Here is a 57,671-nt window from a genome sequence, read left to right as displayed (position 1 = left end):
AACGCCAGGGTTGAGTCTCGACCGAAAGCCCCTTATGGGCGAGGGCATAGCGGCTGCGCCAGCAGTAAGGGCTGAACTGGACGTGTTCGTCAGCGCCGGTGAGTTCGTAAAGGCGGATGGTCGTGCTCATGTGCGTCCTCTTTGGCCAAACAATACCGAGCGTGATGCGTCGGTAACCGTGGGTGTTCCGTTGATTTTTTCTGCTTGTGCATAGGCGCGTACGGTGGCAGGGCGCGCTTTTATCGTTTCGAACCAGCGTTTGAGGTTGGCGAATTCGTTCAAATCCTGCTGCTGGCGCTCGTAGGGCACTAACCATGGATAACAGGCCATGTCGGCAATCGAATACTCGCCTGCAACGAACTCTCGATCGGCCAAGCGCTTGTCGAGGACGCTATACAGACGACGTGTTTCGTTGACGTAGCGGTCGATGGCGTAGGGGATCTTCTCCGGCGCATATTGGACGAAGTGGTGATTCTGCCCCGCCATGGGACCCAGGCCACCCATCTGCCAGAACAGCCACTGCATGACCTCTGCCCGTCCGCGGATGTCGGTCGGTAGGAACCGACCCGTCTTCTCCGCGAGGTATTGCAGGATGGCGCCGGATTCGAATACCGACAACGGTTCGCCGCCGTCCGCGGGTGCGTGGTCGACGATGGCGGGGATTCGATTGTTCGGGGAAATGGCGAGAAATTCAGGTTTGAACTGATCGCCCTGACTGATATTGACCGGAACGATGCGGTAGTCCACGCCAAGCTCTTCCAACAGCAGGGTCGCTTTGTGGCCGTTGGGGGTGGTCCAGTAGTAGAGATCGATCATAAGACGCCTCTTGGAATGTGTTGCTGTCGTTAAGACCGGTGTGCGGCCTGTTCACTTTTTGCGTTGTGTCCCGTCACATGGTCGCCGGCGTCGCGCTTGAGCCAGAATGCGTCCAGTGTGCCCAGAAGGCCAATGGCCGCGACCACGAGAAAGGCCACTTGAAAGTCCGCAAGCGCGGGTTCGGCATGTCCATTCCAGCTCATGGCGGCCCGCAATGCCAGCGCGCCGACCGCGACGCCCATGCCTATGGACAATTGGAAAGTAGCGCTGAACAGCGTCGAAGCATGGCTCATCTTTGGTTTGGGAATGTCGGCGAACGCGAGCGTGTTGTTCGCGGTGAACTGCAGTGAGCGGAACAGGCCGCTGACGAACAGCAGCGCAAGGGTCGCCGCCAGCGGCCAAGCGGGCGAGAGCAGCGCGAAAAGGCTCAAGCTGAATGCGCAGAGCAAGCCATTGACGATCAGGACCCGGCGCAGGCCGAAGCGCTTCATGATCGCGGTGGTCGCAGGCTTGATCGCAAGGTTACCGGCGAACAGCGCGAGCAGAAGGAGGCCAGCATGGAAAGGATTCATGCCGAATGCCAATTGAAACGTCAGGGGAAGTAGGAATGGCGCCGCATTGATGCTCATGCGAAACAGCGAGCCCCCGGCCAGCGCCACGCGGTAATTCGGTTCGCGCAGGTTGGAAAGATCGATCAACGGATGCGTTGCACGGCGCATGTGCCATGCGGCGGTAAGTATCAGCGCGATGCCTGCCGTGACCCAGGCCAGGCTGGGTGCAATTGCATGGCCCAGGCCGGACTGCTCGACGCCGTACAACAGGGCAGCGCACCCGCCGCCCAACAAAAGAAAGCCGGTGAGATCGAGCGGGCGTGGCGCGAAGGTGATATCTCGTGGCGTCAGCGTCCAGGCGAAATACATGGCGATCAGCCCCAGCGGCACATTCAGGTAGAAGATCCACGGCCAGGAAGCATAGGTGGTGATGAGCCCGCCTACCGGCGGCCCCAGAATCGGTGCGATGAGGCCGGGCCAGGTGATGTACGCGACCGCCTGTACCAGGTCTTTCTTTTCGGTGATACGCAAAACCACCAGCCGGCCAACCGGCACCATCATGGCGCCGCCAATGCCCTGCGCCACTCGGGCGAGTACAAATTGCTCGAGCGTTTGCGCGGCGCCGCAGGCGATGGACGCGAGCGTGAACACGGCGATGGCGGCGGTGAACACGCGATGGGGGCCGAAGCGTTCCGCGATCCATCCGCTGATGGGAATGAAGACGGCGATCGCCAAAACGTAGGCCGTGATGCCGATGTTCAGATCGACGGGCTGTCTGCCGAACGATTCCGCAATGGCCGGCAACGCGGTGGCGATGACGGTGGCATCGAGGTTTTCCATGAAGAAGGTCGCTGCCACGATGAAGGCAACGATGGAATGGCGGGGTAGCGACACGTGCGGCTCACGGCAATCGAGAAAAACGGAGGATAACGCGCGTAGAACCAGGAGAGTGGATTCGACGCTGCTTGTGGGAGCGGGCGGGGCGGCCATCCGCCATGCCCTCAATGGAACTTCAGCAAATCCCGGGCGCAACACCTCGCGGGCATGGCCCGCTCCCACATAGCGTAGAGAGAAGAGGTAGATCGGCGGTGGGGGAGAGCAACGCGACACCGCGTTGCTGTTTCGCGTCAATCGTTCGCGGTAAAAGGTGGAAGCCCCTCGGGATTCCACCCGGCGATTGCGTTCCTCAGGTATCCAGCGGGTCCCATTTAGGTGCGAATTCGGGATCGACCAGACGCTGGTTCTTCGGCAAGCCGTTCAAGACGGTGAGATCGTCGTCCGTCAGCGGCAGGTCGAGCGCTTCGAGGTTCGTCTTTTGATTTTCGCGGCCCGAGGCCTTCGGAATGGCCGCGACGTTGGGCTGCATGAGAAGCCATTTGAGCGCGACGGTGGTTGGCTTCACGTAATGCTTGGCCGCGACGGTGAGGATCTGCGGCACTTCGCTGACCCGCATACGCGCCAGCGGGCAATAGGCGACGAAGGCCATCTTGTGCTGCTGGGTGTAGTCGAGCAGTGCGCGCTGACCTAATAGCACGTGGTATTCGACCTGAAGGGCTGCTGGCACGATGCCGAACTCTTCGACCGTCTGACGAAGCAGGGCCAGAGGGAAATTGGCGACGCCGATGTGGCGGGCTTTGCCTTCTTCCTTGAGCGCCGCCAGTGTTTCCAGGGCGCGCTGCGGTTCCCAGTCCTGTCCGGGCCAGTGGATCATCAGAAGGTCCACGTAATCCGTCTTCAGCTTGCGCAAGCTGCTTTCCGTCGAGGCACGCATGGCATCCGGTTGCAGTTGGTCCCACCAGATCTTGGTGGTGAGACGAAGTTCTTCCCGTGCTATCGATGACTGCTGAATCGCCGTGCCGACGGCGTCTTCGTTCTCATACGCAGCCGCCGTATCGATATGGCGATAGCCCAGTTCGAGCGCCGAGAGCACGGCGGAACGACATTCCTCATCTTTCGTCGGCCACGTGCCGAGCCCGAGCTTGGGCAGGGAAAGCCCGTCGTGTGTTTCGATAGTCTGCATGGAAGTCTCCGGTTCAGGGTTCGAAGCGCAAAACGGCATGCGCCAACCCTTCATGTCGACTGACGCCGGACAGCCGACGTTCGATCCGGCGGACGTGCGAGCCATGGGACGGCATCCTTGAAGCGAGCCGCAGCAGCGGCCATGGTCTTCCGTACAGCCCGCGCTGGGTGCGGTTCTTGGCGATCTGTAGGGATCGGACGAAGCGCGCATGAGGCGCTTGCACATTCCGTAGCCGGTCGAGGTATAGTCCGCACCCTTCGAAACGTATGGATATTGCCGGGGGCCTGTGGCCCGGCCGGCTGTACGCCATGCGTGAGCGCAAGAAGACACTATAAAAACAGCAATAAAGAGAACCGCCTCGGTTCAGCACACCACGAAAGGAAAAGCATAATGCGTCACTTGTCTCTTTCAGCTCTCGTTTTGCTGGCGTCGGCGCCTGCATTTGCGAGCGACCAATCCGAGAACACCCAAGGCTTCGTCGACGGCAGTCATTTGAACGTACTGCTGCGTAATGCGTACATGAACCGTGACTACAAGCACGGTGCACAGGACCGCGCCGAATGGGGCCAGGGCGTCATCGGTAATTTCACGTCCGGTTTCACCCAGGGCACGGTCGGCGTCGGCGTTGATGCATTCGGACTCTATGCGTTGCGTCTCGACGGTGGTAGCGGCCGTTCCGGCGCAGCGGGAATTGGCTTCTTCAAGCAGGATTCTTCCGGCAATGCGGCGGATGATCTGATGCGCGCCGGCGCTAACGTCAAACTGCGTTTCTCCAACACCGTTATCCGCTACGGCGACATGATGCCGAGTCTGCCGGTGCTCAACTACGACGATTCGCGCCTGCTGCCGGAGAGCTTCACCGGCACGATGATCACCTCGAATGAGATCGACGGTCTTGAACTGACCGCCGCGCGTTTCCACGCCGAAGCGCGCAAGGACGCCGAGCAACGCGATGGCGGCGAGCTCAAGTCCATCGAGGTCTTTGGGGGTCGCTACACGTTCAGCCCGGAACTGACGGCATCCTTTTACGCCTCGGACGTCGAAGACCGCTTGAAGAAGCAGTACCTGGGCGCGACTTATGTGATGCCGGTGGACGACAAGCAGTCCGTGACGCTGGACTTCAATGGCTATCGCACGCGTCTTGACCGTGACTATGCCAATGGCAATGGCCGTGACAACAAGATCTGGAGCCTGGCGGCCACCTACACCTTCGGTGCGCACTCCATCACGCTCGCTCACCAGCGCAGCAGCGGCGACACCGGCTATCAATATGGCTGGTACCAAGGTGCGGGCGCCATCGGCGACGGTGGTTCGACCGTGTTCCTCGCCAACTCCTACTGGTCGGACTTCAACGCCGAAGACGAGCATTCCTGGCAGCTGGGCTACGGCCTGGACTTCACCGAATACGGCGTGCCTGGGCTGAGCTACCGCATCGCCTACGTGCGTGGCGATAACATCCATACGAACGACGGTGAAGGTGTCGAGCGCGAAATTTTCAACCAGGTGCAGTACGTGGTGCAGAACGGTGCTGCCAAGGACCTGAAGCTACGCCTGCGTAGCTCGTGGGTGCGGACCTCGAATAACACGCGCACCATCGACTACATGGATGACGGTAACGAGATCCGCGCGTTCGTCGAATACCCCATCAGCTTCTTCTAAGCGTCTCGTGATTGGCAGCGTCCGGCACGGGCGCTGCCACCGCACTCGCTTCTCTTGCGCCGTCCTGTTCGGGACGGCGGCTATCCTTTCTGCAAGTCGCTAAGGCGCTACGAATGTGGATTCGGACGTCGTGGCCCGGCTGCGCAGTTCGTTCAGCAGGTTGTGATCGGGATAACCGTCCGCGGGCCAGCCCAGTCGCTGCTGGAACCCTCGGATCGCTTTGCGCGTATTGGCCCCGATGATGCTATCCGGTGCGCCCGGCTCGAAGCCGGCGTCAATCAACCGTTGCTGCAACTCCGTCCGTTCGCTACGGCTGAGGGGTTCGTCGCCCTTTGGCCACTGCCCGACAATTTGTCCCGCCCCTTCGAAGCGTGCCGCCAACAGGCTGATGGCCAGCGCGTAAGAGGAGGAATTGTTGTAGCGCAGGATCGCGCGGTAATTGGATGTCAGTAGAAAAGCCGGCCCTCTATGCCCGGCTGGAAGCAAGAGCGAGGCTGTTTCGTTCGCCGACAGGTTCGTCGGCCAGTCTCCGGCAGGGGTAATGCCGAGCTGTTGCCATTCCCGAATCGGTTTACGGATGGACTCATCCGCCTGGGCATAATCGAACGATTGCGGCAGGCGGACTTCCATTCCCCATGGCAAACCGTTGCGCCAGCCCGACGCTTGCAAGTAGTGCGCGGCAGACGCCAGCGCATCGGGCGCCGAGCCCCAGATATCGCGCCGCCCGTCGCCATCGAAGTCGACCGCATGCGTGTTGTAGGTCGTCGGCATGAATTGCGTCTGGCCCATCGCGCCTGCCCAGGAGCCAATCATTCGTTCCGGCGTGATATCGCCGCGCTGCAGGATTTGCAAGGCGGCGAACAATTGATCATGCGCGAAGTCGGGGCGGCGCCCTTCATGGGCTAGGGTTGCCAGAGAGCGAATGACCGACTTGCTCCCCATGATGCTGCCGAAGTTGCTTTCCAGTCCCCACACCGCGACCAGAATCTCGCGGTCGACGCCATACAGTTGTTCCAGCTGACGCAGCGTGTCCGCGTATTGGGCCAGGAGCTGCTGGCCTTTGGCAACGCGTTGACTGGACAGGGCGCCATCGAGGTACACCCACACTGGGCGGGTGAACTCAGGCTGGCTGCGATCTGCCGCAATGACGCTCGGGTCGGGAGAAAGACCGGTGAACGCGCTATCGAATGTAGCGGGGTCGATACCCCGGGCGAGCGATTCCTGGCGGAATTGCTGCAGCCATTCCGAGAAATTCTGTTGAGGCATTTCCATGAAGGCGGCACTGGCGCTCGCACCGGGTGTCCCTTCAGCGCTTGGCTGGGGCTGGGGCTGGGGGGCCGCTTCTGTCGGCCCGCTGCTGCAAGCAGTCAGAAATATCAGCGACAAGCCCACAGTCAGGTGGCGCAATGCCAAGCCAGGGGCAAAAACATCGAACATTCGGTCGTCTCGGGTCTTGCGAACAGGTGCAGACCTTACCATGCATCAAAGCGTTTAGAAGTATCAGCCTGTCTTTCTGGGCGTTCGCGAAGTAGGCCGCGATGTGCCTTGGCCGGCGGCAGACAGGGCGATATGAATCGCGGTCGATGAGAGCGGCGGACTAATCAGCCCCATCGATAGTCATATTCGGATTGTTCGATTCGCCGTCTGCATTGTTCCGCAACAAACTCCTTCGCACCTTTTACTGAGCCCATCCCTGGCCAAACCGTGCGGAGTCATTCCATGGAGTATTCACGTTGGCGCTTGCGCTACCCCCTGGCGGCCTTCGCCATTCTAACGCTCGCCGCGTGCGACCGTTCAGCGGGCCCAACCGCGGCGGCGCCGCCTGCCCCAGCGGTCAGCGTGGCTGACGTTATCGAGCAGCCGATCATTGAGTGGGATGAAGTGACTGGGCGCCTGGAAGCGCCTGAGTCCGTTCAGGTTCAACCGCGCGTTTCCGGCTATGTCGATAAGGTCGCCTTTAGTGAAGGCGCGCTGGTCAAGAAGGGCGACTTGCTGTTCCAGATCGACCCTCGTCCGTTCGAAGCCGAGGTTCATCGCTTGGAAGCGCAGCTCTCGCAAGCCAGGGCGAATCTGACCCGCACGAGCGACGAAGCCCGCCGTGGCGAGCGTCTACGTTCGAGCAATGCCATTTCGGCCGAGCAGGCGGATGCGCGCAAGAGCACTGCTACCGAGGCGAAAGCGGCGGTCGCAGCCATCCAGGCACAACTGGACGCAGCGCGCCTCGACCTGGGATTCACCCGCGTGACCGCGCCTATAGACGGTCGCGTCGGTCGCGCCGAAATCACCGCAGGCAATCTGGTGAATGCAGGCCAGGCACGCCTGACGACGCTGGTGTCGACCGACAAGGTCTACGCCTATTTCGATGCTGACGAACGTATCTTCCTCAAGTACGCCAAGCTCGCTCGTGAGGGCGTACGGTCAGGCACCAGCCCGGTTTACCTCGGGCTTTCGGACGAGACCGAACATCCACATTTGGGTGAGATGAACTTCGTCGATAACCAGGTCGATCCCCGCACCGGCACCATCCGTGGTCGGGCCGTGTTCGACAACCGCGAGGGGCTGTTCACGCCAGGTCTGTACGCACGGCTCAAGCTGGTCGGTAGCGCCCCCTATGACGCTGAGCTCATTCGTGACGAGGCCATTGGGACGGATCTCGGCAAAAAATTCGTGCTGGTCCTGGGCGACGACGGAAAGGTGAGCTATCGCTCGGTGACGCCGGGGCCGAAGCTCCACGGCCTGCGGGTCATTCGTGATGGGCTGAAGCCGGGCGAGAAGATCGTGGTGAACGGTTTGCAGCGGGTGCGACCGGGTATGGAGGTCAAGCCGGAAAACGTGGCGATGGCGGACGAAAAGACCCTGGCGGCGCTGCGTGAAGAACGCAAGGTCGTCGAAGCGGCAAAGGCCAAAACGCCCAATCAGCTGGCCAAGCGCTAATTCATACCTTCCGTAGGGTGGGTTACGGCGCATCGATTGACGCTGCTGGATTAGCCTCCAAGGCAGGCGCCTGACCCTCCCAACAGTTTTATTTCTCCCAGCATCCAGCCTATGGCCGGGTGGTGGGTTTCCTTTTGCTCGAGGAATGTACCGATGAACTTCTCACAGTTCTTCATCAAACGGCCGATCTTCGCCGCCGTGCTCTCGCTGATCATCCTGATCTGCGGCGCTATCTCGCTGTTCCAGTTGCCGATCAGCGAATACCCGGAAGTGGTGCCGCCGACCGTGGTGGTTCGCGCCGACTACCCGGGTGCCAACCCCAAGGTCATCGGTGAGACCGTCGCCGCGCCCCTCGAGCAAGCCATCATAGGCGTCGAGGACATGCTCTACATGTCGTCACAGGCAAACGCTGACGGGCGGATGACACTGACGATTACCTTCGCGTTGGGCACCGACCTCGACAACGCGCAGGTGCAGGTGCAGAACCGCGTGACGCGGACCGAGCCGCAGCTGCCAGAGGAAGTGACAAGGCAAGGGATCACGGTCGATAAGGCCTCGCCCGATTTGACGATGGTCGTGCACCTGACCTCGCCGGACGATCGCTACGACATGCTTTACCTGTCCAACTACGCGCTCATCAACGTGAAGGACGAGCTGGCCAAGCTCAACGGCGCAGGTGACGTGCAGCTGTTCGGTCTGGGGGACTATTCGCTACGCGTCTGGCTCGACCCGAACAAGACGGCCCAGCGCAACCTCACGGCCACCGATGTCGTGAACGCCATTCGTGAGCAGAACCGCCAGGTGGCAGCTGGACAATTGGGCGCGCCGCCTGCACCGGGTCAGAACAGCTTCCAGTTGTCCATCAACACGCAAGGCCGCCTGATCGAGGAAAGCGAGTTCGAGAACATCATCGTTCGCGTCGGCGACGACGGCCAGATCACTCGTCTCAAAGACATCGCTCGTGTTGAACTGGGTTCGAATCAATACGCGCTGCGCTCGTTGCTGGATAACAAACCGGCCGTCGCGATGCCGATTTTCCAGCGGCCCGGTTCCAACGCGATCGAGCTGTCCAATGATGTGCGCGCACGGATGGCTCAGCTGAAGGAAGACTTCCCTGAGGGCATGGACTATTCGATCGTCTATGACCCGACCGTCTTCGTGCGCGGCTCCATCGAGGCTGTCGTGCACACCTTGTTGGAGGCGCTAGTCCTCGTCGTGCTGGTCGTCATCCTGTTCCTGCAGACCTGGCGCGCGTCGATCATCCCGTTGGCCGCCGTACCCGTATCGCTGATCGGGACGTTTGCGGTGATGCACATGTTTGGCTTCTCGTTGAACGCGCTGTCGCTGTTCGGTCTGGTACTGGCGATCGGTATCGTCGTGGACGACGCCATCGTGGTGGTAGAGAACGTCGAGCGAAACATCGGGCTGGGCTTGAGCCCGCTGGAGGCGACACGCAAGGCCATGGGCGAGGTTACAGGGCCAATCGTGGCGACGGCGCTGGTGCTGTGCGCGGTGTTCATTCCGACTGCGTTCATTTCGGGCCTGACAGGCCAGTTCTACCGACAATTCGCGTTGACGATCGCCATCTCGACGGTGATCTCCGCAATCAACTCGCTGACCCTGTCGCCCGCGTTGGCTGCCTTGCTGCTCAAGGGGCACGATGCGCCCAAGGATGGCTTTTCCAGGCTGCTCGACCGATTGTTCGGCGGTTGGCTGTTCCGGCCATTCAACCGCTTCTTCGATCGCGCGAGTCACGGCTACGTGAGCACCGTACGCCGCGTGCTGCGGGGTAGCGTCGTTGCGCTCTTCGTTTATATCGGTCTGCTGGGGCTGGGTTACCTGGGCTTCTCCACCACGCCGTCGGGCTTCGTGCCGCAGCAGGACAAGCAGTATCTGGTGGCATTCGCGCAGTTGCCAAGCGCGGCGTCGCTGGATCGCTCCGAATCGGTCATCCGGCGGATGTCGGAAATCGCCGCGAAGAATCCGGGCGTAGAGCACAGCGTGGCGTTCCCAGGGTTGAACATCAACGGCTTCACCAATAGCCCCAACAGCGGCGTCGTCTTCTATGGGCTGAAACCGTTCGAGGATCGGACCGATCCGTCACTGTCCGCGGGTGCCATCGCCGCGTCGCTCAATGCCGAATTCGCCGGCATCCAGGACGCCTACATCGCGATCTTCCCGCCGCCGCCAGTCATGGGGCTGGGCACGATCGGGGGCTTCCGTTTACAGGTGCAGGATCGCGGCAACCTGGGGTACGAAGAACTCTACAAGCAGACCCAGAACGTGTTGAACAAGGCGCGGCAAGCACCAGAGTTGGCCCCTCAAGCGTTGTTCACCAGTTACGAGGTCAACGTGCCGCAAGTCGATGCGAACATCGACCGGGAAAAAGCCAAGACCCATGGCGTGGCGATCAACGACATCTTCGACACGCTCCAGGTCTACCTCGGCTCGCTGTACGCCAACGACTTCAACCGCTTCGGCCGGACTTATCAGGTGAACGTCCAGGGGGATCAGCAGTTCCGCCTCGAGCCGGATCAGATCGGCCAACTCAAGGTGCGTAACGACCGTGGCGAGATGATCCCGCTGTCCACCTTCGTCAAGGTGCAGGACAGCGCGGGGCCTGATCGCGTGATGCACTACAACGGCTTCATCACCGCCGAGATCAATGGTGCGCCGGCACCGGGCTACAGTTCCGGCCAGGCGGAGGCGGCGATCGAGCGCATCCTGGCTGAGGAATTGCCCAATGGCATGAGCTACGAATGGACCGATCTGACCTACCAGCAGATTCTGGCGGGCAATACGGCCTTCCTGGTGTTCCCGCTCTGTGTGCTGCTGGCCTTCCTCGTGCTTGCCGCGCAGTACGAAAGCTGGAGCCTGCCATTGGCAGTCATCCTCATCGTGCCGACGGTGCTGTTGTCGGCCATTACCGGCGTGATCATTTCCGGTAGCGACAACAACATTTTCACCCAGATCGGCCTGATCGTACTCGTGGGCCTTGCGTGCAAGAACGCGATCCTGCTGGTGGAGTTCGCCAAGGACAAACAGGAGGAGGGCATGGACCGCCTGAGCGCAGTGCTCGAAGCCTGCCGCCTGCGTTTGCGCCCGATCCTGATGACCTCCATCGCCTTCATCATGGGCGTCGTTCCGCTGGTCATCTCCAGTGGGGCGGGCGCCGAGATGCGGCACGCGATGGGTGTGGCGGTGTTCTCTGGAATGATCGGCGTGACCTTCTTCGGATTGTTGCTGACGCCGGTGTTCTACCTGCTGATTCGTGCGTTCGTGGAGAAGCGTGAGGCGAAGAAAGCGTTGCATAGCAGTGACTATCCGAAGGAGCAAAACGCATGACCCTGCCTTATTTCACCCGGCCGTTCGCTCCCGCATTGCTTGCGCTGGCGTTGTCCGCCTGCGCGGTCGGGCCTGATTACCAAACACCGCGGACCGAAGAGGCTCGGCTGACCCAGGCCGCTGGGAACTACGACCGCAGCCGCTTCGAATCGGCATGGTGGCGCCAGTTCGACGATCCCACGCTGGATGCGTTGGTGCGGCAATCACTGGCGGAGAACCGCGAATTGAGGGTCGCGTTCTCCCGCCTGCGTGCGGCACGCGCCATTCGCGATGACGTTTCCATTGATCGCTTCCCGACCGTAACGAGCCGTGCCAGCAGCGAAATTGGTAAAGGACAGGAGCCGGGCCTGACCGATGAGCGCGTGAATTCGGAGCGTTACGACCTCGGCCTCGACATGGCATGGGAGATCGACCTGTTCGGGCGTATCCAGCGCCAGCTGGAGGCGAGCGAGGCGCGGATCGACGTTGCCGAAGCCGAGCTGTACCAACTGCAAGTGAGCTTGATCGCGGAACTGGTAGATGCCTACGGCAACCTGCGCGGCGCACAGCTGCGCGAGCGCATCGCCCGCGACAACCTGAAGAATCAGCAGGAGTCCCGGGGCATAACGGTGGAGCTGCGCGATGCCGGTATTGGCAGCGAATTGGACGTAAATCGGGCGGATGCGCGCTTGTCGGGCGTCGAAGCGACGATTCCCCTGTTGCAAGCCGAGCAAATTCGCGCCCGCAACCGTATTGCGGTGTTGCTGGGCCAACGGCCTGAAGCACTGACCGTCGACCTGTCCCCCAGAGCGTTGCCTGCCATCGCCAAGACATTGCCAATCGGCGACCCCGGTGAGCTGCTGCGGCGCCGACCCGACGTGCGCGCAGCGGAACGTGAGCTCGCCGCCGCGACCGCGGACATCGGTGTCGCGACAGCGGACCTGTTTCCGCGCGTGAGCCTGTCTGGCTTTCTTGGCTTTACGGCAGGGCGCGGTTCCGAGATCGGCTCAAGCGCCGCGCGCGCCTGGAGCGTCGGGCCAGCGCTCAATTGGGCCGCATTCGACCTGGGCAGTGTCAGAGCGCAGATTCGCAACAGCGAAGCCAATGCCGATGGCGCACTGGCGGATTACGAGCAGCGCGTGCTGACTGCGTTGGAGGAATCGGAGAATGCCTTCAGCGACTACAGCCATACGCAGCAACGTTTGCTGGCGCTGATCCGCCAGTCCGAATCCAGTCGGGCCGCAGCCTCGCAAGCGGCGATCCGCTACCGCGAAGGCACGGCGGATTTCCTCGTGCTGCTCGATGCCGAGCGCGAGCGGCTCGCGGCCGAGGACAGTCAGGCGCAGGCTGAAGTCGATCTGTATCACGGGGTCGTCGCGATCTATCGTGCGCTTGGCGGCGGTTGGGACGTAGGCCCGACGGAGGTCGTAAACCGCTAACGATGCGCGGCGCTGCGCTCTGTCCGCGATCGCGAGCAGGGCGCGCTACTACGAAAGAACCTGCAGTCAGGCAGGGTTTTGGTCGCCAGCGCCAAACCCTGCACGGGCGCTTTTTGGGGCGCAGCGCCCGTTGCTTTGTGACAGTTATATGAAGTTCGACTGGTGGGGCTTCAGCGCCTGATCGCCGCGCCGATATCGCGTGCGCGATGCGCATCGGCAAACGATGGGACGATACGGTCCGCCGGGTGAAGCCGGTCGCGCGATGCCTGAAGACAACGAGGCCGTTCCCCTATGCAATCCTCCCTCCGTACCCAGATCCTTGCATTACTGGGCGGTAGCCTTGCGCTGATGCTCGTCATCGCATTGGTGTGCTTCAACGTGTTATCCGGTGCACTCAACGAATACCGTGGTTTGGTCGATCGTCCGCTACGCGCCACGGCCCTGGTCGACAAGGCCAATCTCGAGTTCAAGATCCAGGTCCAGGAGTGGAAGAACGTGCTGCTGCGCGGTAGCGATGCGGCGTCCATGGATAAGTACTGGGGGCAGTTCGAAGCGCAGGAGGTGCTGGTGCAGAAAGCCTTGTCGGAGCTGGAAGACATTCCGGGACTGGAGGCTGCTACCCGATCCCAGGTTCAATCGCTGAAGAGCGAGCATCAGGCGTTGGGAAGCGCCTATCGCAAGGGACGCGATGCCTTCGTCGCGGCGGGTAACGACGCTGCCGCCGGCGATCGGGCGGTGAAAGGCGTAGACCGTGCGGCCAGCGATCAGATGAGCGAACTGGTAACGAGTCTTCGGGGCCGAGCGGACGCCGATGCCGTGCGCATTTCTGCCAGTGCCGAACGTTCGTTGTGGTTCGGTGTGGGCTTCATGATCATTGCCGGTGTCGCAATCGCATTGATCAGTGCCTGGTTGATCAACCGACAGATCGTTGCGCCGATACGTCAGTTGATTGCGCACGTGATGCAATTGAGCCGCGGTCGTTTCGGTGAACGTGTCGCCAGCCGCCGCCGCGATGAGCTGGGCGATCTGGCGCAGGCCGCCAATACACTGCGGGATTTCCTTGCCGATACATTCGCCCGCCTGCAACACAGCACCGCCGATCTGGACAAGGCCAGCGGAGAGCTCAATGCGATCGCAGCGTTGATGGCCGAGGGCACGCGTGAGCAGTTCGAGCGCACTGACCAGGTCGCCACGGCGACTGAGGAGATGTCCGCTACGGCGCAGGAGGTTTCGCGTCATGCGGCCAGCGCGGCGGAGGCAGCGGACGAGGCGGATCGTGCCGCCCAGGAAGGCGAGCGCGTCATGCAGGTCACTGTACGCACCATCACCGACGTACGTGCCGATATCGCCAATACTGCGGACGTCATTCGCCAACTGGAAACGGACAGCGATCGCATCGGGAAAGTATTGGAAGTCATCCGTAGCATTGCCGACCAGACCAACCTGCTGGCGCTCAATGCCGCTATCGAAGCCGCACGGGCGGGCGATGCCGGGCGTGGTTTCGCGGTGGTGGCCGACGAGGTGCGCACGCTCGCGCAGCGTACGGCGGCTTCGACTGCAGAAATCAACCAGATCATCGACTCCGTCCAGACCAGCGCCAGCCAGGCGGTGCGGGCCATCGAGAGCGGTCAGACACGTAGCGACGAGGGCGTCGTGCAGGTCACGCAGGCTGGCGAAATGCTGCACAGCATCACGCTGTCCGTCGAAGCGATCCGGGACATGAACCGGCAGATCGCCACGGCGGCAGAAGAGCAGACGGCGGTAGTCGAGGACATTTCCCGCAACCTGACGGAAATCACGACGATTGCGACCGTGAACCAGGAAAACATCGAGCGCACAGCAGTTTCCAGCGAGCACTTGCATACCTTGTCGGGTGATCTACAACAGGTAACCTCGCGCATGCAGGCATAAGTGGATTGCGCACCTGACCTGGGCCGCGTCACCACTTTGGAGGCGGCGACCGAACCGGGGGGTGCGCACGCGGCTCCTATTCAGAGGTAAACGCCTTTATTCAAAGCCGTACCGTCTGGAGATGCCGCCATGATCACGCTCCACCATCTGAATAATTCCCGCTCCCAGCGCGTGCTTTGGCTCTTGGAAGAATTGGAGCTGGACTACGAGATCGTTCGCTACGAACGCGATCCGCAGACGCTGGCCGCGCCAGCCTCTCTGCGCAGCGTTCATCCGCTGGGCAAATCGCCGGTACTGGTGGATGACGGCCTGGTGCTGGCGGAGTCCGCCGTGATCGTCGAGTACCTGGCAGAACGCTACGGTCCACAGCTGCTACCCGCCATGGGTACCGCGGAACGGCGAACGTGCAGCTATTGGTTGCACTACGCCGAAGGTTCCTTGATGCCGCTTCTGTTGATGAAGCTGGTGTTCAAGAAGGTGGAGGGTGGCCCCATGCCGTTCTTCGTCAAGCCAGTCGCGAAAGGCATCGCCGCGAAGGTGAACGCCAACTTCATCGATCCGCGCTTGCGGCAGCATTTGGATTTTGTCGAAGCCGAGCTGGCCGACAGGGACTGGCTGGTCGGCGACGCGTTGAGCGTGGCCGATATCCAGATGAGTTTTCCATTGGAGGCAGCGCGCGCACGCGGCGGGCTAGGGGCGCGCCCTCGTCTGAACGACTACATCGAGCGTATCCACACCCGCCCGGCCTACCAGCGCGCGCTCGTGCGTGGCGGTGAGTATGCCTATGCGTAGAGGGTGGCTCGCGGCGCTACGCGGTACGGAACCAGTCCCACAAGCCGAGCGAGAAGTTCGGGAATAGGTTGATGCCGAGTGCGGATTTAATCAGGTAAAGCCCAACCAGACCGATCGCCATGCAGAACACCAAAAATGCGGTCACCACCGCAGCCTTGCCCAGCAGGGAGAGTCTGCGCTCGAGCCTGGACAGGTCGCGGCGGTTGCGCCCGAACAGAAAGACAACGTAGTAACGTGAATGCCCGAAGGAGAACGTACCGCGCCAATCGATCCGATGACGGCCCCACTGACGTGCGCTGAACGCGACACGTAGCGCATCTAGCTGCACTTGGGTGAACGAGTCTCGAATGTCCTTGGGCAGGCGTTCGTTCAAGCCTTTGAGAAAGGGGTCTTCCAGATTCCGAGCTTTCTGGGCAGGGTCGATATTCATCGCGAGCTGCGTTCCTTCATTCATGTTGCCCCCTTGGGCATTCAAACACTGATATAGCGGACGATGGGCGCTATTTGATCCAAATTCGGCCCTTTAGAGGCCAATACCTGAGCCGCACACCACGGGTGCTGAACGCTGGAAACCCAATTCATCACGTCTTGAAGGTGTTCAGGCGGAAGGATTTCCATATGCACGATGGTAATGCGCAACCGTTTGGCCAATCCGCTGTGCAGGTTGAACGCCCATTCGTAACGTCCACAGCCGACCTTGATCTCCTTCGAGACCTTGTCTGACATGGCTACCATCCATTTGCAGTTGTAAGTCAGGGCCGCCGCTGACGGACGCTGACCAATGCAGAACGTGTAGACGTTCTCGTGGGTTTGTCCGAAACGCCTCACGAGCAGCTCGGCGATCGCGTCGCGCCCTTCAGTGTGCGACGGAAAATCAATGTTGCGCGTTTCCAGCGCCATCTCCAGTACGGCATCGGGTTCGAACGCCTGATTTATCAAGTGCGGGCGATTGTTGTCCTTGGCGCAAATGTAGCTATGAACGGCTCGTTCAAGTGAATGCATGGAGTGTCCTTGCGGATGAAATCGTCGCTTGTGCGCCATGCGCGCACGCGAAAACGGGTGGGCTTGACGGGTGTATCGGCCAGACGTGCGATAGCTGAAGCATATTTCTTCCGGATTGCCGGCATTTGACGATTGCGATGGGTTTAACCAAGCTGGTGCGTTCTGCCCAGATAGAGGTCCAAGTGTTGGCCACGTCCCCGCTGATTCGCAAGTTGATGCTATGCATCGCTCCTCTGGCCGCATTGCTCGCAGGTTGCGACAGCGGTGACAAAACACCTCCTGAACCAAAACCCGAGCCCCCAAAACAGGTGAGTGCGTACAGCCCCGCCTCGTGGGACGCGCTGCCGAAAACCAGCGCCGAGGATACCGTGCAGGGCTTCACGGCATGGCGATCAGCGTGCAAACGGTTGGCGAAAGATGCGAATTGGGGGGAAACCTGCGCGAAGGCGGCGGATGTCCCTGCGGATGCCGGCGTAATCAGGCAGTTTCTGCAGGACAATCTTCAGGTCTACAGCCTGCGCGGTGCGGGTAATGATCCGAAAGGGCTGGTCACGGGTTACTACGAGCCGGTCTACCCGGGCAGTCTGGAGCGGACGAAAGATGCCACGGTGCCCGTGTATGGCATCCCGGACGACATGATCGTCGTGTCGCTGGACAGCGTGTATCCCGAATTGAAAGGCATGCGCCTGCGCGGTCGACTCGAGGGGCGTGTGCTCAAGCCTTATGACGATGCGGCGACGATTCGCGAGCAGGGCGCGAAAGCGCCAGTGGTGGCTTGGCTGCACGATCCGATGGACCTTCAGTTCCTGCAAATCCAGGGCTCGGGGCGTGTGCAGCTGCAAAATGGCAGACAGTTGCGCCTGGGGTATGCCGATCAGAATGGTCGACCGTACCGTCCCGTAGGGCGCTGGTTGGTAGAGAACGGCTTGCTGCCGAAAGAGGAGGTGAGCATGGGGCGAATCCGCGATTGGGCGACGCAGAATCCGGGACGGGTAGCCGAAATGCTCGCCAGTAACCCGAGCTACGTGTTTTTCGCCCAGGGACCGGACAGCAACGAAGGGCCACGCGGCTCCTTGAATGTGCCCCTGACGGCGGAGTACAGCGTGGCGATCGACCGCAAGGTCATCCCGTTGGGCAGCTTGCTCTGGTTATCCACCACGCGCCCCGATAACGGACAAGCCATCGCGCGACCCGTGGCTGCGCAGGACACCGGCGGCGCCATCGTCGGTGAGGTACGCGCGGATTTCTTCTGGGGCACGGGACCGCAAGCGGGTGACTTGGCCGGCAACATGAAACAGGACGGGACGCTCTGGTTGCTGTGGCCGAAAGGTAAGCCGCTGCCGGATGTGACGGTCCCCGCGAAGAAAGCCGAGCAGGTGTCGGCGCAATCTTGAGAGCCTCGGCGACTGAAGCGGATGGCCGCCCCGTCGCCCCTACAAAAGCACCGCACCGACCTGTAGGGGCGACTTTAGTCGCCAAGAGCAGCAGGCATGGCGACTGAGCCTATGTGAACGCCGATCACCGCGGGTTTCACCCGCGCTACAAAAGGCTTCCCGCCGCGATATGGACCTATGCCGAACAGGTAGGGCGGGTAAAACCCGCATGTAGGTACCTCGACGCAAATCACCCGTCCCCCAATGCGAAGACCTACTCGCGCGTCGCGACGAAAAACAGACGCGGGAAGGGCAGCAGCACGGTCCCATCGGGCTGTGTCGGATGATCCTTTGCCACCGCCTCTTCGTAGCGCGCAAGAAAGAGTTCACGTTCCTCTTCGTTCAGCGGTTTGAGAAATGGCCCTAGCGCCGAGCCCTTGAACCATTCGACGATTGCGGCAGGCCCACCGGCCAACGCATGGTGGTACACGGTTCGCCAGACGTTCACCGATGCGCCGGCGTTACGCAGCACCTTGTAGTACCAATCCGGCGAGTGTCGGCTGTCGGCCGGGCGCGCGGCGTTCTTTAGGCGGTCGGCCCAGCGTGCATCGCTGGCAACGGCACGCATTGCCTTGTGTGCAGGCTCATCCAAGTTATCCGGCATCTGTGCCGCGAGCTGGCCGCCCGGGGTCAGGCTTGCCAACAGCGCAGGTAGCAACCGTTCGTGGTCTGGTACCCACTGGAGCGCGGCATTGGAAAGGATGACGTCGACCGGAATATTCGCTTTCCATTGGCTGATGTCGCCCGCTTCGAAGGTCACGCCTGGCAGGCGTTTGCGCGCGGCTGCGAGCATGTCCTCGGAGCTGTCGAGGCCGCTGATGTCGGCAGCGGGCAATCGCGCTCGCAATATTTCCGTCGAGTTGCCCGGCCCGCAGCCTAAGTCCATCGCCGAACGAATGCCTTCTGTATTCAGCTGCGAGAGCAGGTCATGAATCGGCCGGTTCCGTTCCTGTTCGTACTTGCTGTATTGCTTGGCGGACCAATTCATTGGCAGCTTCCTCTGTGGGTTGAGTCGGTCGTGGTCGCGTGATGTCGCCGCCCAGGGACGAGGCGCTTCGCCGCGGCGGTGCAAGATGCCAAGCTGGCGAGCCAGCGTGACGAAGTTCTGCATCGGAGGCGCATTGGCGTGCTCACGCTGAACCAGCGTGATCGGCGCCATAAGACGAGGTTTGGCATCCGCGATAGGACAATAGACCACGCTGTCGGCGTGTAGACCCCGCATGCTGGCTGGCACCACGGAGATGCCCATGCCGGCGGCGACCAAGTTAAGGTTGGTCAGCATGCGCTCTACTTCGCAGGCGACGCGTGGCTTGAATCCCGCATTCTCACAAGCGTTCAGCAGGTTGGCGTACATGCCGGGCGCGCCTGGACGGCGCACCAGAATCAGCGGTTCATCCGCCAGTGCCGCCAGCGGAATGGCCGGTGTCGTGCCTTCTGGTGCCTCACGAAGCAAACGATGGCCGACCGGAAGGACGAGCAGCAATGCTTCGTTGAGTAGCCGGTGATAGCGCAAGGAAGGTGCGCCTCCGACGGGCGCGCGGATGATCCCAAGGTCGATTTCGGCATTCGCGACGTGTTCGGAAAGCTCGCGGGCGTTGCCTTCGGCCAAGGTGATGACCACCTGTGGAAAGCGTTCGCGATAGGCGCGGACGATCCTCGGAATCAACGGATGGGTTGCAGCCGAGCTGGTGAAGCCCAGCGCCAGTGTCCCTTCGATACCCTCCGCCACCCGCGCTGCGACGCGAGTACCGTCTTCGACACGCTGCAGAATGTCGCGGGCCTGACTCAGAAAGGCTGCGCCTCCCGCGGTCAGCTCTATGCCTTTGGGATGACGAACGAAAAGCGCGAAGCCGAGCTCGTCTTCGAGCGCGCGGATCTGCTGGCTCAAGGGCGGTTGCTGCATGTTCAGCCGCGCCGCGGCACGGGTGAAATGCCGCTCTTCAGCGACCATGACGAAATAGCGGAGGTGCCTGAGTTCCATGCCTTTTATAGGTCTTGTCGTCGGATCAGTTGGGCCAGTGTAGCGGCTGGCGCCGCGAATTTCGCCCGCATCCGCTACCATGCGGGCAGACGTACGGTGCTCGGGCTCGATGATCGACTCCTCGGTTGAGGCGCTATGGGTGATCACTGGCCGACGTAAGAGCACCCGATAACAAGAACAAAAAAGGATCTCTGAGATGCTGCAAGCGTGCTTCAAGCTCGCCAGAACGTCATGGGTGCAGCTGCTGTGCGCAGCGCTTGCCGGCGCGCTGTTCGGGCTCATCTGGCCGCAAGAGGCGCTGATGGCCAAAGCCTTGGCGGATGCGTTCATTCGTGCGATCGGCTGGCTGGTGCCCGTCATTCTTTTCGTACTGGTCACCAGCGGCGTCGCGGGGTTGGGTGGACGAACGGGCTCGCGCAGGCTCGCGTTGCACACAGCGTGCTATTTCCAGTCGATGTGCGTGCTGGCGTTGCTCTTCGGCGTCGGCATTACGTGGTGCCTGCAACCCGGATTGGCGTCATCGTTGCCGGTGGAGGAGGGCGCTCACGGCGCGACGTTATTGCAGCGGGCCGCTGACGTTCGCGACGCCGCCGGATCCGGCTCTTCAATGGCGGCCACGTTTACCTCGCTTATGGGGGCGCTGCTCAACAGCCGTATCCTGCAGGTCCTGATGTTGGCCTTGATCGCAGGCTGGACGCTTACGCGGTTGGGTGAGCGAGCAACGGCCTGCCGAGCCGTGCTGGAAGAGGCGCAGCGCTGGTCTTTACGGATGCTGTCATGGTTATTGCGTTTGGCGCCTATTGCGGCGTTCGGGGCAGTGGCGTACACGGTCGCACGTTATGGTGCAGGCGCGGCGATTCCGTTGCTGAAATTTCTGCTGGTGATGTACGTGGGCTGTCTCGCTTTCATCGGCGTGGCCATGGCTGGCGTAGCCCGACTGTGCGGGGTGTCGCTCTACCGATTGATCGTGTACGTCAAGGAAGAGCTAACGCTCGTCGCCGCGACCGGATCATCGGTGGCGGCGTTGCCTTCACTGATCGTCAAGCTCGAGAAGCTGGGCTGTGCTCGCGAGGTGGTACGCGTCGTGTTGACCACCGGTTACACCTTCAACCTGGCCGGTTCCAGCCTGTACCTCGGCGCCGCCTTGATGTTCCTGCTGCAACTGCAGCATGTGTCTCTCGATGCTGGGCAGGTGGGGGTGATGCTCATCGTGACGTTGCTCATGTCGCTGGGTACGACCAGCGTTGCCGGGTCGTCTTTCTTCACCTTGGCCGCGACGATTAGTGTCCTGCAGGCCGTGCCGGTGGAGAGCATGGGTATCTTGCTCGGTGTCGAGCGGCTCCTCAAATGCCGCTCGCTGACGAATGTGCTGGGAAATTGCCTGGCCTGTCTCGCCATCGCCCGCTGGCAGCGCGCCCTCGACGAGCGCGCGCTGCGGGGAGGGCAAGTGTTGCGCTAGCGATCGCTGGCCAGCGTATCGAATGCCTTGTTTAACGCCGCGTCCGCCTTGGCCAAGCGCTCGCGCGTCGACTTCAACCAGGCGCTGTCGTTATCCAGGGCCTTGCGTGCTTCGGTGAGCATTCGCTTCACTTCCTCGGGCTGCGGGCCGCCGGTTCCGACGCGTGTGCGAACCATGTTCTCGGCCGAGAGCGTCGCGCGGAACGCCTTCTCATCCAGGGGCAATTCGCGCGTCTTCCACTCGTATTTGTCCGCCGCCTGGGTGAACAGTCGCTGTGCGCTGGCGTACGGAAAATCTTTGGGCTTAAGCCCTTTCTCGCGCGCCTCCCCGACGATCAACGAGGCGAAGCTATGGCCAATACGGAAAGGCACCTTGTGTTGGCGCTCTAGGGTATCGGCCAGCTCCATGGAGGTGGTCCAATCGTTGTCGAGCTCTTCCTGGGCGCGCTCGGGGTTGATGGTCAGCGCTTCGAGCACGCGATCCATTCGGCTGAACATGTCATTCGCCGAGCCAAACACATCGAGGGTGTCGAAGGCGAATTTGTAGTCGGTCATGCCGGTGGTGACGTTGTGCGCGCGCAGCGTCACGCCCTGGGCCAGGCTGACCGTATCCGACGCGGCTTCGCGGGTTCGCATCAGAAGGCCCGGATTGCGTTTTTGCGGCATCGCACTGCTGGTGTAGGTCGAGCCTTCGTCGAGCAGCAGCCATGGTCGTGTCTGGTGATACTGGGTATGGATGTCACCGATCAGGGCGCCGATGCGGATCGCCGATGAGGACGCAATGTTCGCGGCTTCGATGGAGATGTCGTAGGTCGATACCTGGCCCGCATCCAGTGAGTTCTCTCGCACGCCATCGAACCCGAGCAATTCGGCGAGTCGCTCCCTGTTCAGCGGCCATGCAGAGTTGGCCAATACCGCCGTGCCCATGGGGCTGAGATTTAGCCGCGCGTACAGTTCGTGCAGACGCTGCGCATCACGTTGGAACGAAGCGTCGTAGGCCAGTAGGTAATGCGCGAGGCTGATGGGCATTGCCTGAACGCCATTGGTATAGGCCGGAATCCACGTTTCGACGTTGTCTGCGGCGATGTCCAGCAGGTGCCGGCGCGTGCTCTCCAACGCGTCGCCGTATTGCAGCACCTTGGCCCTGAGTTCGGACAGGCGATACGTGGCATACATGTCCTGACGGCTGCGACCGGAATGAATGATCGAGGCATCCGGCCCGATTTTATCGACCATGATGCGCTCGATCTGCAACACATCAGACGGCCGCTTGCCGTCTGGTTTTCCCCCTTGCTCGATCACGTGACGGACACCACCAGCGATGGCATGCCCCTGCTCTGGGGACACGATGCCTTCCTCGGTCAGCATGACGATAGACGCCTTATTGATGCGGTTGACGCCATCGAACTGGTCCTCGCCGGAGGTCGCTTCACGGCTGGAACCGGTGGACGCACCGATCTTTTCGGCCTGGCTCGCGCACTCAGCGGTGGTCTTGCATGGTTTGTCGGCCGTATTCGCGGCGTGCGCGAGCGGATTGAAAGCAAGGCTGATACTGAGTGCGAGAAGCCATTTTCCGGATGCGTGCATGGCAGTGTCCTGTCGGGTTGATCGATAGCCGTAATTACGTTCTCAAGTAAGGCGCCCAATGGGCGGTTTCAAAGCAAAGGAATCGTGTAGCTGACGATCAAGCGGTTCTGGTCGATGTCGGTATCACCGCCGCTGCGGTAGGTGCCGTTGCGCCACTTCAGCTCCAGATTCTTCAGCGCGCCGTTCTGGAAAACGTAGGCAATTTCGGTGTTGCGCTCCCATTCATGGGCGCTGCTGCCATCGCTGAGCTCGTAGTTGCTACCGCGCAAGTAACGCGTCATGAAGCTCAGGCCTGGAATGCCGACGGCGGTAAAGTCATAGTCGTAGCGCAGTTGCCAGGAGCGTTCCCCGGGGTTGCCGTAGTCCGGCGAGAGCATTACGTAGTTCACCAGGTACGAGTCGGTCCCATTGATGTGGGGGAAACCGGTCTTCCCGCTCATTTTCTGCAGTGCCACGCCAAACCCGTGACCGCCTAGGTTGTAGGTGAAGCGTGCGCCAACGGCGGTGTTGTCCACGTTGGTGTTGCCGTCGCTTGTGGAGCGGGCATAGCGGATGTCACTGCGGAACGACTGGTCGTCGTTGATGGGCAGCACATGCAGCACGTTGACCATATGCTGGCGATAGTTGTCGTCCAGGTGCCCGTAGTCGTAGCCGGTCGTAAGGGCGGGCGTCCAGCGGTAGCTCACGCCGCCGAAGTCGAACTTGTCGGTCTCGCGTCCACCCGTGATGCCTGTGCCGGAAACGCTCATGAGCTCATTGCCGCTGACGTTGCGCAGCTTGTTGCGGTTCAGCCGGCCCGCATTGAAAGTCAGGCCATCGATTTCCCTGGAGACGAGCTGCGCACCCTGGAAGGTTTGCGGCACGAGGCGTGAGTCACTGGGCCTGATGGTCGGCAGTGAGGGAATGAGGGTACCGACCCGCAGTACGCTTTTTGAAATGCGCGCCTTGGCGGTTGCGCCGACCGAACTGTAGTCGTCGGGCGCCTTGTCGTCGCCGACGGGCAGCAGCCCGGTGTTCTGCCGGTCCGGGCCGGAGTCCAGCTTGACACCCAGCAGACCCAAGGCGTCGACACCGAAGCCGACGGTGCCTTCGGTGAAACCGGATTCGTAGTTGAGAATGAAGCCCTGCGCCCATTCCTCCCGCTTGGATTGACTGGCGTCGCTGTGGCGGTAGTCGCTATTGAAATAGAAGTTACGCAGTTCGAGATTGGCTTTGCTGTCGGCCAGGAAGTCTGCCCAACCAACGGAAGGCAGAGCTGCAAGCCCGATGAGCGTGGTCGGAAGTGTGGTACGGATGGTGAATCGCATGAGGTCCCTCTGACGTCTATTGTTTTTGGAATGACGTGAGGCGCGGTAAACGCCTTGAGGGATCCTAGGTGGCTGCAGGAGATATTGAAAATATCGAAAAAGTCTCGAGCCGATATGTTTTCGATATGGCCTAGTAGCAAACAACGCGGGTGAAGCGGTTGGGGCGTTTGTCACGGTTGGCGAGCGTGAACCCGTCCGAGGCGAAGGCGACAAATTCGCCTTCGTTCACCTCGTCTATTTGGCTTTCTCGGATAACGGTCAGCGTTCCTTCAATGACCCTGAGCATTTCATGCCAGCCTGGGTTGGGTTCCGAGACATAAGATTCGCCGGGCATGAGCCGCCAATCCCACAGCTCCACACCATTGCTGGCGGGTGCATGCGCGAGCAGGGTGCCGGAAGAGCCCCTCTGCTGCCCGCGCCACACGAGCTGTTCGATGCGCAAAAGGTCCGGGCAGGCTGGCTGACGCACGAGATCGGCAAAGCGTACGTCCAGGGCGGCGGCGAGCCGGTCCAGCGTATTGAGACTCACGTTCGCCTCACCAGACTCGATCGCAACCACCATTCTTCGGCTGACGCTGGCCGCTTCGGCCAAGGTTTGCTGACTGAGATTCGCGGCCTCGCGATAGCGTCTCAAATTGCCAGCGACGTGTTCGAGTACGGACATGGCGTTCCCTGAACGATATTGAGCGTACAAAGACGCGGCTTGGGCAATATACTGCACAACCCCCTTGTGCCTGTAGCAGCATCCATGCGTAGACCCGACCCATCCTCGATCCTGTATCCCATTGCCTTGTTGCTCGTCGCCATGTTCACCATGCACGTCGGCGCGACCATGGCCAAGCAATTGTTCCCGCTGGTCGGCGCGCCCGGTATTACCGCCATGCGCCTGGGTTTCGGTGCGCTCATTCTCCTGGCGTATTTTCGCCCGTGGCGCACGCCGCTCAAGCGGGACGCATGGCGGCCACTGGTGGTCTACGGCATCGTCATGGGCATCATGAATTCAACGTTCTACCTGGCCCTGCAACGCATTCCCCTGGGAATTGCGGTTGCCTTGGAGTTCACGGGCCCACTGGCCTTGGCTGTGTTCGGTTCACGCCGTTTGTTGGATCTGTTTTGGGTCGCACTCGCGGTGGCGGGACTGTTGATGCTGATGCCATGGACCGCCTCGCAGGCTCCGCTCGACATGATTGGCGTCGCCTTGGCGCTGACCGCGGGCGTGTGCTGGGCGCTCTACATTATCTATGGGCAAAAATCCGGCGCTGCGCACGGACCGCAAGCGGTGGCCTTGGGGGCGGTGGTCGCGTCGTTGTTCGTCGTCCCCATCGGCATTACCCATGCGGGCGAGACATTACTTTCCAGTCATGTACTGCTGGCCGGCCTCGGGGTCGCCGTCCTGTCGATGGCAGTGCCGTTCACGCTCGAAATGCTGGCGCTGGGGCGCTTGTCCACGCCGACATTCGGCATGTTAATGAGCCTGGAGCCGGCGGTTGGCGCGCTGTGTGGCTTGCTGTTACTGCATGAACAGCTGGGCGTTTTCCAGTGGCTGGGCATCGGTGCGATCGTCATCGCCAGCGCCGGGGCAGCCCGCGCGGCGAAGGGGCGTCCGGTGCCAGCCGTCGATTAAGAGACTTATGCCTTACTCGTTCGCGGGTCTCGGTGACACACGCCACACCGTGTTGCCCACGTCATCCGCAACGAGAAGGGCGCCCTGGCGGTCGACCGCGACGCCGACAGGGCGGCCAAACGCGATCCCTTCTACGTCATCCAGAAATCCTGTGAGAATGTCTTCGGGCGGGCCTGCGGGCCGACCCTGCTCGTCGAACGGCACAAAGATGACCTTGTATCCGCTGCGTGGCTTGCGATTCCAGGAGCCATGCTGGCCGATGAACGCGCCGCCAGTGTAGCGCTCCGCGAGTAGCTCGCCCTGATAGAACGTGAGCCCGAGGGATGCGGTGTGGGCGCCGAGGGCGTAATCGGGAACGATGGCGTTGGCCACCAGATCCGGGCGCGGCGGTTGCACGCGTTTATCGACATGCCCGCCGAAGTAGCTGTACGGCCAACCGTAAAAGCCGCCTTCGCGCACTGAAGTCATGTAGTCGGGTACGAGATCACTGCCGATTTCGTCGCGCTCGTTCACGACCGTCCATAGCGCACCGCTGCGCGGCTCCCAGGCGAGGCCATTCGGGTTACGTAGGCCCGAGGCGAAGAGGCGAGTGTTGCCGTTGGCAGGATCGATTTCGAGAATCGCCGCGCGGTTTTCCTCGTTTTCCAGGCCGTTCTCCCCAACGTTGCTATTGGAGCCAGCGGTCGCATAGAGCCTGCTGCCATCGCGGCTGGCGATGAGGTCTTTGGTCCAATGGTGGTTGATCGGCCCGCCGGGCAAGTCGGCGACCTTCTCCCCTTTGGCATCGATACGGGTGGCATCCGGTTGGTAGGGGAAGCGGACAATGGCGTCGGTATTTGCGACGTACAGATCATTGCCGATCAGCGCCATGCCGAACGGCGAGTGGAGCCCTTCGAGGTAGGGTGATTTCGTTTCTGCAATGCCGTCGCCGTCTTTATCCCGCAGCAGGGTTATCCGATCGGCGCTGGGCGAGCGGGCGCCCGCGCGCGACATGATCTTGTTGGCGATCCAGGCCCGAAAACCGCTTTGTTCCTTCTCTGGCGCATTCGTCTCGGCCACCAGCACATCGCCATTAGGCAACACCAGCAAGGTCCGCGGGTGGTCGAGCCCCTGCGCGAATGGCTGGACCCTGAGCCCCTCGGCAGGCGTCGGCTGGTGCCCATCGTGCCAGCCGACGGCATTGGCGATGTTGACGGTCGGAATGAGGGTTTTGCGCGGTTCCACCAATTGAGGTGATGGACCGTAGCCATCCTCCACCGGCAGGCGGGCGGTTTCGCCACAGCCGGCTAACGTCAGCGCGATCGGCAATCCAAGGAGCAGCGGCAGCGGGCGGGGCATCTTGGTTTTCTCCGGGAGTGTTATCCACAGCTAGACCGCGGAGAACGCCAAGAGGTGCCCGGCTGTTTTCGCAGCCCTTCAGGGTGTCACGTCGAAACGCAGCACGCCGATCATCTGGCCGGCCTCCGTCACTACCTGCACCTGCCAGCGCCCAACGGCATCGCCGGGGAAGTTTCGCTTGTGTGTCCAGGCGCGATAACCCGCTTCGCGAATGCCACTGATGTTCAGTGCGATACGGTCGACTTCGCGGCCGTCGTGCAGCCAAACGTGGAAGATGCGCTCCTTCAGGCCGCTGGGGACGTTGATCGACGTGAATGCGTACAGGCCCTGACTCTTGAGCTGGCTCGCGCTGATCTCGTGCAAGCTCTCACCTGGCTCACGCTGCGCATTGTCGAACTGCGTGGTGACCGCCACCTGATTGAGCCACAGCGACGCCGGCGGTACCCAAAGGCGCATCAGCCAGCCGGCGCTCCCGAAGGCTGCCATGAGCAGCAGCAGTGCAGTCCAGCGGCGCCAGCCGTTGAGCTTCAGCGTGCTGGTCATGCTGGGCGCTGCGAGGACCAGCGCGATCGACAGGGCCCACAGATAACTTTGCGTGGTGCTCAGATGGACGATGATCGGCAACGCAGTCAGCAATACGGCGAACAGCGTCAGGCTATGAAACGCGAAATACAGCCAGCGCTGCGCCGCCAGGCGCTTGTAGTAGAGCGGATCGATCACCGATACCAATGCGGCGAAGCCGAGCACGCCGGTGAAAATTGCCTGGCCGCTGTTCCATGTGGTGGTGATGAAGAAGAACGGCAAAACGAAGAACAGGCTTTCCTGATGCACCATCTGCGTTGCGTAGCGCACTAGTCCCGGCGGTAATTGCCAGCCGAACCAATGGGCGATGACCCGGCGCAGACCGTTTTCCATTACCAGCCATACCCAGCTCACGAGCATGACGATCGACATCACCTCGCCGAAGCGCGCCTGTCGGTCGACGAGCATGAAGCTTGCGACGCCCGAGACGAAGCCGAATAGCGCCACGACGCCGGGATAGCGGTTGAAGAGTCGGGTTGCGATATGGATCAGTTGGAGCAGGCGGGCCTTGAGTGACATCGAAATATTCGTCGAGCAGGGCCGGAGCTACCGTTTGGTGCCGGCGGAAAAAGAGCACTGCAGGTTTTCGGCGTCCATGTCGTAAGCCGCGTGGCGGGTTGACTTGCCCTTGGGACAGGCGCGGGCAGCATTTGTCCCGCACCGTTTAGCGAGCAGTTCTCGTATTGTGTAACGCGTCGTTCAGTGAGCGCCCGGCTTACTTCGGCGCTTTCTCCACCCATTTGGGTGTGACCGTGGGCTTCCAGCTTGCCAACCGGTCTAGCAATTCATCCGGTGTCGCACCCCGTTGCAGCATGTCGCGATGCGGTTGGCGAACGAATCCTTCGCCAACCAGATGGTCGAGAAAGCCCGCGAGCTTGTCGTAGAACGACCCGACATCCATCAGCCCCATGGGTTTGGCGTGATAGCCCAATTGGCCCCAGGTCCAGACTTCGAAGAGTTCTTCCAGCGTGCCCAGGCCTCCAGGTAATGCGATGAAGGCATCGCTCAACTCGGCCATGCGCGCTTTGCGTGCATGCATGCCATCGACCACTTCCAGACGCGTCAGACCGGTGTGCCCAATCTCAGCATCCTGTAACGAGCGCGGGATGATCCCGATGACCTCGCCGCCAGCAGCCATCGCCGCGTCGGCAACCAAGCCCATCAGTCCGACCTTGCCGCCACCGTAGACGAGCGTGAGGCCGCGTTCGGCAATGCGTCGACCGAGTGCTTCGGCGGTTTCCTTATAGCTTGGGTCGTTACCTGGGTTCGCACCGCAGAATACGCAAACGGAACGCAGAGTCATGATCGTCTCCGGAAATCGAGGGGCACACAGGTTAGCCGCTGCGCGCTCGCCGACCAAGCCTGGATGAACGATGCAGCATCAGCCGCGAGCCGACTCCAGATCAGCGCCGCTGGCGGCCGAGGCGTAGGCTGCCAGCAGATCGGTGAACAGTTGATTGAGTGTCATGAGGCTTCTCCGTCGAATACTGAAGCGAGCCTAGTGAACGGCGCATAGGCGTGCTCGTTGAAAGATTCGATTGAGGCGATAGGAGCAGCGTTCCGTGCGTGTTCACGCGTCCGTTCTTGTCGGATCGTGATTGGTCTGTGGGAGCGGGTCGGGCTGCGATCGGTTCTTGTCGACCGGGTGCTAACCCGAATGTTGCGGTGTCCTGGATACCCAGGCATGCGGGTTTTACCTGCGCTACGGATGAAAGGGCGGTGGGGCGGCCATCTGCTTTAGTCGCCTTCGAGGTAGCGAGAAGGTGAGGCGAATGGCTTCAGCCATTCATGGTGCTCGTAGACCGGGTGCTAACCCGGGTGCTGCGGTGTCCTGGATGCCCAGGCATGCGGGTTTAACCCGCGCTACGGATGAGAGGGCGGTGGGGCGGTCATCCGCTTTAGTCGCCTTTGATGAACCGGCCATCCAGTTTGCAGGTTTAGCTAATTGCGCTCGCACCGCCCGATGCCTAGCGCTTCATGTCGAAATGTGTCTAATCCGCGGAACTCCCGGCAGTACCCACCGCCCTAACGTCTTCGCCAACTTAGTGGCACCGTGCTAGTTCTTAAGGATTCCGTCTCCATGTCTTCGAACGTTACGTTGCCGATGTCCGGACAGCGCGCAGAACAGCGCGCTTCCGCAAATCGGTTGATCTTCATTTCGGTACTCGTCGCCACGATGGGCGCGCTCGCGTTTGGTTACGACACCGGCATCATCGCGGGAGCCTTGCCGTTCATGACCCTGCCCGCCGACCAAGGCGGTTTGGGGCTGAACGCCTTCACCGAAGGGCTCGTGACGTCCTCCCTGATCGTCGGCGCCGCATTTGGCTCCCTTGGCAGTGGCTACGTGTCGGATCGCTTCGGACGGCGCATTGCGCTGCGTTTGCTATCCCTGCTGTTCATCGCAGGTGCGCTAGGAACCGCTATGGCCCCGTCGGTGAACACCATGGTAGTCGCCCGTTTTCTGCTCGGTATTGCTGTGGGCGGCGGTTCGGCCACGGTTCCGGTATTCATCGCCGAGATCGCGGGCCCCGCGCGCCGTGGACGCTTGGTCAGTCGCAATGAATTGATGATCGTGACCGGTCAGCTGCTCGCCTACGTACTGAGCGCTGTTCTCGCCGCCACTCTGAACATCCCAGGCATCTGGCGCTACATGCTGGCGATCGCCATGGTTCCAGGCATTTTGCTGCTAGTCGGCACGTTCTTCGTACCACCATCGCCGCATTGGTTGGCGGCGAAAGGGCGACTGGATGATGCCGAAGATGTCCTCGAGCGACTGCGCGGCACCAAGGAAGAAGCGCAACGCGAAATGGCTGAAATGAAGGCGCAGCGCGAACAGGCGCGTAAACGCCCCGCGGTGAAGGACTTACTTCGCCAGGGTTGGGTCATCAAGCTACTGCTGATCGGAATCGGTCTAGGCTTCACCGCACAGTTCACCGGCGTCAATGCGTTCATGTACTACACGCCCGTCATCCTCAAGAGCACGGGGTTGGGCACCAATGCCGCGCTGACCGCCACCATTGGCAACGGCGTGGTCTCGGTCTTCGCGACGATTCTCGGCATCTGGGCGATCGGCCGTTACGGCCGCCGGCACCTGCTGATGACCGGGCTGGTCGTGGTCGTCTCCATGCAGGCAGCGTTGGGCGGCGTGATGCTTTTCATGCCTCAGAACCTGGTCCAGAGCTACACCGCCCTGGCGTGCATTCTGATCTTCCTGCTCTTCATGCAAGCGTGCATCGCGCCGGTGTACTGGCTGCTCATGTCCGAACTGTTCCCGATGCAGGTTCGCGGCCTACTCACCGGCACCGCCGTGTCCATGCAGTGGCTGTTCAATGCGACCGTCGCGTTCAGCTTCCCAGTCGCCATCGAAGCATTCGGCAACGCAACCTTCTTCGGGTTTGCGGTCATCAACGTCTGCTCGCTGCTGTTCGTGTTCTTCTTCCTGCCGGAAACGAAAGGTAAGTCGTTGGAGCAGATTGAGAAGTATATGAAGCGGGAGTTGTAGGTCGTGCAGATAGACGTCGTCGTCCTGCCGGCGACGTTTATCCAGAAAGTAGGGTGGAAAACGGCAAAGCCTTTTTCACCGAAGTCACTGACTCTTTTGTGGAACACTGTGGATAATCGCTTCGCGAGTTATCCACCCTACGTTATTTAAAAGTGTTCGGTTTAGCGAGTAGGGTGGAATCCCAAAGGGCTTCCACCGTTTACCTCAAAATGACGCTTTAAGTTGGATGCAAGGTAGACGATGGATGATGCATTCCTAATCCACTACGAGAGTGTTCCGGGAATATTTCACGCGGCCTTTTTGGCGTTTGGCTGAAGCGAAAGGTAATAGGCGAGTCCGACGAATACCGAGCCACCGATTACATTGCCCAGGAATACCGGCACGAAGTTGCTGAAGTAGTCGATCCATCCCATGTCGCCAACCAGGATCGCCATGGGAATCACGAACATGTTCGCCACTACGTGCTGGAAACCGATGGCTACGAACGCCATGACTGGGAACCACATAGCGATGATTTTTCCACCTACCTGCTGGCTCGAAAGCCCCAGCCAGATGCCTAGGCAAACCAGCCAGTTGCAGCCAATGGCGGATACGAAAGCGTGCATGAAATCCGCCCCGGCCTTGGCATGAGCAATGGCTAGGGTTTTATGCAGGATTGGCCCCTCGACCAAGCCGAGGAAATGGCCGAAAGCGTAGGCGACGAAGAAGGCGCCTGCGAAATTCGCCACGGTGACCCAGAACCAGTTGCGGAGCAGCGCCATTACGCCTATTTGCCGGGAGAACAGCGCCATGGACAGGTACATCATGTTCCCGGTCAGCAACTCGCCGCCTGCCAATACAGTCAGGATCAGCCCCAACGGGAATACCGTCGCACCTAATACGGTGGATAGCGTTTCCCAGTCTGCTGGGATCAGCGCGGTGATACGAATATCGAGTAGGAATCCGAGAGAAATGAAGGCTCCGGAAAGGAACCCGAGGATCAAGAGAGCGGACAACGGCATACGACTTTTGCGGATACCGGACTGTATGACCAGTTCGGCGATTTCTTGCGGTGTATTGACGGACATCAGAACAATCCCGGCAGAAGCCAGACAAAAATGGAAATAAAATTTTAAGCGCACCGCCGTGGCGCAACAACACGAATTTGTTTGATTGTCAATAGTTATGGGTCAATAGATCACGCTGATCGATCGTTAATATGGAATACATATCCTCAGGTAGTGGCGGCCCGGCTTGCTTTGGGATTAGCCGTTCCGTGAGACGCCGTGATTTAGAGTGGAAAATGGCAATGTCCCTTCCCACCGAAGTTGCTCAGCCCCCTGTGAATCACCGTGGATAATCGCTTCGCGAGTTACCCACCCTACGTTGTGCAAGTGTTCATTCCAGTTGCGACGTTATTGCCGCCTTATCGATGATCGACCTGACATTGCTAATAAGGCCATCGCGGTATTCATAAAAAACATTCTCACTAAAGATCACTCGCTTGCCGTTCACAGGTAAACCAAAGAGTTCACCTGTGGGCGTGCATTCGAAGTGCAAGCGTGCGGCGATGTGAGGTGGATCGGCGACGAGCAGCTCGATATGGAAGTGCAGATCAGGAATGGCGCGAACGTCCTCTTCCAGCATGGCGCGATAGCCGGCGAGGCCGACGTGTTGGCCGTTGTAGTGGATGGCTGCGTCCACGTGTTCGCTCAGTGATGACCAGTCGCGACGATTGAGGCAGTCGATGTAGGCGCGGTAGCGGCTTTTGAGATCAGTAGTGGGCATGGGTCGGCTCCATTGGCTGATGGGAGGTTCGAGCGAGGGGTTTGCTGGTTTGTTCGGAAGGGGAGGGAGGCTCTGCTGTTCCTAAAGGGGCGTGCAGCGCGCTGTTGAATGCGGAGATCGATCAGGATCAGCTCTTTCGGAGTCTTCATCGCGGCGTGGTTTAATCGGCGGTGACAGGTGCACCAAGGAGAGGGTCGTGAGCATTACGCGGAAGCAGTTGAATGAAGCCGTGAGCGCGGGGTTGATCTCGTCGCAGCAGGCCGATGCGCTGTTCACCTTTTTCGAGGCGAACGCCCACGCGACGCCAAGGTTCAGTGCGACCCATGTGCTTTATTACCTCGGCGGTCTGCTCGCGATCGGGGCGATGACGTTGTTCATGAACCTGGGCTGGGAAGCCTTCGGCGGTGCGGGAATTTTCTTCATTGCGCTGCTTTATGCCGGCGTCGGCTTAAAGCTTACGAGCGCGTTCGCGGCCCGCAACCTGGTTATTCCCGCCGGCATTTGCGCGACCTTCGTGGTCTTCATGACGCCGCTGGCAATCTATGGATTGCAGGCGTGGGCGGGCGTCTGGACGGAGGACATTACTTACCAGGGCTATCACCGCTACATCAAATGGCACTGGATCTACATGGAACTGGGCACGCTGGCCGTCGGCGCGTTCATGGCCTGGCGCTACAAATATCCGTTTCTGATCATGCCGATAGCGGTGACTCTCTGGTACATGACGATGGACCTGACTGCGATGCTCACGGGCGGCGATGCGCCGTGGGAATTGCGCAAACTGGTCTCGATGTATACGGGATTACTGATGATCGGCTTGGCATTCTGGGTCGATGTGCGATCTCGTCATACGGCGGACTACGCCTTCTGGATCTATCTCTTCGGTGTCGTTGCGTTCTGGGGTGGCATGTCGCTTCAGCAGTCCGATAGCGAGCTGTCGAAGGCGCTCTACTTCGGCATCAATCTTTTGATGATCGCGACAGGTGTGATGCTCGTGCGGCGGGTGTTCGTGGTCGTCGGTGCGTTGGGCTGTGGGATTTATCTCGCGCACCTGGCCTCCCGTGTATTCGAAGACAGCTGGCTTTTTCCGATCGTATTGACGGCGATAGGCCTTGCGATCATCTACCTCGGCATCCTGTGGCAGAAGCATGAAAAGCGCATTGTCGAGCGAGCTCGGCGAGTGCTGCCGGTGGCGCTGAGAGAGCTCTTGGAGGCAAGGTCGTGAAAACGCCGGCGCCGTGAAGTAATCACTGCCCCTCAATCCGCAAGGAGTTTTCCAAATACATGACACAACCGGGTAAAACGACGATCGATAAGGCCGGGCCCGCTGACGCTGACACCATCAAGGCAATCGTCGTGGCCGCTTACACCAAGTATGTGGAGCGAATGGGAAAGCAGCCGGCACCCATGAGCACAGATTATTCGGCGCTTATACGGTCCGGTGGTTTATATGCGCTTCGGATCGATGGGCGAATAGTCGGTGCCATCGTTCTCGCAAAAACACCTGACTCTATTTCAATTAATAATCTCGTCGTAGACCCCGCGCTCCAAGGGCATGGCCTCGGGCGCTTGCTGATGGAGTTTGCGGAGAAGATGGCACGATCAGAGAACTTGCCTGCGCTCACGTTATTTACCAACGAGAAGATGCACGAAAATATAGTGCTCTATAAAAAGATTGGGTTCGTTGAGATAGATAGGAAGTTTGATCAGGGATTTAACCGTGTGTACTTTCGAAAGCAGCTTTGATAGCGAGTGAGGCCGAGGTATGACTACTGTCTTTTTATCTTTCAGCTTAAAAGAATCCCCCATGGGAAAATTCCCGATGAGCATATGGCCGTAAGTGAAATAAGAGATAAACAAAGTAGGGTGGAAAACGGCGGAGCCTTTTCCACCGAAGTTGTTCACTCTTTTGTAAGCCACTGTGGATAATCGCTTCGCGCGTTATCCACCCTACGTTATTAATTTGCCTCGCAGCATTAGTCTTCCAACGCCGTGATCTGTATGCGCGCCGACCGCGTCTCTATCGCCGCCCCGGCTACGAGGCACAGATCTTCACGAAACCGCGCGGCGACGATCTGGACACCCAGTGGAGTCTGGTCAGGCAGGAAGCCGGTACACAGGCTCAGCGAAGGCAGCCCGGTAACGGGTAGTCCGATCATGGGCCATTGGGATTTCCAGACGTGGCGGTAGGCTTCGTCGCCCTGCAAATCCTGGTCGCGCTTGAAAGGGAGTGTCGCGCTGACCGGCAGTAATACCACCGGATATTGCTGCATGAACTGATTCCATTGGCGCGTGATGCTCGCTCGGCGGCGGAGTGCTTCCGAGAACGTTTGCAGATCGACGCGCTCTGCGGTTTCTCGTTGGCCTGCAAGTGCTGTGATGGCGCCGATATCGCCTTCCCGAGCCGCCGCCTCGACCATGTCTGCGTAGCCATCGCCCATCCAGAGGGTGATCTGCACCTTTACGGCGTCTTCCAGCGGGACCAGCGCGTCCAGCTCATCGACGACCCAACCGGCGTCACGAAGCTTGTCCGCGGCTTCCAGCAGCGCCTGGCAAATCTCGGGTGCGGTGTCGATGCCGTCCGGACGCAGGCACAGTGCGGCGCGCTTCGGTGCATCGGGACCTTCCAATGGCGCGGGTACCCACCAGGGATCATCGACGCTGGGAACGGACATGGCGGCCAAGGCGAGTTTCAGGTCGTCGATAGTTCGGGCGATCGGCCCGGATACGGACATGATCTGCCCGCCAATCGTGCGTTCCGCGCCCGAGGCGTTGTAGACGGCTACACGGCCGAACGATGGCCGTAGCCCGTGCACGCCACAGGCGTAGGCGGGATAGCGGATCGAGCCGGCGATATCCGTGCCGTGGCCGATTGCAGCCATACCCGCTGCCACCGATGCGGCGGCGCCACCGGACGATCCGCCCGGTGTCAGTTCCGCATTGCGGGGGTTGAGCGTGTTGCCATGCAGCAAATTGCTGGTGAACCAGCGGTAGCTGAATGCCGGCGTATTGCTTCGCCCGACGCAAAGCGCGCCGGCGTCGAGCAGGCTGGCGGCCACTGGGTTATGCCGGGCGGCGATCAGGTTTTGTTGTGCACGCAGGCCATTGGTCGTTGCGTAGCCTGCCTGATCCACGTTGACCTTGATGGTCACCGGAACGCCCGCGAGAAGGCCAATTTCCTCTCCAGCGGCTAGCTTGCGATCCACCTCGCGGGCCTGCGCCAACGTTTCTTCGGGGCGATGTTCCACCACGGCGTTGATGACCGGGTTGACCTGCTCAAGGCGCGCAAGGCTTGCCTCGGCGATCTCGACTGCACTGATGGCGCGGGAACGTATGAGGCCAACCGTTTCGGTGGCTGACAGTTGGCAAAGATCATTCGTAGGTTTCATTGGTTTTCCTTTTTATGACCGGGCGTCGTGACTTATCGAGGCGTGACGCTGCTCGATACGGTTCAGTTGGCGGTTTTGGTCATGTTCCAGAACACAGGAACGGTGGTATCCAGTTGATCGCCTACGTTCTTCAGGCGGGCTGTGATGACCGAACGCTCACCCAGTGGGATGACCACGGCCTCGTCATACAGGATCGTCTGTATCTGCTGTGCATAGTCGCGCTTCTGTGCATCGTCGGTGCTCAGCGCCATCTTCCGGCGCAAGTCTTCCACCGCAGGGATATTTGCCCAGCCGAACCAGGCTTTGTCCCCGTTTGCAGCCGCCGTGATAGCGCCGACTGGGTCGGAAATGTCTGCGATGGTGTTGTAGGTGCTGAAGAAGTGCCAGCCGCCTTTGGCTACCGGTTCCCTGGACGTCCGGCGTGTGGTGAGGGTCTGCCAGTCCATCGTTTGCAATTCGACCTTGAACCCGGCCTGGCGCAGCGATTGAGCGAAGACCGGCGGCATCGCGGCCAGGGATTGGACGTCGGTGGCGTGAAGAATGACGATCGGCGTGCCGTCGTATCCGGCTTCCTTCAGCAACGCTGCTGCCTTGGCTGGATCGGCCTTCACCAGATCCTCCGAACCGGCATCCGTCGCATAGGGCGTGTCGCAACCGAACAGCGCCGCGCACGTGCGGTAATAGCTCGGGTTGCCGCTCTGAACCTGAAGCACCGCTTCCTGATCCATCGCCGCAAAGGCGGCCTGGCGAATGAGCTTGTTGTCCAGCGGAGGCTGCAGCATGTTCGGCCGAGCGACATTCTGGGTACCCTGACGCTTGTATTCGGTCAGCGTCAGATCGTCATTGCCTTCCAGCATCGGTAGCAGGTCGATGGGCACGTCTTCGATGAAGTCGACTTCCCCTGACATCAGCGCATTCACCGAGGTCATGGTGTCCGGCATGGCGACCCATTTCACCCGGTCGACCTTCGCGACCTTGCCGCCCGCCAGCCCGTCAGCGGGCTCAGAGCGAGGCTTGTAGTCAGTGAACCGTTCGAAAACGGCTTGGACGCCGGGCTGGTACTCACTCGTAACGAATTTGAATGGGCCTGAACCAATTGCTGCGTCGATCGGCTTTCCGGTGGGTTGGCTGGCGAACCGCTCCGGCAGGATGAAGGGCGCCACGCCGCTGGACTTGGAAAGCGCTTGCAGCGCGATGGCCGTCGGTTGCTTGAACGTCATTGAGAAACGGCGCTCGTCGATCACCTTCATCTCGTCGAGCAGGTCGTTCATCACTTGTCCCAGCTTATCCAGTTGCGCCCAGCGGTTTATGGAGGCGATGCAGTCCTTTGCGGTCACGGGCTGCCCATCATGCCATTTCAGGCCTTCGCGCAGGGTGAACGTATAGGTCTTGCCGTCAGCGGAAACCTCCCAGCCTTCGGCCATTTGCGGCTGCACTTTATCGTTGGAATCCAGCGCCAGCAGGGTGTCGTACACCATGTAGGCATAGTCGCGCACGATGTAGGCCGTGGAGATGTTGGGGTCGAGCGAACGCAGACTGGCATGCATCACCGCGTTGATGGTTTCGGCATGAGTCGGTGCGGAGCAGAGCGCGAGAGCGCCCGCCAGAAAGCAACCGGGTACGCGGCCAGGCTTTGGCATTTTCAGGTTCGTCATGTATTGCTCCGGGACAGGGGGAGATAGCGCGGGACTGCTCGTTTCCGCCGAGGCAAAGCGAAGCGGAGGCTGCAACTATCGTTCCGTGGCTTGGCGGAGCGCGGCGCGGTTATTTGTGCACCGAGGCGGATAAATTCGACGCATGTGAGCGCTGGATTCGCACCGATACGGTTCACGGTGGCGGTGGTTCGATTTCGGTCGTGGTTGTGAGGGAGCTGTTTATGCGCGCTGCCGAGGTTTACTCAGCCGTACTCGAGAGGGATGTTCATTAGAAGTAAGTAGGCGAATTCGAGATCGCTTCGCGGGCATGGCCCGCTCCCACAAGTCCGATGTTTGCCTTGAGTCTGGCTTTAACAAAAAGGAGATCACACGTTCTTTGGATATCGCTCTGGATGTGGGACTCGAATGTGGGAGCGGGCCATGCCCGCGAAGCGATACTGATGGTGCTCACATCTTTGCCTGATGGATATCAATCGCGGCCTAGGCCACTCCCAAATCCAAGCTCTGCATCCTGCGTACCCCCCCCCCAACTGCTGAACTCACCTCTCGCCAGCCCTGTCGGACCTCCAAACCCTGCGGCGGAATTCAATGGCAGAACATCGAGAATTCACCCTTCGCGCCTTGGTTTCGGGCATCGTTCTCGGTGCTTTGTTGACGCCATCGAATGTGTATTCGGGGCTCAAGATCGGCTGGTCGTTCAACATGTCGATCATTGCGCTGCTGGTGACCTACGGCCTGTGGCGGTCGCTGATGCGTTACCGGTCCGGCGTGCCTTGGACGATCCACGAAAGCAACATCAACCAGACGACGACGTCTTCCGCAGCATCGATCATCTCTGGTGGGTTGGTGGCGCCGATACCGGCCTACACGCTCATCACCGGCAACCAGATCCCGCTCGTGCCGATGATGGGCTGGGTGTTTTCGGTGAGTTTTCTTGGCATCTGGGTCGCGTGGTATCTGCGTCGCTCGCTGGTGCTCGATACACGACTGCGGTTTCCTGAGGCCGTCGCCACCCTCGAGACCATGCAGCAGGTCTACAGCCACGGTAAAGATGCGCTTCATCGCCTTTATGTGCTCGGCGGTGCTGCGTTGGCCGCTGGTCTGGTGAAGGCGGCGGACGTCGCGCTCGGCCCGCTGCCACGTTGGGCGCCGAATGCCTCCCTCGAACGGCTGACGTTCAATGTCGACCCCTCGCCATTGCTCATCGGCTTTGGCGGGATCATCGGTATTAGGGTCGGGCTTTCTTTGCTGGTCGGCGCCGTGCTGGCCTGGGGCGGTATCGCTCCGTGGTTGTTGCAGAGTGGGTGGGTTGTGCTGCCCGACGGGGCAAGCGGCCCGCAGTTCGGCGTCCTCGTGGAATGGCTGCTCTGGCCCGGGGTGAGCCTACTGGTGAGCGCGACGCTGGTGTCGCTCGGTATACGACAGTGGCGTCAACGCCGGGCGACAGACGCGGACGATGACGCACCGCTACCGGCGCAGCCCCAAGCCATCCCGCTGCTGATGATTGCGCTTGCTTCTGGGTTGGTGGTGATCCTGCAGATCGTTTTGTTCGATATCGCGCCGATCATGGCCGCGCTCAGCATTCCGCTTTCCGTAGCGCTCGCCTGTATGGCGGCACGTGTCGTTGGCGCGACGGGCATTCCTCCAATCGGTGCGACGGGGCAGCTTTCGCAATTGACCTTTGGCCTGATCGCACCTGGGCAGATGACGGTCAATCTCATGAGCGCCAACATCGCTGGCGGCGCAGCGGGGCAGTGCACGGATTTGTTGAACGACTTTCGTGTGGGGCATCTGATCGGTTCGTCCCCTTCGCGGCAGCTGATCGCGCAGTGCGTAGGCATTGTTATCGGGAGCATCGTCGGGGTGCTGGTCTATCGCCTTCTGATTCCCGACCCGCAAGGCATGCTCATCACCCAGGAATGGCCCGCGCCGGCCGTAGCGACTTGGAAGGCCGTGGCGGAAGTCCTCGCCGATGGCCTCGATGCCGTGGACATCAGCGTGCGCTGGTCCATGCTCGGAGGCGCATTGATCGGCTCGCTTTTCGGATTCTGCGAAGCGCGTGCGGACCGCAGCGAACGTCTGGCACGACTGCTGCCGAGCTCCGCAGCTTTCGGGCTGGCGTTCATCATCCCAGCGTCCATATCTCTGATGATGGCGCTTGGCGCGGTGCTGGCCTGGGTCATCACGGCGAAATGGCGCAGCCTGGCTGAACGCTTCGTTATCGCGGCGGCCGCCGGGCTGGTGGCCGGGGAAAGCATCGTCGGGGTCGGCGCGTCGTTCTGGATGATGGCGGGGAACGGGGGATGATGGCCAGCTTGGCCCTGTAGGGCGGGTAAACCCGCGTGGGTACAGCTAGGAGCCGCGGGTTTCACCCGCCCTACAGCGCTAATCCATCCAATTTTCCCTCGGATTTCACGCCGCCGTGCGATGTTCCTGTTCAAACAGCAGCGCCGGTCGCGCCGGCTCGTTGTACATCGAGCAGAGGTTCTTCTGGATGTTGCTGCACAGGGCGTTCATCTGGATTTGGTGCTGGCTTTCGCCGAACGGTGCCTGGAGATCGGTGCCGATGCGTTCCATGGTCAGAAGCATGGCGCCTACGACCGTCGAGACGACGGGGGTGAACCAGCCCAATGTGGTCACTAGGCCCAGGGGCATGATGATGCAGAACAGGCCGCTGAACAGTCGGGGGAAATAGACGTAGGGGTAGGGCAGCGGTGTGTTGGCGATGCGCTCCATCCCGCCTTGCCAGTTCGAGACGTCCACCAGCGTCGATTCCAGACGGGCGAGGCGGATGCTGTCGAGTCGGCCTTGTTGATACTCCTGCGCAAGAATGGCCGCTGACCCGTTGAGGATATCGTTCGGGAAATTGTTGGTCCCTTTCAGGCGTGCGATCTCGTCTGCTGGCAGCAAATTCCCAACGTCGATGGTGTGCGGCGCGCCTTTGAGGTGTGCCTTCAAGGCCTGGAGATAAGCCACATGTCGGTGCAGCAGAATGGCTTTGACCGGGTTACGGCTATGCCCATCGTCATCGACGAGCGTGAGTACCTGACGGCCAAAGCTCCGCGAGCTGTTCACCATGGAACCCCACAACGTTCGGGCCTCCCACCAGCGATTGTAGGCACTGGTGTTGCGAAAGCTGATGAGGACAATCAGTGCCGAGCACAGCAGCGTGAGGGGCATGAGGGGAATCTCGATGCCGTAGCCGAACACCATCATGGCATCGACCGTCACAACTACGTCCCAGAGGAGCAGCCACAGCAGTGGAAGCCCTACATATGAGAGCGTTCGTGTTAGATATTTCAACTTGATGCCATTGAGGCCGAGCATCGCAATACTCCTGTTCAAGCGTTACAGCGGTTTGACGGTTGGCATGCGATGCGCCATGCAATAGCACGCGCCACCACGGCCGCGAATGAAACGTCACTCGACCCTAGGGCACGAGACTTAATCGTTCCTGAATTTGGCCCTTCAGCACGAATGGCTTGATCGTTATCGGTGCGGTACGGATGAGCTGCTATCGTAATGACCCTCTCTATCAGGAGGTCCCATGGCCCACCGTTCCATTGCCGGGAAACGTGCTGTTTTCCGCGAGCTTCATCGATCCGGTTGCTTCGCACTGCCGAACCCATGGGACGTAGGTAGCGCAAGCCTGCTGACCAAATTGGGGTTCAAGGCGCTGGCGACCACCAGTTCGGGTTACGCATGGTCTTGCGCAAGGGCGGATGGGGGGCTTTCGCGGGAGGAAACGCTGGCGCACATGAGCCATATGGCCGAGGCCTGCGACCTGCCGATCAACGCGGACTTTGAAAGTGGCTTCGCGGAAAGCCTCGAGGCATTGGCCGAGAGCGCGCACATGGCTGTGGCAACGGGCGTTGCCGGTTTTTCCATTGAGGATTCCACGGGCGATGCGACGCGTCCCTTGAGAAGCATGAGCGAAGGTGTCGCCCGCATACGCGCGGTACGGGCGGCAATCGATGAAACAGGCAGTGGCACGCTGTTGACGGCAAGGGCTGAGAACTTCTTCGTCGGCACGCCTGATCTCGAGGACGTCATCCTGCGGCTGAAGGCCTATGCCGAGGCCGGGGCGGATTGCCTGTACGCGCCCGGCATCAAGACACGCGACGAGATCCGCGCGGTTGTCGACGCGGTTGCCCCAAAGCCGGTGAACGTGTTGATTGGCTGGGACAGCGACCTGACCCTGCAGGATCTTGCTGGGCTCGGCGTTCGACGTGTCAGTGTCGGCGGCGCGTTGGCTCGCGCAGCCTGGGGCGGCTTTCTACAGGCGGCCCGCGCGATGGCGGAGCATGGCCGGTTCGATGGGTTCGCGGGCACGCCGTCGGGGACCGAGCTTAATGGCCTGTTCACAAACGAGAAGTGATATTGGTTGCCGCTGATCTCTTTTGATCAGCGGTCTGGAGCCTTATGGCCCAGCGCACCACTGAGTTCTCGGTGGTTGCAAAAATACGCGGCCAATGTACGGAAGCGTCAGTCCACCAACGTCAGCGCGCCGCGCATCATGGCGACATGACCGGGGAAGGAACAGAAGAACAGATAATCTTCGTCTTTCGACAGTTTGCTCACGTCGAAGGTAACGGACGTCGTTTCCCCGCCACCAATGAGGTCAGTTGCCGCGATGACGCGCGGATCCTTGGGTTTCACGTACCCGTTGCGGCGGCCCGCCATCATGCCGTCCATCGCAACGTTGCGCTCGTCAGCCTTTGTGGTAAGCACCCAGTTGTGACCCATGACGTCCTTGGGCAGGGTGCCCGCATGCTTGAGCGTGACGGTGAAGGTCTCACATTGCTCGCTGACCTCGATGTCCTTGAGATTGAACGACATCTGGTCCGTCGACTCGACCGTGATTGCGCATGGAGCGGCAATGGACGCGGCGCTTGCGAGCAAAAGGGAGGCAAGGGCGAGCAGGCGGAACATGGCAACTCCAGATAAATATTCGGCAGGGTGCGAAGACTGCCAGAGCGCGCGCCGTCTGCCCAGTTACCGCGGCAATCTATCGCGCCTGCATGCCCGGCCTTGCAGGCTCTTTCGAACGTCTTCCGGAGCGTCTGTCAGCACGCCGGGCACGCTCGCGGATCTGCGACTAAAGTCGTCTAGGCGCTTGCCGTGCAGCGATTAGAGTGAGAGCCGCAATGCTGTAAATAGAGGACAACAACAATGAAAGACGTCTATTCGCAGATCCAAGAAAACCCACGCTTCCAGGAACTGGTCGCCAAGCGAGAACGTTTCGCCTGGATCCTGTCCGCCCTGATGCTCGGGCTCTATTTGGTCTTTATTTTCCTCATCGCCTTCGTGCCGCATCTATTGGGAACCCGAATCAGTCCGGACTCACCGATCACATGGGGCATTCCCATGGGTATCGGCCTGATCCTGTCCGCATTCGTGCTGACCGGTATCTATGTACGCCGTGCCAACGGCGAGTTCGATCGGCTCAACAAGGCCATTCTCGATGAGGTGCAGAAATGAAAGCGCGACTCCTTGCGTTATTCGGTCTGCTAGTGGGCTCGTCGGCGGCCTGGGCTGACGCGCTGACTGGCGATGTACAACGGCAACCGGTGAACGTCTCGGCGATCACCATGTTCGTCGCGTTCGTGGGCGCGACATTGTGTATTACCTACTGGGCTTCCAAACGCAGCAAGTCTACTGCGGACTACTACTCCGCGGGTGGCCGTATTACGGGCTTTCAGAACGGCCTGGCCATTGCCGGTGACTATATGTCCGCGGCGTCCTTCCTGGGGATTTCTGCACTGGTGTTCACGTCTGGCTACGACGGCCTGATCTATTCGATCGGCTTTCTCGTCGGTTGGCCCATCATCCTCTTCCTCATCGCGGAGCGTCTGCGCAACTTGGGCAAGTACACGTTTGCCGATGTTGCCTCGTACCGGCTGAAGCAGAAGGAAATTCGGACACTGTCGGCCTGTGGTTCATTGGTCGTGGTGGCCTTCTACCTCATCGCGCAGATGGTCGGTGCCGGCAAGCTCATCGAGTTGCTGTTCGGCCTCAACTACCACGTCGCCGTAGTGCTCGTGGGTGTGTTGATGGTCATGTACGTACTGTTCGGCGGGATGCTCGCGACTACCTGGGTGCAGATCATCAAGGCGGTGCTGCTGCTGTCCGGCGCGTCGTTCATGGCGATCATGGTGCTCAAGTACGTCGATTTCGACGTCAGTCGCCTATTCAGTGAGGCGGTTGCGGTCCACGCGAAAGGCGAGGCCATCATGAGCCCAGGCGGCCTGGTGAAAGATCCGATCTCGGCAATCTCCCTTGGCTTAGCATTGATGTTCGGTACCGCGGGTCTGCCGCACATCCTGATGCGCTTCTTCACCGTTTCCGATGCCAAGGAAGCGCGCAAGAGCGTGTTCTACGCGACGGGCTTCATCGGCTATTTCTACATCCTGACCTTCATCATCGGTTTCGGCGCGATTCTCTTGGTCAGCACCAATCCGGCGTTCAAGGATGCGACCGGCGCGCTCATCGGTGGCAATAACATGGCGGCGGTGCACTTGGCGGACGCGGTCGGCGGTAGTCTGTTCCTGGGCTTCATCTCGGCAGTGGCGTTCGCGACCATTCTGGCGGTTGTTGCGGGTCTGACCCTCGCCGGTGCGTCGGCGGTGTCCCATGACCTATATGCCAGCGTGATCAAGAAGGGGCAGGCGAACGAGAAGGATGAGCTGCGCGTTTCCAAGATCACCGTGCTGTTCCTTGGCATCCTGGCGATCGTCCTCGGGATCGCATTCGAGAAACAAAACGTGGCCTTCATGGTGGCACTGGCGTTCTCGGTCGCGGCAAGCTGCAACTTCCCCGTGCTGATTCTCAGCATGTACTGGAAGAACCTAACCACGCGTGGCGCGATGATCGGCGGCTGGCTGGGCTTGATCAGCGCGGTGGTGATGATGATCCTCGGCCCGACCATCTGGGTATCGGTTCTCGGCCATGAGAAGGCGATCTTCCCGTACGAGTACCCGGCACTGTTCTCGATGATCATCGCGTTCATCGGTATCGCTGTGTTCTCCAAGCTTGACCAGTCGGTCTCGGCCGGCGAAGAGCGGGCGAGGTTCCTGCCGCAGTTCGTGCGTTCGCAAACAGGGCTAGGAGCCAGCGGCGCGGTTTCGCACTGACGGTTCCTAAGGTCTACGGGAGAGGCAGCCGCGAGGCTGCCTTTTTTTCGTTCTGGAATGGCTGTGTATTTCCTAAGAACGCGGGCGACTAAAGTCGCCCCTACAGAAACGGTGAACGGCAAACCACGCATTGGAGCGCCAGAACCGCACCTTTCCACTCGTCCTTTCACCGGAATCGCGTCGTGGCGATTGAAGTCATCTTTATAGGCATTCCCGTTAAGGAGACCTCATGAGCAGCACTGCGAAGAAGACCGATCCCAAGCTGTGGGAAAAGGTCAAAGACCAGATCACGAAGGGCGACAAGGGCGGCAAGCCCGGTCAGTGGTCAGCGCGCAAGGCGCAGCTGGCAGCGCATGAATATCAGAAGCAGGGTGGTGGTTACGAAGGGGGTAAATCTAAGGACAACCATCTTGAGCGTTGGACCGAACAGGAATGGGATACGAAATCCGGCAAGCAATCCGGTGAAACGGGTGAGCGCTACCTGCCCAAAGAGGCCCGCGAGAAACTCACGGATAAGGAATACGCGCGCAGCACGCAGAAGAAGCGGGCGGACACACGGCGCGGGCGTCAGCATTCACGTCAGCCGGAGGACGTCGCTCGTAAAGCGGCCAGCGCGCGCACGCCGTCCCTCGACGCCATGACCAAAAACGAGTTGATGCAACGCGCGGTCAAGCGCGATATCAGTGGCCGCTCCCGGATGCGCAAGAATGAATTGATCACGGCGCTCAAGAAGGCAGGTGAAAAATGACGGAGCTCAAGGAAACCGACAAGAAGCAGATTCGCAGCGAATTCAAATCTGTCGTGAACATGGCACCTGCACAGTTACGCAAATGGCTACATGGGGCGCCGAGCAAGAAGGTCGGCATGACCAAGCAGGGCGAGAAGGTGACATCGACCAGCGATGGCAAGGCAGTCGGCCACAAGATGGGCGAGCGTATCCTCGAGATAAAGAGCAAACGCCAGACCGAGCTTGAAGATGACGACTACAAAGCGATGAAAAAAGTGATCGGCTACGTGCATCGCCACATCAAGCAGCGCCCGGATGGGGATGTCGAAGATACCCGCTGGCGCAAGTCGTTGATGAATTGGGGACACGACCCCCTAAAAGCGTGACGACCCGACCGACAGAGCGGGTTCACGCGGGTATCGGATAGGCAAAAGAAGCGCATGTCGGTACTTCAGCGGTGATGTGACTCTTGGACGGCCTTCTTACGGCTGATCCAATGCTGAATGAGCTCGCGTAGCTGTGACAGCTCGACCGGTTTGGACATATGCCCATCCATCCCTGCCCGATACGCGCGTTCTTTATGTTCACTGAGGATGTGCGCCGTCAGTGCGACGACCGGGGTGCGGGGGCGGTTTTGCTCACGCTCCCAGTGCCGCAGGCGTTCGGTCGCAGCAAAGCCATCCAGTACCGGCATCTCGCAATCCATCAACACGAGGTCGTAGTGCTTCGTCTGGATAGCCTTCAATGCTTGCTCGCCGTCGTTTGCGGTGTCCGCTTGCATATTGAGTTTGCTCAACATGCCACGGATAACCTTGGTGGATATGCTGTTGTCTTCAGCCACGAGAATGCGAAAGCCCTCCGGTGCGTCGATCGGCGCGCTAACGGGCGTCTGAGGTAAGCGAGCAATGCCTTGCCGGCGTTGCAACAACTCTTCGGCCAAGGTGGTTTTTAGCGTGTAGCCCGCCACGGGTTTGGCCAAGATGCGTTTGATCCCCGCGTTTCGGGCGACAATTTTCCCCGGCGCATTGCTGATGCCCGTGAGCATGATCAGCAGTACGTCGTTGTTGAGGCTTGGGTCTTCCTTGATGCGTGCCGCCAACTGCATGCCGTTCATGGCTGGCATTTCCTGGTCCAGCAGCACGATGTCGAAGTATTCGCCGATGTGCGCCTTCGTGCGCAGTAATGCGAGTGCTTCCTTACCCGAAGCGACGACGCTCGCTTGCAGCCCCCACGATGTGCATTGCTGCAGCAAGACTTTGCGGCAGGTGTCGTTGTCGTCGACGATGAGAATGCGCGCGCCTTGTAGTAGCGACTCAGGATCGTTCGCGGGCTGGAGTAGGCGCTCTGTATCCAAAGGCAGATTGATGGATAACGTGCTGCCGCGCTCGCTGCCGCTTTGAACCCCGAAGGTGCCTTGCATCAGCCGCACCAGATGGCGAGCGATCAGTAGGCTGAGATGCCCGCCGACGCGGTTGTTCGAGAACAGTTCCTTGCTGCTGAGCTCGGAGCGCAGCAGCGCTTCGCGATCGTCAGCAGTTAGAGCGCGCCCGGTATCCTGAACCGCGATTCGTAGGCGCGGTGTCTTGCTCGATGTGGATTCAAGTGCAACGACGACCAGAATTTCGCCGTCTTCTGTTTGCCTGAATGCATGATCCAGCAGGCTGAGAATGACTTGGCGCAGGCGAGTGGGGTCGCCGTTGATCACGCGGGGAACCTGAGGTTGTACGAAGCTGATGAGCTCGACCTTCTGCTGCTCGGCACGCGTGCGGAAAATGTCGAGGCATTCACTGAGCAGGCCCGTCAGGTCGAATTGCACATCATCCAGTTCGATCTGGCCGGATTCCAGGCGCGAGATATCGAGGATCTCGTTGATCAATACCAGTAGCTCGTTGCCCGAGCTGTGGATCGTCTGCACGTAGTCACGTTGTTTGGCGGACAGGGGCGTACCGAGTAGAAGTTCGCTCATGCCAAGCACGCCGTTCATGGGCGTCCGTATTTCGTGGCTGATCTTGGCAAGGAATTCTGCTTTCGCTCGTAGCTCTGCGGAAGCTGCCGCCAAATCACGGCTTTCGGTGTTGCGGGTATCAAGAATACGAACTTGCCGTTCGGTGATGGCAAGACTCCCCAACGCGGCGCACACCGCCGTCACCGATAGCATGAACAACAGCATCCATTCGATGGGCACCGGCCAATAACCAAGAAGGGCGGGGAGCGATCCAAAGAAGGTCAGGTTGAAGAGGATGGATGACACCATCAGAAAGCGCGCGGGGCGGTAACCGTTGCGAAGGTGCTGCGAGCAGACCCACAAGATCACCAGGCTGGCGGATCCGAGCAAAGCGAATGCGAGCAATAGCAGACTGGCGCTTTGAAACGCGGTCATCAACAGCGCAAGTACGGGAACCAGCGCGATGTGGGCAATCAATAAGCGACCCGGTGTCGGGTGCTCGCCGACCCCCGAGAAAAATCGCCATGTCAGCATCAATGCACAAAGTACGAGCGACAGGATCGAAAGGTTCGTGAGCAGAGGCTGTATCCAGAGATAATCCCCCAGCCACGCACTGCTGATGCCCAGCGAATTCAAACCAACCGACAGGGTGCTGAAAACACCACCCGCGAGCCAAAGGCTGCAATCGCTTCGATTGCGGGTGTAGCGCAATACGTTATAGAGCCCCAGCAGTAGGAGGCTGCAGAGCAGTGCGCCGATGAGAAGAGTGTGTCCGTCTTCCGCAGCAGCTACGGCGGTGGGCTCGAGGCTTACCGAAGGGCGCTGTGGATGGTCCGATTGTAGGCGGACGTAAACGTCCAGGCGGTCTGCCGACAACGGAATGGGCAGCAGATAATCTCGGCTCCGAAGCGGCCTGCTGGAGAAGGGCATGCGGACACCGGTCAAGACCTGTTGCACACGCTCTCCACCATGCATGACATAGAGTTCTATGGAGTCGAGTGCAGGGGCGAACACGCGTAGCAGTTGCGGTTCTTGGTTGCCCGGTATCTGGTAATGCAGCCAGAGCGCGCTTGGCGCAGAAGGTAGCTGAATGTCGTTGAGGTTGACGCTGGTAAACGCGCGGTAGCGGGAATTGCGAAGGTCTTCGAGTTGGAGATTGCCGTCCTGATCGAGCAGTTGCATCCAGCCGGATACATTCTGCGCGGAGGCGTAGGGCGCACTTAGTCCAAGCAGCAACAGGCAGACGAGCAGTCTGATGGCAATCCAAAGCCGGAACACAGGCGAATTCCATTCGAAGTGAGGGCGGGATTATAACCACCGTCATGGATGAGCGGATATTACCGAACAGCGCCGTTTTAACGCATTACAGCGCAAAGTCGGTGCATTATCCGCAGCGGCGGCCATTGGGCCACCTTACAAGCGTAGGTTACTTCGATTGTTCGCGCGCGATTGCCCGATAGCCGATGTCGCGACGATAGAAGCAGCCGCTCCAGCGGATGGCGTCCGCCAAACGATAAGCTTGCCGTTGTGCGTCCGCTACCGAGGCGCCAATGGCTGTGGCGCAGAGCACACGTCCACCGGATGTAACGACTTGCCCGTCTTTCAGTGTGGTCCCGGCGTGGAACACCTTGCCGTCGAGCGCGGCGGCTTCGGCGAGACCGGAAATCACGTCACCTTTCGCATAGTCCGCAGGGTAGCCGCCAGCGGCCAATACGATACCAACGGTCGGGCGCGGATCCCAGGTTGCTTCGACCTTGTCGAGAGCCTTGGCCAGCGCGGCTTCGACGAGCAGGACCAGGGAAGACTCCAATCGCACCATGATGGGTTGAGTTTCCGGATCACCGAAGCGGCAGTTGAACTCGATGACCTTGGGCGCGCCTTGTTTGTCGATCATTAGCCCCGCGTACAAAAAGCCAGTGTAGACGTTGCCTTCGGCCGCCATGCCACGAACGGTGGGATAGATGACTTCGTCCATGACGCGCTTGTGCACGGCGTCGGTAACCACCGGCGCAGGTGAGTAGGCCCCCATGCCGCCAGTGTTCGGGCCCGTGTCACCGTCGCCTACGCGCTTGTGGTCCTGGCTGGTGGCCATGGGCAGCACGTTCTCACCGTCGACCATGACGATGAAGCTCGCCTCCTCGCCATCGAGAAATTCTTCGATCACCACGCGTGCGCCCGCGTCGCCAAAAGCGTTGCCGGACAGCATGTCGCGAACAGCGTCCTCGGCTTCATCGAGCGTCATGGCGACGATCACGCCTTTGCCAGCCGCGAGACCATCGGCTTTGATGACGATCGGTGCGCCTTTTTCACGCAGGTAGGCAAGGGCAGGCTCGATCTCGGTGAAGTTTTGGTAGTCCGCGGTCGGGATGTTGTGGCGCGCCAGGAAATCCTTAGTGAAGGCTTTCGAGCCTTCCAGCTGCGCAGCTGCGGCGGTAGGGCCGAAGATGTCGAGCCCACGGCTGCGGAACAAATCGACGACGCCCTTAACCAGTGGCGCCTCGGGGCCGACAATCGTGAGCTGCACATTCTTTTCGGCGAAATCGGCCAGTTGCTCGATAGCCAGTACGTCGATGGCGACGTTCTCGCATTTGCTTTCGGTCGCAGTACCCGCATTGCCGGGTGCCACGAAGACTTTCTGGATACGCGGGTCTTGGGCGACTTTCCACGCCAGGGCGTGTTCGCGACCGCCGCTGCCGATGATCAATACGTTCATGTTTCTCTCCATTGGAGGCGGGCCTGCGGCCCGATTGGTGGATAAGCAGAGCGTTATCCACCCTACAAAATCTTGCTGTTAGCGTTTTATCGGGCTGTGATGGAGCTGGTGAATGCTAGGCGCGGATGGCTTCGATAAGCGCAGTTGCCGTCGGGCAATGAGCATTAGCGAAGTTATCCGCAACGACGCAGGCGCCTGCTACAGCGCGGCCATGCCAATCAGTGCCTGAAGTGGCGCATGCCGGTGAACACCATGGCAATGCCCGCTTCATCGGCAGCGGCGATCACTTCGTTATCGCGCATCGAACCACCTGGCTGGATCACAGCGGTAATCCCCGCCTTGGCAGCGTTATCGATGCCGTCGCGGAACGGGAAGAATGCATCTGAGGCCATGACTGCGCCTGGAACTGGCAGGCCAGCATGTTCGGCCTTGATTGCAGCGATGCGTGCGGAGTTGACGCGGCTCATTTGGCCTGCGCCGACGCCTACGGTCTGGCGGTTCTTGGCATAGACGATAGCGTTGGACTTAACGAACTTGGCCACTTTCCAGGCGAAGATCAGGTCGTGGATTTCCTGCTCGCTTGGAGCGCGTTGGGTGACGATTTTCAAGTCGTCCGCAGCGATCATGCCGATATCGCGGCTCTGTACGAGCAGGCCGCCGTTGACGCGCTTGAAGTCCCAGCCTGGGCTGCGTTCGGCCGACCATTCACCGCACTCCAACAGCCGCACATTGGCTTTGGACGCAACGGCTTCACGCGCTTCGGCGCTGATCTTGGGGGCGATGATCACCTCGACGAACTGACGCTCGACGATGGCTTTGGCCGTTTCACCATCCAGCTCACGGTTGAAGGCGATGATGCCGCCAAAGGCGGACTCGGTATCTGTGGCGTAGGCCAGGTCATAGGCCTTGCGAATGCCGCCATCGGCATCGGGCACCACGGCGACCCCGCATGGGTTGGCATGCTTGACGATGACGCAGGCCGGTTTGGTAAAGCTTTTCACGCATTCCAGTGCAGCGTCGGTGTCCGCGACGTTGTTGAAGGACAGTTCTTTGCCCTGCAGCTGCACGGCTGTAGCCACGCAGGCCTCGTCCGCATGCTCGACGTAGAAAGCCGCTTGCTGGTGGGGGTTTTCACCGTAGCGCATGTCCTGCGCCTTGATGAATTGGGTGCTGAAGGTGCGAGGAAACAGGCTGCGCCCTTCGGTGGACAACGTCTCGCGCGACTGATCGATACCGCCGAGGTAATTAGCGATCATGCCGTCGTATGCAGCCGTGTGTTCGAACGCCTTCAGCGCCAGGTCGAAGCGTTGTGCGTAGGTCAGACCGCCGGTCTTGAGCGACTCGACGATAGCGGCGTAGTCGCCGGCGTTGACGACGATGGCGACGTCCTTGTGGTTCTTCGCCGCGGAGCGAACCATGGTGGGACCGCCGATATCGATGTTCTCGATGGCATCCGCCAGATCACAGCCGGGCTTGGCGACCGTTGCGGCGAACGGATACAGGTTGACCGCAACCAGATCGATCGGCTTGATGCCGTGCGTGTCCATTACGTTGCCGTCTACGGCGCGACGGCCGAGGATGCCGCCATGGATCTTTGGGTGCAAGGTCTTGACCCGGCCGTCCATCATTTCCGGGAAGCCCGTGTAGTCCGCCACTTCCACTGCCGCTACACCGTTGTCCTTGAGCAGCTTGTAGGTGCCACCGGTGGAGAGAATCTCGACACCGAGGGCCGCCAGTTCACGGGCAAACTCAAGGATGCCGGTCTTGTCGGAGACGCTGATCAGGGCGCGGCGCACGGGTAGGCGGGTAGTCTGGTCGGTCATTGCAAAGTCCGTTGGAGCAGGGAAATGAGTAAAAAAGGGCGACCTGGGGCCGCCCTTTCTGCAGGATTCGATCGTTACAGCAGGTCGTACTGCTTGAGTTTCTTGCGCAGCGTGCCGCGGTTGAGGCCGAGCAGTTCGGAGGCCTTGGTCTGGTTACCTTTGACGTGGTTCATCACGGTTTCGAGCAATGGCGCCTCGACTTCGGATAGCACCAGGTTGTACACGTCGGTGACGTCCGCACCCTCAAGATGAGCGAAATAGTTGAGCAGGGCTTTCTCGACGGCGCCACGGAGGGTCTGGCCCTCTGCGCTTGGCGCGTTGAGATGCTGCTTGAGGTTAAGGTTGTCACTCACAGGTGTTGTTCCAGTCACTAAAGCCTCGGTCATCGTCGTCATGCGGCCACACCTTCTCCGTTGTTGTGTCGTTCGGTGAAAAATCGCCGAACGTTGGCGCACTGTGCGTCCGTGGTTTCCAAACGATTGAATTGAGCGCGGAACTCCTTTGCGCCCGGTAGCGTAGCCAGGTACCAACTGACGTGTTTGCGAGCGATGCGAACCCCCATCGTGTCGCCATAAAAGGCGTGCAACGCCGTCAAATGACCGAGCAGAATGCGTTCCACTTCGTCCAGGGAGGGGGGCGGCAAAGACTCGCCGGTTTTCAAGAAATGGTCGATTTCGCGGAATATCCAGGGCCGGCCTTGCGCGGCACGCCCTATGAGCAGGGCATCCGCGCCTGTATGCAGCAGCACGTGGGCGGCTTTTTGCGGTGAATCGATGTCGCCATTGGCAAAGACCGGAATGGACACGGCCTGCTTGATCTCGGCGATGGTGTCGTATTCGGCGTCACCGGTATAAAGATCCGCGCGGGTGCGGCCATGCACGGCCAATGCGCTGATACCTGCCTGCTCGGCCAGCCGTGCGATACGCGGGCCGTTGCGGTTTTCGCGGTCCCAGCCCGTCCTGATCTTCAACGTGACGGGCACGTCGACGGAAGACACGACAGCCTCAAGGATTTCCGCAACAAGCTTTTCGTCTTTCATCAGCGCCGAGCCTGCGGCCTTGTTGCAGACCTTCTTAGCTGGACAGCCCATATTGATATCGATGATCTGGGCGCCTAGCTCGACATTTCGGCGGGCAGCTTCGGCGAGCATGGAGGGGTCGCCACCTGCGATCTGGACGGAGCGAGGCTCGGCCTCACCGGCATGGATGAGGCGTAGGCGCGATTTGCGACTGTTCCAAAGCTTCACGTCGCTCGTCACCATTTCGGACACGACCAGGCCCGCGCCCAACTGTTTGCAAAGGGTGCGGAATGGTTGGTCGGTGACGCCCGCCATGGGAGCGAGAATCAAACGATTGGATAAGGTGTATGGGCCGATGGTCAGTGCCGACATTGGGGTTCCCAGCGAAGGGCCAGTCAGTTCTTAGTGGTGGTTTTATGCATCGCGGAAAAGCAGAGCTTTCGGGCAGGCGAAGAATCGAACGCCAATAGCGTAGCAACTCGTTCAGACGCCTTGCCGCTCAAGCGCGACCGTGTCGAAAACGATATTCAAAGGGTGCTGCGAAAGGGGGAGGATGATACTCGCTCCACATGACTGGATAAAGATTGTTCTGAACAAATTCTGAACAGTTGCGCCCTTATGACCGTTCGTTAGGGTCTGTTGCCGTTTCGTCGCGAGCCGCGTTGCTGCGAGAAATGGCCTCTGGTTAGGCGCGGGACGCAGGTAATGGCTATTCCCTTGCCAAGTCCTGCAACGACAGCAGAGGCCATTTCTCGCGCAACCCTTGGGGACGGGCCTATTTTTGTGCGGGTCATTGTTGCTTGCCTTTGAATTTGGAACCACCAAACTCTGCGGCTCGTGCCTAGCCTCGCACAAAAACAGGCACCGTCGCGGCCGCGAGCGAAACGGCAACAGACCCTAGCTGGCCGGCTGCGTATCCAGTCACTCAGGAGAAATGAAGTTTAGGCTGTAGTTCACGGCCCTCGCGCCGGGGTCGAGGATATCCAGTGAGATGTGTATCGGTGTCTGTGGCGGCATTTCCCTTCCGCCGGCCAGTTCGCCGGCCAGGTATTCGGCGGGCTTGAAGCGCCGGCTGGCAATGAGTCTGCCATTGAGGTCGGCGAATCGCAGCTCCAGCAGCGGAAACGGCTGCCCGAACGTGGCGCGGTTATAAAGGATGGCATCAACGATAAGCGCGCCGGAAAACTCGGGATGGCTACGAACCACGAGATTGCTACTGCGAATCTGGTCAATGTCGACGCGCGATGGGAGCCGACAGCCAACCTCCGGGCAGATCGCTGCGAACCAGGGTCGATATTGATCCTGGCGCGCGAGTTCGTCGAAGTGATACCAGACGTACTGGCCGGCAAGAATCAACAGCGCCAAGACGTTCAAGCCAATCCACCCCGCGCGGCGGCGCCAGGGTCTGCGGGGTTTGCGCCAATCGAGCTGAAGCGGCTCGTCGATAAGATCGTCGAGCTCCTGGGCGCGTTTATGGCGGCGCGATGAGCGGGGCGCTGCGGTCTCGTCGTCGAACACATCGTCAGTATCGCGCGGTGTGTCCAGTGGCTGGCCTAGCGCGGGTTGATCATCGTTTTTCTCGTCGTCGATCACCGGAGGTGGCAGCTCGATCACTGGCTCCTGGCGCGTATCCGCTGCATGCGTATGCAGTACGGGGCGGGGCAGGTCGGTCTTCTGTGCGGGCGCCTTAGGCGCGGACTCGGCGTCCGGCCCCATTTCCTCGCGCAGCAAGGCGATGGCCCATGCTTCATCCGGATGCACCTCATCGTCGTCGGTATCGTCCGTACGCGGATGCAGCGCCTGTGTGTGTGGCTTCGAACCCGTGCTCGAGTGTTTATTGAAGAGTTGCTCCTGATGCTCCAGGCGTGCCATTTCTTCGTCCAGCTCGCCCATGTCCAGATCATCGTGAATCCAGACAGGTTCGTCATCTTGCGGCAAGGCTGCGGGTGGTTTTTCCAGTTTCAGCGGTGCGTGCAGCTCTTTGAGATGCAGCGGCTGAACGGGCTGGAGTGCGATCTGTGGTTCCGGCGCGGCTGCCTTGAGCTGATCGGCCAGAAGCGATGCCGCGTCGAAGACCTGTAGACAGGCCCCGCAACGTACCGAGCCGTGGGCGATGGCCAGTTGCTCGCGGCTGACACGGAAACGGGTCTGGCAATGCGGGCATTGGGTGACGAAGGTCTGGCTCATGCAACAGCGGTCGGCGAATGAAGGTTGGCTAGTCTAGCGCATGTCATACGAGGGCAGCAGGCTCCGCAGGTGTTCAATTGATGGATTTGCGACGTCCGCTGATGCGCACCCAGCCGTCTTTTTCCTGGGTTGGGTCCAGATCGAAATCCTGGACGTATGCCTGACGGACTTCATCGGCCTGCTCGGCCAATATTCCCGATAAGGCCAGCCTACCGCTCGGGCGCACGTGACGGGTGATCGTTGGTGCTAGCGCAACCAGCGGCCCGGCCAGAATGTTCGCAACAACGACGTCGAACGTGCCATCTGGCATCGCTTCGGGCAGGTAAAGAGAGAACCGCGCATCCTCGATGGCGTTACGCCGGGCGTTGTCGCGGGAGGCTTCGAGCGCCTGGCTGTCGATGTCGGTACCGCAGGCATGCTTGGCGCCTAGCAAGAGCGCAGCGATGGCGAGGATGCCGGAGCCGCAACCGAAATCGAGCACGTTTTGTTCTTCGAGCGCTTGGGCATCCAGCCATTCCAGGCAGAGCGCGGTGGTGGGATGGGTTCCGGTACCGAACGCCAAACCGGGGTCCAGGGCAAGATTGACCGCGTCAGGTTCAGGGGCGGCGTGCCAGCTGGGTACGATCCACAAGCGTTGGCCGAAACGCATCGGGTGGAAGTCGTCCATCCAACTGCGCTCCCAGTCTTGGTCTTCGATACGCTCGAATTGATGCTCAGGCAATGGAGCGCCCGTGAGCAATTGCAGATGCGCCGAAACGTTGCTGGCGTCAACGTCGGCTTCGAACAGTGCCAGCAGGTGAGTATGCGTCCACAGTGGGGTCGTGCCGAGATCAGGCTCGAAAATCGGCTGATCTTCGGCATCCATGAAGGTGACCGAGACGGCTCCAAGCTCCAGCAGCGCATCTTCGTAAGGGGCGGCTTGTTCAGGGGTGATCGCGATTCGCACTTGTAGCCAAGGCATCGGGTAGTCCTGGTCGGTAATAAAGAAGAAGCGGCCTAGGCCGCTTCGATGTCGCATTAACGGATTGTCAACGTGCGCCTGAGGACACGAAGCGCCACGGTTCACACCTGCCCCACGATGTCTGGAGTAGGGCGGGTGAAACCCGCGAGAGCGTCGCCGTCAGTGCTTATCCATCCCGAGTTTTTTCTCGAGGTAATGGATATTGATGCCGCCCGCGCAGAAGCCCTTGTCTCGCACCAGATCGCGGTGCAGCGGAACGTTGGTCTTGATGCCGTCGACGATGATCTCGTCCAGGGCATTGCGCATACGCGCCAGGGCTTCGTCGCGGTCACGTCCGTAGACGATCAGCTTGCCGATCAGCGAGTCATAGTTCGGCGGAACCGAATACCCGCTGTACAGGTGCGAGTCGACGCGAACGCCGTTGCCGCCGGGTGCGTGGAAGTGCTTCACCTTGCCTGGGCTGGGCATGAAGTTATCCGGGTCTTCCGCGTTGATCCGGCACTCCAGCGAGTGGCCCATGACCTTGATGTCTTCTTGCTTCAGCGACAGCTTGTTGCCCGCGGCGATGCTCAGCATCTCCTTGACGATGTCGACGCCGGTGACCATCTCGGTAACCGGGTGCTCCACCTGAACACGGGTGTTCATCTCGATGAAGTAGAAGCGGCCATCTTCGTAGAGGAACTCGAAGGTGCCAGCGCCGCGGTAGCCGATCTCGACGCAAGCATCGACGCAGCGCTTGAGCACTTCGGCGCGGGCCTTTTCATCGATGTGTGGCGCTGGGGCTTCTTCCAGGACCTTCTGGTGACGGCGCTGCAGCGAGCAGTCGCGGTCGTAGAGGTGTACGGCATTGCCCTGGCCGTCGGAGAGCACCTGGACTTCCACGTGACGTGGATTGCCGAGGAATTTCTCCAGATAGACCATCGAGTTGCCAAAGGCCGCGCCTGCTTCGGTGCGGGTCAGCTTGGCGGACTTGATCAGGTCCTCTTCCTTGTGCACCACGCGCATGCCGCGACCACCACCGCCACCGGCGGCCTTGATGATCACCGGGTAGCCGACTTCACGGGCAATGCGCAGGGCTTCAGCCTCGTCTTCG

47 protein-coding genes and 2 pseudogenes (1 of these 49 only partly in view) are annotated in these 57,671 nt (G+C 60.3%); 20 read left to right on the top strand and 29 right to left on the bottom strand.

Annotated elements, in window-relative coordinates:
• The 4 genes from IEY47_RS12505 to IEY47_RS12490 all read right to left on the bottom strand — a co-directional run.
• Positions 1-130: the 5' portion of a glutathione S-transferase family protein gene (locus tag IEY47_RS12505; RefSeq protein WP_188983577.1), read on the bottom strand. Its footprint begins 569 nt before the window's first position; the window shows 130 of its 699 coding nt (coding positions 1-130); its start codon is at positions 128-130; the stop codon falls past the left edge of the window.
• The gene (locus IEY47_RS12500; RefSeq protein WP_188983576.1) at positions 127-816 is read right to left on the bottom strand and encodes a glutathione S-transferase N-terminal domain-containing protein; all 690 of its coding nucleotides are present in this window, start codon (positions 814-816) and stop codon (positions 127-129) included. Before IEY47_RS12500 ends, IEY47_RS12505 begins: the two co-directional genes overlap by 4 nt.
• Before the next feature lie 29 nt (positions 817-845).
• On the bottom strand, positions 846-2,261 hold the full coding sequence (locus IEY47_RS12495; RefSeq protein WP_229779410.1) for an MFS transporter: 1,416 nt from the start codon (positions 2,259-2,261) through the stop codon (positions 846-848).
• 292 nt (positions 2,262-2,553) lie between these two features.
• Positions 2,554-3,387, bottom strand: a complete 834-nt coding sequence (locus IEY47_RS12490) for an aldo/keto reductase (protein WP_188983574.1) — start codon at positions 3,385-3,387, stop codon at positions 2,554-2,556.
• Between IEY47_RS12490 and IEY47_RS20600 the strand changes: the two genes are divergently transcribed.
• Together IEY47_RS20600 and IEY47_RS12485 are read left to right on the top strand one after the other, a co-directional pair.
• Positions 3,386-3,508 carry a hypothetical protein gene (locus tag IEY47_RS20600; RefSeq protein WP_268240465.1) on the top strand — a complete coding sequence of 41 codons (123 nt, stop codon included), beginning with the start codon at positions 3,386-3,388 and terminating at the stop codon, positions 3,506-3,508. The genes IEY47_RS12490 and IEY47_RS20600 overlap by 2 nt on opposite strands.
• Positions 3,509-3,777: 269 nt before the next feature.
• Positions 3,778-5,046 (top strand): OprD family porin, encoded by a 1,269-nt coding sequence (locus IEY47_RS12485; protein WP_188983573.1) that lies wholly within the window; start codon positions 3,778-3,780, stop codon positions 5,044-5,046.
• Positions 5,047-5,145: 99 nt separating this feature from the next.
• Here IEY47_RS12485 and IEY47_RS12480 read toward each other — a convergent pair whose 3' ends face one another.
• Positions 5,146-6,483 carry a lytic murein transglycosylase gene (locus tag IEY47_RS12480; protein ID WP_188983572.1) on the bottom strand — a complete coding sequence of 446 codons (1,338 nt, stop codon included), beginning with the start codon at positions 6,481-6,483 and terminating at the stop codon, positions 5,146-5,148.
• A 282-nt stretch (positions 6,484-6,765) separates the two neighbouring features.
• On the opposite strand from IEY47_RS12480, the gene IEY47_RS12475 reads away from it, so the two are divergent.
• The 6 genes and pseudogenes from IEY47_RS12475 to IEY47_RS12455 all read left to right on the top strand — a co-directional run bounded on the left by IEY47_RS12475 (position 6,766) and on the right by IEY47_RS12455 (position 15,446).
• On the top strand, positions 6,766-7,980 hold the full coding sequence (locus IEY47_RS12475; RefSeq protein WP_188983571.1) for an efflux RND transporter periplasmic adaptor subunit: 1,215 nt from the start codon (positions 6,766-6,768) through the stop codon (positions 7,978-7,980).
• Between the two features lie 153 nt (positions 7,981-8,133).
• The gene (locus tag IEY47_RS12470; RefSeq protein WP_188983570.1) at positions 8,134-11,325 is read left to right on the top strand and encodes an efflux RND transporter permease subunit; all 3,192 of its coding nucleotides are present in this window, start codon (positions 8,134-8,136) and stop codon (positions 11,323-11,325) included.
• Positions 11,322-12,743 carry an efflux transporter outer membrane subunit gene (locus IEY47_RS12465; protein ID WP_188983569.1) on the top strand — a complete coding sequence of 474 codons (1,422 nt, stop codon included), beginning with the start codon at positions 11,322-11,324 and terminating at the stop codon, positions 12,741-12,743. Before IEY47_RS12470 ends, IEY47_RS12465 begins: the two co-directional genes overlap by 4 nt.
• A 291-nt stretch (positions 12,744-13,034) precedes the next feature.
• Positions 13,035-13,721, top strand: a pseudogene (locus tag IEY47_RS20795) (methyl-accepting chemotaxis protein); the annotation flags it as partial.
• On the top strand, positions 13,704-14,654 hold the full coding sequence (locus IEY47_RS20790; protein ID WP_373293586.1) for a methyl-accepting chemotaxis protein: 951 nt from the start codon (positions 13,704-13,706) through the stop codon (positions 14,652-14,654). The pseudogene IEY47_RS20795 and the gene IEY47_RS20790, both read left to right, overlap by 18 nt.
• A 129-nt stretch (positions 14,655-14,783) precedes the next feature.
• Complete coding sequence (locus tag IEY47_RS12455) at positions 14,784-15,446, top strand: glutathione S-transferase (RefSeq protein WP_188983567.1); 663 nt, start codon at positions 14,784-14,786, stop codon at positions 15,444-15,446.
• Between the two features lie 16 nt (positions 15,447-15,462).
• On the opposite strand, the gene IEY47_RS12450 is transcribed toward IEY47_RS12455, so the two are convergent.
• Together IEY47_RS12450 and IEY47_RS12445 are read right to left on the bottom strand one after the other, a co-directional pair.
• Positions 15,463-15,900, bottom strand: a complete 438-nt coding sequence (locus IEY47_RS12450) for a 3-phosphoshikimate 1-carboxyvinyltransferase (RefSeq protein WP_229779409.1) — start codon at positions 15,898-15,900, stop codon at positions 15,463-15,465.
• A gap of 17 nt (positions 15,901-15,917) precedes the next feature.
• The gene (locus IEY47_RS12445; RefSeq protein ID WP_188983566.1) at positions 15,918-16,448 is read right to left on the bottom strand and encodes a hypothetical protein; all 531 of its coding nucleotides are present in this window, start codon (positions 16,446-16,448) and stop codon (positions 15,918-15,920) included.
• Positions 16,449-16,663: 215 nt separating this feature from the next.
• Here IEY47_RS12445 and mltA point away from each other — a divergent pair, with 215 nt between their 5' ends.
• On the top strand, positions 16,664-17,842 hold the full coding sequence (gene mltA / locus IEY47_RS12440; protein WP_229779429.1) for a murein transglycosylase A: 1,179 nt from the start codon (positions 16,664-16,666) through the stop codon (positions 17,840-17,842).
• A gap of 253 nt (positions 17,843-18,095) precedes the next feature.
• Here mltA and tam read toward each other — a convergent pair whose 3' ends face one another.
• The gene (gene tam / locus IEY47_RS12435) at positions 18,096-18,869 is read right to left on the bottom strand and encodes a trans-aconitate 2-methyltransferase (RefSeq protein ID WP_188983743.1); all 774 of its coding nucleotides are present in this window, start codon (positions 18,867-18,869) and stop codon (positions 18,096-18,098) included.
• A 69-nt stretch (positions 18,870-18,938) separates the two neighbouring features.
• A pseudogene (locus tag IEY47_RS12430) lies at positions 18,939-19,862 on the bottom strand (LysR substrate-binding domain-containing protein); the annotation flags it as partial.
• Positions 19,863-20,058: 196 nt separating this feature from the next.
• On the opposite strand from IEY47_RS12430, the gene IEY47_RS12425 reads away from it, so the two are divergent.
• A complete protein-coding gene (locus IEY47_RS12425; RefSeq protein WP_188983564.1) occupies positions 20,059-21,321 on the top strand; it encodes a cation:dicarboxylate symporter family transporter in 1,263 nt (420 codons plus the stop codon).
• Here the strand turns inward: IEY47_RS12425 and IEY47_RS12420 are convergent.
• The 3 genes from IEY47_RS12420 to IEY47_RS12410 form a co-directional block, all read right to left on the bottom strand.
• The gene (locus IEY47_RS12420; RefSeq protein ID WP_188983563.1) at positions 21,318-22,907 is read right to left on the bottom strand and encodes an argininosuccinate lyase; all 1,590 of its coding nucleotides are present in this window, start codon (positions 22,905-22,907) and stop codon (positions 21,318-21,320) included. The two genes, IEY47_RS12425 and IEY47_RS12420, sit on opposite strands and share 4 nt — an antisense overlap.
• A 68-nt stretch (positions 22,908-22,975) precedes the next feature.
• Positions 22,976-24,214: an OprD family porin gene (locus tag IEY47_RS12415; RefSeq protein WP_188983562.1), complete on the bottom strand. Its 1,239-nt coding sequence runs from the start codon at positions 24,212-24,214 to the stop codon at positions 22,976-22,978.
• 130 nt (positions 24,215-24,344) lie between these two features.
• On the bottom strand, positions 24,345-24,878 hold the full coding sequence (locus IEY47_RS12410; RefSeq protein ID WP_188983561.1) for a helix-turn-helix domain-containing protein: 534 nt from the start codon (positions 24,876-24,878) through the stop codon (positions 24,345-24,347).
• Positions 24,879-24,962: 84 nt separating this feature from the next.
• Between IEY47_RS12410 and IEY47_RS12405 the strand changes: the two genes are divergently transcribed.
• Positions 24,963-25,838 (top strand): EamA family transporter, encoded by an 876-nt coding sequence (locus tag IEY47_RS12405; protein ID WP_188983560.1) that lies wholly within the window; start codon positions 24,963-24,965, stop codon positions 25,836-25,838.
• Positions 25,839-25,850: 12 nt separating this feature from the next.
• Here IEY47_RS12405 and IEY47_RS12400 read toward each other — a convergent pair whose 3' ends face one another.
• The 3 genes from IEY47_RS12400 to IEY47_RS12390 all read right to left on the bottom strand — a co-directional run bounded on the left by IEY47_RS12400 (position 25,851) and on the right by IEY47_RS12390 (position 29,061).
• A complete protein-coding gene (locus tag IEY47_RS12400) occupies positions 25,851-27,176 on the bottom strand; it encodes a PQQ-dependent sugar dehydrogenase (protein ID WP_188983559.1) in 1,326 nt (441 codons plus the stop codon).
• Between the two features lie 78 nt (positions 27,177-27,254).
• Complete coding sequence (locus IEY47_RS12395; protein WP_188983558.1) at positions 27,255-28,277, bottom strand: DUF5924 family protein; 1,023 nt, start codon at positions 28,275-28,277, stop codon at positions 27,255-27,257.
• 196 nt (positions 28,278-28,473) lie between these two features.
• On the bottom strand, positions 28,474-29,061 hold the full coding sequence (locus tag IEY47_RS12390) for a cytokinin riboside 5'-monophosphate phosphoribohydrolase (protein ID WP_188983557.1): 588 nt from the start codon (positions 29,059-29,061) through the stop codon (positions 28,474-28,476).
• Positions 29,062-29,838: 777 nt separating this feature from the next.
• On the opposite strand from IEY47_RS12390, the gene IEY47_RS12385 reads away from it, so the two are divergent.
• Positions 29,839-31,260 (top strand): sugar porter family MFS transporter, encoded by a 1,422-nt coding sequence (locus IEY47_RS12385; protein ID WP_188983556.1) that lies wholly within the window; start codon positions 29,839-29,841, stop codon positions 31,258-31,260.
• Positions 31,261-31,547: 287 nt separating this feature from the next.
• On the opposite strand, the gene IEY47_RS12380 is transcribed toward IEY47_RS12385, so the two are convergent.
• Both IEY47_RS12380 and IEY47_RS12375 read right to left on the bottom strand, forming a co-directional pair.
• Entirely contained in the window at positions 31,548-32,327 is a 780-nt protein-coding gene (locus tag IEY47_RS12380) for a formate/nitrite transporter family protein (protein WP_188983555.1), read from the bottom strand.
• A 310-nt stretch (positions 32,328-32,637) separates the two neighbouring features.
• The gene (locus IEY47_RS12375) at positions 32,638-33,027 is read right to left on the bottom strand and encodes an ester cyclase (RefSeq protein ID WP_188983554.1); all 390 of its coding nucleotides are present in this window, start codon (positions 33,025-33,027) and stop codon (positions 32,638-32,640) included.
• Between the two features lie 196 nt (positions 33,028-33,223).
• Here IEY47_RS12375 and IEY47_RS12370 point away from each other — a divergent pair, with 196 nt between their 5' ends.
• Positions 33,224-34,252, top strand: a complete 1,029-nt coding sequence (locus IEY47_RS12370; protein WP_188983553.1) for a DUF2157 domain-containing protein — start codon at positions 33,224-33,226, stop codon at positions 34,250-34,252.
• A gap of 59 nt (positions 34,253-34,311) precedes the next feature.
• Positions 34,312-34,773, top strand: a complete 462-nt coding sequence (locus IEY47_RS12365) for a GNAT family N-acetyltransferase (protein WP_188983552.1) — start codon at positions 34,312-34,314, stop codon at positions 34,771-34,773.
• A 230-nt stretch (positions 34,774-35,003) separates the two neighbouring features.
• Here IEY47_RS12365 and IEY47_RS12360 read toward each other — a convergent pair whose 3' ends face one another.
• Positions 35,004-36,416 carry an amidase family protein gene (locus IEY47_RS12360; protein ID WP_188983551.1) on the bottom strand — a complete coding sequence of 471 codons (1,413 nt, stop codon included), beginning with the start codon at positions 36,414-36,416 and terminating at the stop codon, positions 35,004-35,006.
• Between the two features lie 62 nt (positions 36,417-36,478).
• Positions 36,479-38,071 (bottom strand): ABC transporter substrate-binding protein, encoded by a 1,593-nt coding sequence (locus IEY47_RS12355; protein WP_229779407.1) that lies wholly within the window; start codon positions 38,069-38,071, stop codon positions 36,479-36,481.
• A gap of 588 nt (positions 38,072-38,659) precedes the next feature.
• On the opposite strand from IEY47_RS12355, the gene IEY47_RS12350 reads away from it, so the two are divergent.
• Positions 38,660-40,378, top strand: a complete 1,719-nt coding sequence (locus IEY47_RS12350) for an OPT family oligopeptide transporter (protein WP_188983550.1) — start codon at positions 38,660-38,662, stop codon at positions 40,376-40,378.
• A gap of 105 nt (positions 40,379-40,483) precedes the next feature.
• On the opposite strand, the gene IEY47_RS12345 is transcribed toward IEY47_RS12350, so the two are convergent.
• Entirely contained in the window at positions 40,484-41,398 is a 915-nt protein-coding gene (locus IEY47_RS12345) for a bestrophin family protein (RefSeq protein WP_188983549.1), read from the bottom strand.
• 220 nt (positions 41,399-41,618) lie between these two features.
• Here IEY47_RS12345 and IEY47_RS12340 point away from each other — a divergent pair, with 220 nt between their 5' ends.
• Positions 41,619-42,449, top strand: a complete 831-nt coding sequence (locus tag IEY47_RS12340) for an isocitrate lyase/PEP mutase family protein (RefSeq protein ID WP_188983548.1) — start codon at positions 41,619-41,621, stop codon at positions 42,447-42,449.
• Between the two features lie 107 nt (positions 42,450-42,556).
• Here IEY47_RS12340 and azu read toward each other — a convergent pair whose 3' ends face one another.
• Positions 42,557-43,003 (bottom strand): azurin, encoded by a 447-nt coding sequence (gene azu, locus IEY47_RS12335; protein WP_188983547.1) that lies wholly within the window; start codon positions 43,001-43,003, stop codon positions 42,557-42,559.
• 240 nt (positions 43,004-43,243) lie between these two features.
• Here azu and IEY47_RS12330 point away from each other — a divergent pair, with 240 nt between their 5' ends.
• The 4 genes from IEY47_RS12330 (at position 43,244) to IEY47_RS12315 (ending at position 46,317) form a co-directional block, all read left to right on the top strand.
• Positions 43,244-43,552 (top strand): DUF485 domain-containing protein, encoded by a 309-nt coding sequence (locus IEY47_RS12330; protein ID WP_188983546.1) that lies wholly within the window; start codon positions 43,244-43,246, stop codon positions 43,550-43,552.
• Positions 43,549-45,204 carry a cation acetate symporter gene (locus IEY47_RS12325; RefSeq protein ID WP_188983545.1) on the top strand — a complete coding sequence of 552 codons (1,656 nt, stop codon included), beginning with the start codon at positions 43,549-43,551 and terminating at the stop codon, positions 45,202-45,204. Before IEY47_RS12330 ends, IEY47_RS12325 begins: the two co-directional genes overlap by 4 nt.
• A gap of 229 nt (positions 45,205-45,433) precedes the next feature.
• Positions 45,434-45,952, top strand: coding sequence for a Rho termination factor N-terminal domain-containing protein (locus tag IEY47_RS12320; protein WP_188983544.1), 519 nt, complete (start codon positions 45,434-45,436; stop codon positions 45,950-45,952).
• Entirely contained in the window at positions 45,949-46,317 is a 369-nt protein-coding gene (locus IEY47_RS12315) for a DUF3140 domain-containing protein (RefSeq protein WP_188983543.1), read from the top strand. The genes IEY47_RS12320 and IEY47_RS12315 overlap by 4 nt, the downstream gene beginning before the upstream one ends.
• 65 nt (positions 46,318-46,382) lie before the next feature.
• Here IEY47_RS12315 and IEY47_RS12310 read toward each other — a convergent pair whose 3' ends face one another.
• The 8 genes from IEY47_RS12310 to IEY47_RS12275 form a co-directional block, all read right to left on the bottom strand.
• Positions 46,383-49,154, bottom strand: a complete 2,772-nt coding sequence (locus IEY47_RS12310; RefSeq protein WP_188983542.1) for a hybrid sensor histidine kinase/response regulator — start codon at positions 49,152-49,154, stop codon at positions 46,383-46,385.
• A 148-nt stretch (positions 49,155-49,302) separates the two neighbouring features.
• Positions 49,303-50,589, bottom strand: coding sequence for a phosphoribosylamine--glycine ligase (purD, locus tag IEY47_RS12305; protein ID WP_188983541.1), 1,287 nt, complete (start codon positions 50,587-50,589; stop codon positions 49,303-49,305).
• A 218-nt stretch (positions 50,590-50,807) separates the two neighbouring features.
• Entirely contained in the window at positions 50,808-52,412 is a 1,605-nt protein-coding gene (purH, locus tag IEY47_RS12300; RefSeq protein WP_188983540.1) for a bifunctional phosphoribosylaminoimidazolecarboxamide formyltransferase/IMP cyclohydrolase, read from the bottom strand.
• A 74-nt stretch (positions 52,413-52,486) separates the two neighbouring features.
• Positions 52,487-52,807: a DNA-binding transcriptional regulator Fis gene (gene fis / locus IEY47_RS12295; RefSeq protein WP_188983539.1), complete on the bottom strand. Its 321-nt coding sequence runs from the start codon at positions 52,805-52,807 to the stop codon at positions 52,487-52,489.
• Positions 52,804-53,802: a tRNA dihydrouridine synthase DusB gene (gene dusB, locus IEY47_RS12290; RefSeq protein WP_188983538.1), complete on the bottom strand. Its 999-nt coding sequence runs from the start codon at positions 53,800-53,802 to the stop codon at positions 52,804-52,806. The genes fis and dusB overlap by 4 nt, the downstream gene beginning before the upstream one ends.
• 549 nt (positions 53,803-54,351) lie before the next feature.
• Positions 54,352-55,617 carry a DUF3426 domain-containing protein gene (locus IEY47_RS12285; RefSeq protein WP_188983537.1) on the bottom strand — a complete coding sequence of 422 codons (1,266 nt, stop codon included), beginning with the start codon at positions 55,615-55,617 and terminating at the stop codon, positions 54,352-54,354.
• A 73-nt stretch (positions 55,618-55,690) separates the two neighbouring features.
• A complete protein-coding gene (gene prmA, locus IEY47_RS12280) occupies positions 55,691-56,578 on the bottom strand; it encodes a 50S ribosomal protein L11 methyltransferase (protein ID WP_188983536.1) in 888 nt (295 codons plus the stop codon).
• 159 nt (positions 56,579-56,737) lie between these two features.
• The coding region (locus tag IEY47_RS12275) for an ATP-binding protein (RefSeq protein ID WP_229779405.1) at positions 56,738-57,671 on the bottom strand (934 nt) is incomplete at its 5' end.

The organism is Pseudomonas matsuisoli (assembly GCF_014647635.1).
GTDB lineage: Bacteria > Pseudomonadota > Gammaproteobacteria > Pseudomonadales > Pseudomonadaceae > Pseudomonas_P > Pseudomonas_P matsuisoli.
The sequence above is the reverse complement of the archived record's forward strand: the minus strand, read 5'-3'. Positions and strand labels throughout refer to the sequence as shown.

Excerpts from the sequence above, each read along its gene's own strand:
- IEY47_RS12500 (WP_188983576.1), bottom strand. The coding sequence starts at position 816 with ATGATCGATCTCTACTACTGGACCACCCCCAACGGCCACAAAGCGACC.
- IEY47_RS20600 (WP_268240465.1), top strand. The coding sequence starts at position 3,386 with ATGGAAGTCTCCGGTTCAGGGTTCGAAGCGCAAAACGGCATGCGCCAA.
- IEY47_RS12490 (WP_188983574.1), bottom strand. The coding sequence starts at position 3,387 with ATGCAGACTATCGAAACACACGACGGGCTTTCCCTGCCCAAGCTCGGG.
- IEY47_RS12485 (WP_188983573.1), top strand. The coding sequence starts at position 3,778 with ATGCGTCACTTGTCTCTTTCAGCTCTCGTTTTGCTGGCGTCGGCGCCT.
- IEY47_RS12480 (WP_188983572.1), bottom strand. The coding sequence starts at position 6,483 with ATGTTCGATGTTTTTGCCCCTGGCTTGGCATTGCGCCACCTGACTGTG.
- IEY47_RS12475 (WP_188983571.1), top strand. The coding sequence starts at position 6,766 with ATGGAGTATTCACGTTGGCGCTTGCGCTACCCCCTGGCGGCCTTCGCC.
- IEY47_RS12470 (WP_188983570.1), top strand. The coding sequence starts at position 8,134 with ATGAACTTCTCACAGTTCTTCATCAAACGGCCGATCTTCGCCGCCGTG.
- IEY47_RS12465 (WP_188983569.1), top strand. The coding sequence starts at position 11,322 with ATGACCCTGCCTTATTTCACCCGGCCGTTCGCTCCCGCATTGCTTGCG.
- IEY47_RS20790 (WP_373293586.1), top strand. The coding sequence starts at position 13,704 with ATGCAATTGAGCCGCGGTCGTTTCGGTGAACGTGTCGCCAGCCGCCGC.
- IEY47_RS12455 (WP_188983567.1), top strand. The coding sequence starts at position 14,784 with ATGATCACGCTCCACCATCTGAATAATTCCCGCTCCCAGCGCGTGCTT.
- IEY47_RS12450 (WP_229779409.1), bottom strand. The coding sequence starts at position 15,900 with ATGAATGAAGGAACGCAGCTCGCGATGAATATCGACCCTGCCCAGAAA.
- IEY47_RS12445 (WP_188983566.1), bottom strand. The coding sequence starts at position 16,448 with ATGCATTCACTTGAACGAGCCGTTCATAGCTACATTTGCGCCAAGGAC.
- mltA (WP_229779429.1), top strand. The coding sequence starts at position 16,664 with ATGCTATGCATCGCTCCTCTGGCCGCATTGCTCGCAGGTTGCGACAGC.
- tam (WP_188983743.1), bottom strand. The coding sequence starts at position 18,869 with ATGAATTGGTCCGCCAAGCAATACAGCAAGTACGAACAGGAACGGAAC.
- IEY47_RS12425 (WP_188983564.1), top strand. The coding sequence starts at position 20,059 with ATGCTGCAAGCGTGCTTCAAGCTCGCCAGAACGTCATGGGTGCAGCTG.
- IEY47_RS12420 (WP_188983563.1), bottom strand. The coding sequence starts at position 22,907 with ATGCACGCATCCGGAAAATGGCTTCTCGCACTCAGTATCAGCCTTGCT.
- IEY47_RS12415 (WP_188983562.1), bottom strand. The coding sequence starts at position 24,214 with ATGCGATTCACCATCCGTACCACACTTCCGACCACGCTCATCGGGCTT.
- IEY47_RS12410 (WP_188983561.1), bottom strand. The coding sequence starts at position 24,878 with ATGTCCGTACTCGAACACGTCGCTGGCAATTTGAGACGCTATCGCGAG.
- IEY47_RS12405 (WP_188983560.1), top strand. The coding sequence starts at position 24,963 with ATGCGTAGACCCGACCCATCCTCGATCCTGTATCCCATTGCCTTGTTG.
- IEY47_RS12400 (WP_188983559.1), bottom strand. The coding sequence starts at position 27,176 with ATGCCCCGCCCGCTGCCGCTGCTCCTTGGATTGCCGATCGCGCTGACG.
- IEY47_RS12395 (WP_188983558.1), bottom strand. The coding sequence starts at position 28,277 with ATGTCACTCAAGGCCCGCCTGCTCCAACTGATCCATATCGCAACCCGA.
- IEY47_RS12390 (WP_188983557.1), bottom strand. The coding sequence starts at position 29,061 with ATGACTCTGCGTTCCGTTTGCGTATTCTGCGGTGCGAACCCAGGTAAC.
- IEY47_RS12385 (WP_188983556.1), top strand. The coding sequence starts at position 29,839 with ATGTCTTCGAACGTTACGTTGCCGATGTCCGGACAGCGCGCAGAACAG.
- IEY47_RS12380 (WP_188983555.1), bottom strand. The coding sequence starts at position 32,327 with ATGTCCGTCAATACACCGCAAGAAATCGCCGAACTGGTCATACAGTCC.
- IEY47_RS12375 (WP_188983554.1), bottom strand. The coding sequence starts at position 33,027 with ATGCCCACTACTGATCTCAAAAGCCGCTACCGCGCCTACATCGACTGC.
- IEY47_RS12365 (WP_188983552.1), top strand. The coding sequence starts at position 34,312 with ATGACACAACCGGGTAAAACGACGATCGATAAGGCCGGGCCCGCTGAC.
- IEY47_RS12360 (WP_188983551.1), bottom strand. The coding sequence starts at position 36,416 with ATGAAACCTACGAATGATCTTTGCCAACTGTCAGCCACCGAAACGGTT.
- IEY47_RS12355 (WP_229779407.1), bottom strand. The coding sequence starts at position 38,071 with ATGACGAACCTGAAAATGCCAAAGCCTGGCCGCGTACCCGGTTGCTTT.
- IEY47_RS12350 (WP_188983550.1), top strand. The coding sequence starts at position 38,660 with ATGGCAGAACATCGAGAATTCACCCTTCGCGCCTTGGTTTCGGGCATC.
- IEY47_RS12345 (WP_188983549.1), bottom strand. The coding sequence starts at position 41,398 with ATGCTCGGCCTCAATGGCATCAAGTTGAAATATCTAACACGAACGCTC.
- IEY47_RS12340 (WP_188983548.1), top strand. The coding sequence starts at position 41,619 with ATGGCCCACCGTTCCATTGCCGGGAAACGTGCTGTTTTCCGCGAGCTT.
- azu (WP_188983547.1), bottom strand. The coding sequence starts at position 43,003 with ATGTTCCGCCTGCTCGCCCTTGCCTCCCTTTTGCTCGCAAGCGCCGCG.
- IEY47_RS12330 (WP_188983546.1), top strand. The coding sequence starts at position 43,244 with ATGAAAGACGTCTATTCGCAGATCCAAGAAAACCCACGCTTCCAGGAA.
- IEY47_RS12325 (WP_188983545.1), top strand. The coding sequence starts at position 43,549 with ATGAAAGCGCGACTCCTTGCGTTATTCGGTCTGCTAGTGGGCTCGTCG.
- IEY47_RS12320 (WP_188983544.1), top strand. The coding sequence starts at position 45,434 with ATGAGCAGCACTGCGAAGAAGACCGATCCCAAGCTGTGGGAAAAGGTC.
- IEY47_RS12315 (WP_188983543.1), top strand. The coding sequence starts at position 45,949 with ATGACGGAGCTCAAGGAAACCGACAAGAAGCAGATTCGCAGCGAATTC.
- purD (WP_188983541.1), bottom strand. The coding sequence starts at position 50,589 with ATGAACGTATTGATCATCGGCAGCGGCGGTCGCGAACACGCCCTGGCG.
- purH (WP_188983540.1), bottom strand. The coding sequence starts at position 52,412 with ATGACCGACCAGACTACCCGCCTACCCGTGCGCCGCGCCCTGATCAGC.
- fis (WP_188983539.1), bottom strand. The coding sequence starts at position 52,807 with ATGACGACGATGACCGAGGCTTTAGTGACTGGAACAACACCTGTGAGT.
- dusB (WP_188983538.1), bottom strand. The coding sequence starts at position 53,802 with ATGTCGGCACTGACCATCGGCCCATACACCTTATCCAATCGTTTGATT.
- IEY47_RS12285 (WP_188983537.1), bottom strand. The coding sequence starts at position 55,617 with ATGAGCCAGACCTTCGTCACCCAATGCCCGCATTGCCAGACCCGTTTC.
- prmA (WP_188983536.1), bottom strand. The coding sequence starts at position 56,578 with ATGCCTTGGCTACAAGTGCGAATCGCGATCACCCCTGAACAAGCCGCC.